The organism is Geopseudomonas sagittaria (assembly GCF_900115715.1).
GTDB classification, from domain to species: domain Bacteria; phylum Pseudomonadota; class Gammaproteobacteria; order Pseudomonadales; family Pseudomonadaceae; genus Geopseudomonas; species Geopseudomonas sagittaria.
In genome coordinates, this window is the sequence record NZ_FOXM01000005.1 from 170,313 (window position 1) to 227,983 (window position 57,671).

Consider the following 57,671-nt stretch of genomic DNA (forward strand, 5'->3'; position numbering starts at 1 on the left):
CGCGGCGGCCTCGATGCCGTAGGCGCGGTTGCCGAGATAGATCTTGTTGACGTAGAGCTCGAGGATCGCGTTCTTGTCGAGGGCGCGCTCGATCTGCAGGGCTAGCAGTATCTCGTTGATTTTCCTGGAAAAACTCCGCTCGTTGGAGAGGAAGAAATTCTTCGCCACCTGCATGGTGATGGTGCTGCCGCCGGTCTGGATCTGCCCGCTCTTCAATAATTGCGCGGCAGCACGCATCAGGCTCTTCACGTCGACCCCATAATGGCGCGCGAAGTTGTCGTCCTCGGCGGCCAGCAGGGCATCGACGAAGTCCGGGGGGATGTCGGCGAAGCGGATGGGGCTGCGGCGCATTTCACCGAACTCGGCGATCAGCTTGTCATCGGCACTGTAGACCCGCAGCGGGACCTGCATGCGCACGTTGCGCAGGGTTTCGACCGAGGGCAGGCTCGGGCTGAGATAGAGGTAGGTGCCACTGAAACCAAGCAGTACGGCACCGAGCAGGGCGACACAGGTCCACGACAAAAACTTCAGCAGGCGCATCGGGAATCTTGCTTGTCCAGGGAAAGGAATGAGTTAAGCGGGTGGCGCAGGGAAAAGGCAAAAACTGTTCACATTATAAGTGTTTTCTCCCTGAAGTAGCCATTTACCCTGCTGTCAAGTAGGGGTGTTTAATGCTGAAATACATGAACCGTCCGTAACCATCGGATGCTGATAGGAAATTGGCCGTGCTAGGGCTCTTCAACAAGACCGCGAATACGCTTTTGGGGATCGACATCAGTTCGACTTCAGTCAAGCTGCTGGAGCTGAGCCGCTCGGGTGGGCGCTACAGGGTTGAGGCCTATGCGGTCGAACCCTTGCCGCCGAATGCGGTCGTCGAGAAGAACATCGCCGAGATCGAGGGCGTGGGCCAGGCACTGACGCGGGTGCTGGCCAAGGCGCGCTCCGGGGGCAAGAACGTGGCCGTGGCGGTGGCCGGCTCGGCGGTGATCACCAAGACCATCGAGATGGATGCCGGGCTGTCCGAGGACGAGCTGGAGAACCAGCTGAAAATCGAGGCGGACCAGTACATACCCTATCCGCTGGAAGAGGTGGCCATCGACTTCGAGGTCCAGGGTCTCTCGCCGCGCAATCCCGAGCGCGCCGAGGTGCTGCTGGCCGCCTGTCGCAAGGAAAACGTCGAAGTGCGTGAAGCCGCGCTGGCGCTGGCCGGGCTGACCGCCAAGGTGGTCGACGTCGAGGCCTATGCGCTGGAGCGCGCCTTTGCCCTGATCGAGTCGCGCCTGGCCGGCGAGCATGGCGAGCTGACCGTGGCCGTCGTGGATGTCGGTGCGACCATGACCACTCTCAGCGTGCTGCACAACGGCAAGACCATCTATACCCGCGAGCAGCTGTTCGGTGGCAAGCAGCTGACCGAGGAAATCCAGCGCCGCTACGGGCTGTCCTTCGAGGATGCCGGCCTGGCGAAAAAACAGGGTGGTCTCCCGGATGACTACGACAGCGAAGTGCTGTTGCCGTTCAAGCAGGCGGTGGTGCAGCAGGTGTCGCGCTCGCTGCAGTTCTTCTTTGCAGCCGGTCAGTTCAGCGAAGTCGATTGCATCCTGCTGGCCGGCGGTACGGCCTCGCTGGCAGGGCTCGATCGGCTGATCGAGCAGAAGATCGGCACCCCCTGCGTGGTGGCCAATCCCTTCGCCGACATGGCGCTGGCCAGCAAGGTGAATGCCGCGGCGCTGGCCAGTGATGCGCCGGCGCTGATGATCGCCTGCGGGCTGGCGATGAGGAGTTTCGACTGATGGCCAGAATCAACCTACTTCCCTGGCGCGAACAGCGTCGCGAGGAGCGCAAGCAGCGCTTCCTGGTGGCGCTGGGTGCGGTGTTGGTCGGGGCCGCCGCCCTGGTATTCGCCGGCGACCAGTACCTGAATGCCGCCATCGAGCAGCAGAATGCGCGCAATGATTTCGTGCGCAAGGAAATTGCCGTGCTGGATGCGCGGATCAAGGAGATCAGCGAGCTGAAGCAGCGCCGCCAGCAACTGCTCGAGCGGATGAAGATCATCCAGGATCTGCAGGGCAATCGACCGATCATTGGTCGGATGTTCGACCAGCTGGTGCGCACCCTGCCCGATGGTGTGCATTTCACCGAGCTGAAGATGACCGGCAAGAACATCGCCATCAAGGGCGCGGCCGAATCCAACAACCGGGTGTCCACGCTGATGCGCAACCTCGATGCCTCCGAATGGCTGGCGGCGCCGAACCTGACCGAGGTCAAGGCGGTGACCGCCGGCACGGTGGATCAGGCCAACGTATTCCAGCTGAGTGTCCAGCAAACCCAGCCGGGTGAGGCGGAAGCATTGGCGGTCGCGGAGCCTGCTTCGACGGCGCAGGGCAAACAAACCAACACACAAGGAGCCAAGAAATGAGTCTGGCTCAATCGATGGAAAGTCTGCGCAAGGTCAATCTCAGCGAGTTGGACGCCAACAACCTCGGCTCCTGGCCTGGCCCGGTCAAGGTGATCGCCGCCGTCCTGCTGCTGTTCGCGGTGCTGGCGCTGGGTTACAACTTCCACCTCAAGGACTTGCAGGCGCAGCTGGAGCAGCAGCGCAGCCAGGAGGAGACGCTCAAGCAGCAGTTCGCCAGCAAGGCTGCCCAGGCGGCCAACCTGGAGGCCTATCGCCAGCAGATGATCGAGATGGAACAGTCCTTCGGTGCCCTGCTGCGCCAGCTGCCGAGCGACACCGAGGTGCCCGGCCTGCTCGAGGATATCACCCGTACCGGTCTGGGCAGCGGCCTGGAGTTCGAGGAGATCAAGCTGCTGCCGGAAGTCACCCAGCAGTTCTACATCGAGCTGCCGATCCAGATCCGCGTGGTCGGCACCTATCATGACCTGGCGACCTTCGTCAGCGGCGCCGCCAGTCTGCCGCGGATCGTCACCCTGCACGATTTCGAGATCAAGCCGAAGGGTGGCGACGCGGGCGACGCGAAGCTGAGCATGGGCATCCTGGCCAAGACTTACCGCTACAACGACAAGGGGCTGCAAAAATGAACGGCTCCCGCCTGATTATCGGCAGCCTACTGCTGCTCAGCCTGACTGCCTGCGACTCCTCGGGTGATTTCGCCGACCTGCAGGCCTACATGAATGAGGTGCGTGCCCGGCCCAAGACGCCGATCGAGCCGCTGCCCAAGTTCCAGCCCTACGAGGCGTTCACCTACAGCGCGGCGGCGATGCGCAGCCCGTTCCAGCCGCCGGTACGCATCGACCTGCAGAAGCGCCAGAAAGGCTCTGCGGAAATCAAGCCGGACGAGTCGCGGCCCCGGCAGTTTCTCGAGGGCTTCAATATCGAGGTATTCCAGATGGTCGGCCTGCTGGCCAACGGCAATGGGCGTTTCGCCCTGGTCAACGGTGCCGGCGGGGTGCATCGGATCAAGGTCGGCGATTACCTGGGCCGCAACCACGGGCGCATCGTGGGCATCAACGATGATCGGGTCGAGGTCATCGAAATTGTTCCAGACGGCGAGGGGGGCTGGCTCGAGCGGCCGCGCACCCTGACCCTCAAAGAACGTTCCTGAGGGCGGGGGTCCATGCATGAATAATCCAACTCGGTCTGCACAACGGATTCAGACAATGAACAGTTCCATTTCGCGCTTCAGCCTGTCGTTGCTGGCTGTACTGCTTTCGCCGGCGGCACTGGCTGCCAATCTGCAGGGGCTGGATGTGGCGGCCCTGCCTGGGGATCGTGTCGAGCTGAAGCTGGCCTTCGACGAGCCGGTAACCGCCCCGCGCGGCTACACCATCGACCAGCCGGCGCGCATTGCCCTGGATCTGCCGGGGGTGACCAACAAGCTGGGCTCGCGCAATCGCGACCTGGGAGTTGGCAACGCGCGCAGCCTCACGGTGGTTGAGGCCAAGGACCGCACCCGGCTGATCATCAACCTGAATAGCCTGCAGCCCTACACTACCCGTGCCGAGGGCAACAACCTGTTCGTCGTGGTCGGTGGTTCGCAGGCTGCCGCCAGCAGCGTTGCGGCTGTGGCCCAGCCGGTGAGTCAGGCGCCGAAGCCGTTTGTTCCGGCCGGCAAGGCGATCCGTAATATCGACTTCCAGCGCGGTAGTCAGGGCGAAGGCAATGTGGTCATCGACCTCTCCGAGGCCGGCATCAGTCCGGATATCCAGGAGAGCGGCGGCAAGATCCGCTTGGAGTTTCCGCGTACCCAGTTGCCCGAGCAGTTGCGCGCGCGTCTGGACGTGAAGGACTTCGCCACCCCCGTGCAGTTCGTCAATGCCTCGGTCAGCGGCGACAAGGCCAGCATCGTCATCGAGCCGAGCGGCAACTACGACTACCTCGCCTACCAGACCGACAATCGCCTGACCATCAGCGTCAAGCCGCTGACCCAGGAGGACGTCGAGAAGCGCAAGGTCGAGCGTTTCGCCTATACCGGCGAGAAGTTGTCGCTGAACTTCCAGGATATCGACGTGCGCTCGGTGCTGCAGCTGATCGCCGACTTCACCGATCTAAACCTGGTGGCCAGTGATACCGTGCAGGGCAACATCACCCTGCGCCTGCAGAACGTGCCTTGGGACCAGGCGCTGGATCTGGTGCTGAAGACCAAGGGGCTGGACAAGCGTAAGATCGGTAACGTCCTACTGGTCGCGCCGGCCGACGAGATCGCCGCGCGCGAGCGTCAGGAGCTCGAAGCGCAGAAGCAGATCGACGAGCTGGCGCCGCTGCGTCGCGAGGTGGTGCAGCTGAACTATGCCAAGGCGTCGGACATCGCCGGCCTGTTCAAGGAGTTTTCCGAAGGCGCCGAGCAGAAGGACATGCGCGGTTCGATCATCTATGACGATCGCACCAACAGCCTGATCGCCTACCTGACCGAGGATCGCCTGAACGAGCTGCGTCGCATCGTCACCCAACTGGACATTCCGGTGCGCCAGGTGATGATCGAGGCGCGCATCGTCGAGGCTACGGTCGGCTATGACAAGAGTCTCGGGGTGCGCTGGGGTGGGACTGGGGTTTCCAATAACGGCAAGTGGGCGGCCTATGGCAAGGACGGCAATATTGGTATCGAGGATGACGACGACTTCGCTTGCGGACCTTTCCAAGGGAAATGTACCTTCCCGGTAAACGAGAATGACTCGCCAGTTCCCTTTGTCGACCTGGGGGCGCTGGCCAGTACCTCGGGCTTCGGAGTCGGCTATGTCACCGATAACCTGATCCTCGACCTGCAGCTGTCGGCGATGGAGTCGACCGGCAACGGTGAGGTGGTTTCGCAGCCCAAGGTGGTCACTTCCGACAAGGAAACCGCGAAGATCCTCACCGGCGCGGAGGTGCCCTACCAGGAGGCCAGCTCCAGTGGTGCGACCAGTACCTCGTTCAAGGAAGCGGCGTTGTCGTTGGAGGTCACTCCGCAGATCACTCCGGATAACCGGGTGATCATGGAAGTCAAGATCAACAAGGACGCTCCAGATTACACCAACGCATCCAGAAGCAACGGGGTGCCGGCGATTGCCAAGAACGAGGTCAACGCCAAGGTGCTGGCTGCCGACGGCGAGACCATCGTCATCGGCGGGGTGTTCTCCAACACCCAGAGCAAAGGGGTAGAGAAGGTACCGTTTCTCGGCGACCTGCCATTCCTGGGTCGCCTTTTTCGCCGCGACACAGTCAGCGACCACAAATCCGAGCTGCTGATCTTCCTCACCCCGCGTATCATGGACACCCAGGCAATTTCCGTGAGTCGTTGATACGTGCGCAATCTGATCCTCGTGGGCCCGATGGGAGCTGGCAAGAGCACCATCGGGCGTCTTCTGGCCAAGGAGCTGCATCTGCCCTTCAAAGACTCCGACAAGGAAATCGAGGTGCGCACCGGTGCGGACATCCCGTGGATCTTCGATGTCGAAGGCGAGCAGGGATTCCGCGAGCGGGAGCAGGCGGTGATCGCCGACCTGTGCCAGGAGGACGGTCTGGTGCTGGCCACCGGTGGTGGAGCGATCCTGCGTCAGGCCAACCGCGAGGCGCTGCGCGCCGGGGGGCGGGTGGTCTACCTGCACACCTCGGTGGATCAGCAACTTGAGCGTACCGCACGCGATCGCAACCGGCCGCTGCTGCGTACCGCCAATCCCGGTCAGGTGCTGAGCGATCTGATGGCGATCCGCGATCCGCTGTACCGCGAAATCGCCGATGTGATCATCGAAACCGATCAGCGCCCGCCGCGCATGGTGGTACAGGAAGTGCTGAGCCGCCTGGAACAGTTGCCGCCCCGTTAAAAGGGGCGCGAACTGCGCTATCCTAGGGCCCTTTTCCACCAGCGGGGGGCCACATGCGGACTCTTCACGTCGATCTCGGCGAGCGCAGCTATCCCATCTTCATCGGCGCCGGTCTGCTAGACCGCCGCGACTGCTTCTCTCCCCATATTGCCGGTCGCCAGGTGGCGATCGTCACCAACCAGACTGTGGCACCGTTGTATCTGCAGCGGCTGCTGGCAACGCTGGAAGGCTATGCCGTCACGCCGATCATCCTGCCCGATGGCGAGGCGTTCAAGAATTGGGAAACCCTGCAGCTGATCTTCGACGCTCTGCTCGAGGCCCGGCATGACCGGCGCACCACCCTGATCGCCCTCGGTGGTGGGGTGATCGGTGACATGGCCGGTTTCGCCGCGGCCTGCTACCAGCGCGGGGTGGACTTCATCCAGGTGCCAACCACGCTGTTGTCGCAGGTGGACTCCTCGGTGGGCGGCAAGACCGGGATCAACCATCCGCTGGGCAAGAACATGATCGGCGCCTTCTACCAGCCGCAGGCGGTGGTGATCGATACCGCGACCCTGGCCACCCTGCCGGCGCGCGAACTGTCGGCCGGCCTGGCCGAAGTGATCAAGTACGGGCTGATCTGCGACGAGTCCTTCCTGAGTTGGCTGGAGCAGCACGTCGATGCCCTGCGCGCGCTGGATGGCGAGGCGATCAGCGAGGCGGTCGAGCGTTCCTGTGCGGCCAAGGCGCGGGTGGTGAATGCCGACGAGCGCGAATCCGGGGTGCGCGCCACCCTCAACCTCGGCCATACCTTCGGTCACGCCATCGAGACCGAAATGGGCTACGGCGTCTGGTTGCACGGCGAGGCGGTGGCGGTCGGCACCGTGATGGCGCTGGAAATGTCGCGGCGCCTCGGCTGGATCGACGCGCAGGCGCGCGATCGTGGCATCCGTCTGCTGCTGCGCGCCGGCCTGCCGGTGGTGCCGCCGCAGGAGATGGGTGTGGAGGAATTTCTCCGTCACATGGCGGTCGACAAGAAGGTGCTCGATGGCCAGTTGCGTCTGGTGCTGCTGCGCCAGCTGGGCGAGGCGGTGGTGACAGCGGACTATCCGCGCGAAGTTCTCGAAGCAACGCTGCGTACGGACTATGCGGCACTGGTCCGTCAAGCCTGAAGTGAGTTGATTGCCCCGGCGCCAGTGCCGGGGCTTCCTGTGCAAATGGAATGAGGCATTCATGACCAGCCTGCAGGCCGATGAGGCATTTGTTGAGCATTACCAGTTGACGCACGACCCGTTCACCCCGCGGGTGCCGGGCTTCAAGTTTTTCCCCGCGCAGCGCAAGCCGGTGCTGGCCCAGTTGCATCAGCTGGCGCGCTACAGTGCGCTGATGCAGGTGGTGAGCGGGCCGTTGGGCAGCGGCAAGACCCTGCTGCGTCAGGCGCTGGTGGCCAGCAGCAACAAGCAGAGCGTGGTCAGCGTGCCGCTGTCGGCGCGTCAGGCCGGCAACAGTGCGATGCTGTTGCGCGGTTTCAGCCAAGGGCTGGGCGGCAGCAGCCAGGATGTGGATGGTCTGCTCGGTCAGGTGGCCCGCCTGAATCAGGCCGGCCAGGAAGTCTATCTGCTGGTGGATGACGCCGAGAAACTGCAGGACGAAGCGCTGGAAACCCTGGCTGCGCTGGCGGCAGGGGATAGCGATGGTCGTGCCCATGTCTTCCTATTTGCCGAGCCAGAGCTGCTGGCGCGTCTGGATGCGTTGGGCAAGGCCGATCGCTGTCATGTGCAGGAGTTGCAGCCTTACACGCTCGACGAAACACGCGCCTACCTCGCCCAGCGCCTCGAAGGCGCCGGGCAGGATCTGACATTGTTCGATGCCCGCCAGCTGGAAGAAATTCAGGTCGAGTCGGGTGGCTGGCCGGGGGCGATCAATCGGGTGGCGCGCGAGGTGCTGAACGAGGCGATGCTCGCCGAAGACCAGCCGGAGCTCTCGACCGGAACCGGCATCAACCTGCCGAAGAAACACCTGCTGGCGCTGGGGGTGGTGGCTGTCGGGGTGGTGCTGGCGCTGGTGATGAACGGCAAGGAGTCCGGGGTGGCGCCGGCAGTCACCGACAGTCCGGCGCCCGGGCAGCAGGGCTCTGTGGTGCAGGGCGAGGCCGCTGCCGCCTCGCCGTCACCGACCGTCAATGGCCCGGCCATCGAGTTCGAAGGCGACAAGCCGCTGCCGCTGCCGTTGGTCGGCCAGGGGCAGCCGGTGCCGCGCGAACCGCTGGCGCGCGCCGCCGGCGGGGCCGGCGTCGAGGAGCTGGATGCCTCCAATGCCGCCATGCCGATAGCGGTGGATACCGCGGTGCCGCCGGTTGGTACGGAGCAGGCAGTGGCGCAGACGCCGCCGAGCGCGGCGCCGGTCACTGCGCCCACGCCGGCGCCTGCCCCTGCTGTGGAGGTCAAGCCGGCGCCTGCAGCACCGCTGGCGGTGGCGCCGAGCGCCAGGCCGGCACCCACTCCTGCGGCTGTGCCGGCTCCCAGCGCGCCGACGGCGGGCAGTGCCGGCAGCGGCAGCTGGTACCTGTCGCAACCCGTCGGTCAGTACACCCTGCAACTGTTCGGCACCAGTTCGGAGGGGGCAGCCCAGACGGCAGTGCGCGAGGGTGGTGGCGACTATCGCTACTTCCGCAAGCTGCACCAGGGCAAGCCGCTGTACGTGGTCACCTATGGCGCCTTCTCCACGCCGGCGGCGGCCAAGTCGGCGGTGACCGGCTTGCCGGCGCGCCTGCAGGCCGGCAAACCGTGGCCACGCACCTTTGCCAGCATCCAGCAGGAAATCCGCCAGGCCGGCCGCTAGCCTGTTCCTACGGCGGTGAAAAAACCGGTGACCCGCCTAGGCGGGTCACCGGTTTTCTTTTATAAATGCGACATGAAATTTTCGCTTTGGCGTCATTTGTTCTTTTTCGGACATGGGCTGCGCGCTACAATGGCGCATCCGTGATCGCACCCCGCGCCACAAACGTGGTAGCAAAGGGGAACAAATTGCGAAAAATCGCCCGAATCAAGTAAAAGTTAGCCGGTGAGAGTGCCTATGAAAGCAGGTCTGTACCATCCTGAGCAGTTCAAGGATAACTGCGGCTTCGGTCTGATTGCCCACATGCACGGGCAGCCCAGCCACCATCTGCTGCAGACTGCCATTGAAGCCCTGACATGCATGACCCACCGCGGCGGCATCAATGCCGACGGCAAGACCGGCGATGGCTGTGGTCTGCTGCTGCAGAAGCCCGATCGTTTCCTGCGTGTGCTGGCCGCCGAGCAGTTCGGCGTGCACCTGCCCGAGCAGTACGCGGTCGGCATGCTGTTCCTCAGTCAGGACGAAGCCCGCGCCACGCGCGCGCGCGAGGCGGTCAATGCGCAACTGGCCGCCCAGGGCCTGAAGCTGGTCGGCTGGCGCAGCGTGCCGGTGGATACCTCGGTACTCGGCCGTCTGGCGCTGGAGTGCCTGCCGCGCATCGAGCAGGTGTTCGTCAGCGGCGAAGGTCTCGATGACCAGCAGATCGCGATCAAGCTGTTCTACGCCCGCCGCCACGCCGAAGTCGCCCTCAAGGACGACGCGGACTTCTACGTCTGCAGCCTGTCGGCCAAGGACATCATCTACAAGGGTCTGATGATGCCGGCCGATCTGGCCAGCTTCTTCCCCGATCTGGGCGACGAGCGCCTGGAAACCGCGATCTGCGTGTTCCACCAGCGCTTCTCCACCAACACCCTGCCGCGCTGGCCGCTGGCCCAGCCGTTCCGCTTCCTGGCGCACAACGGCGAGATCAATACCATCACCGGCAACCGCAACTGGGCGGTGGCGCGGCGCAACAAGTTCGCCAACGAGCTGCTGCCCGATCTGGAAAGCATCGCCCCGCTGGTCAACCGCACCGGTTCCGACTCCTCGAGCATGGACAACATGCTTGAACTGCTGGTCACCGGCGGCATGGACCTGTTCCGCGGACTGCGCATGATCATTCCGCCGGCCTGGCAGAACGTCGAGACCATGGACGTCGAGCTGCGCAGCTTCTACGAATACAACTCCATGCACATGGAGCCGTGGGACGGCCCAGCCGGCGTGGTGCTGACCGACGGTCGCCACGCCGTCTGCCTGCTCGACCGCAACGGCCTGCGTCCGGCGCGCTGGGTCACCACCAAGAACGGCTACATCACCCTCGCTTCGGAAGTCGGCGTGTGGAACTACGCGCCGGAAGACGTGATCGCCAAGGGCCGCGTCGGCCCGGGGCAGATCCTCGCCGTGGACACTGAGACCGGCCAGGTGCTGCACACCGCGGACATCGACAACCGCCTGAAGTCGCGGCATCCCTACCGCCAGTGGCTGCGCCAGAATGCCCTGCGCATCCAGGCCAGCATGGAAGAGGACCAGGGCGCGGCTGCCTACGACAGCGGGCAGCTCAAGCAGTACATGAAGATGTTCCAGGTCACCTTCGAGGAGCGTGACCAGGTGCTGCGGCCGCTCGCCGAGCAGGGCCAGGAAGCGGTCGGCTCGATGGGCGACGACACCCCGATGGCGGTGCTGTCGCGGCGCGTGCGCTCGACCTACGACTACTTCCGCCAGCAGTTCGCCCAGGTGACCAACCCGCCGATCGATCCGCTGCGCGAGTCGATCGTCATGTCGCTGGAAACCTGCCTGGGCGCCGAGCGCAACGTGTTCGAGGAGTCCGCCGACCACGCCAACCGCGCGATCCTCAACACCCCGGTGATCTCCCCGGCCAAGTGGCAGGCGCTGATGACCCTGGACCGCCCGGGCTTCGAGCGGCAGGTCATCGACCTCAACTACGACGAGTCGCTCGGTCTCGAGGCGGCGGTGCGCGCCATCGCCGACCAGGCCGAGGCCGCCGTGCGTGCCGGCAAGGTGATGCTGGTCCTCAGCGACCGCCACATCGCCCCCGGCAAGCTGCCGGCGCACGCCTCGCTGGCGGTCGGTGCGGTGCACCACCGCCTGACCGAGAAGGGCCTGCGCTGCGACTGCAACATCCTGGTGGAAACCGCCACCGCGCGCGATCCGCATCACTTCGCCGTGCTGATCGGCTTCGGCGCCACCGCGGTCTATCCGTTCCTCGCCTACGAGGTGCTGGCCGACCTGATCCGCAGCGGCGAGGTGCTCGGCGACCTGCACGAGTCGTTCAAGCACTACCGCAAGGGCATCTCCAAGGGCCTGCTGAAGATCCTCTCGAAGATGGGCATCTCCACCGTCGCCTCCTACCGTGGCGCCCAGCTGTTCGAAGCCATCGGCCTGGCCGACGAGGTGGTCGAGCTGAGCTTCCGCGGCGTCGCCAGCCGCATCCAGGGCGCGCGCTTCGTCGACCTCGAGGCCGAGCAGAAGCTGCTGGCCGTCGAGGCGTGGAACCAGCGCAAGGCGATCCAGCAGGGCGGCCTGCTCAAGTTCGTCCACGGCGGCGAATACCATGCCTACAACCCGGACGTGGTGCGCCTGCTCCAGGAAGCCGTGCAGCAGGGCGACTATGCGCGCTTCCGCGACTACACCGCGTTGGTCGACAGCCGCCCCGTATCGATGATTCGCGACCTGCTCAAGGTCAAGACCGCCGCGCAGCCGCTGGCGCTCGACCAGGTCGAGCCGCTCAGCGCGATCTTCAAGCGCTTCGACGCCGCGGGCATCTCCCTCGGCGCGCTGTCGCCGGAAGCCCACGAGGCGCTGGCCGAGGCGATGAACCGTCTGGGCGGGCGCTCCAACTCCGGCGAGGGCGGCGAAGACCCGGCGCGCTACGGCACCATCAAGAGCTCGAAGATCAAGCAGGTGGCTACCGGCCGCTTCGGCGTCACCCCGGAATACCTGGTCAACGCCGAAGTGCTGCAGATCAAGGTCGCCCAGGGCGCCAAACCCGGCGAGGGCGGCCAGCTGCCGGGCGGCAAGGTCAATCCGCTGATCGCCCGCCTGCGCTACGCGGTGCCCGGCGTGACCCTGATCTCGCCGCCGCCGCACCACGACATCTACTCGATCGAGGACCTGGCCCAGCTGATCTTCGACCTCAAGCAGGTCAACCCGCAGGCGCTGGTGTCGGTCAAGCTGGTCGCCGAGCCGGGCGTCGGCACCATCGCCGCCGGCGTGGCCAAGGCCTATGCCGACCTGATCACCATCTCCGGCTATGACGGCGGCACCGGCGCCTCGCCGCTGACCTCGATCAAGTACGCCGGCAGCCCGTGGGAGCTGGGCCTCGCCGAGGCGCACCAGACCCTGCGCGGCAACGACCTGCGCGGCAAGGTGCGCGTGCAGACCGACGGCGGCCTGAAGACGGGCCTCGACGTGATCAAGGCCGCCATCCTCGGCGCCGAGAGCTTCGGCTTCGGCACCGCGCCGATGATCGCCCTGGGCTGCAAGTACCTGCGCATCTGCCACCTGAACAACTGCGCCACCGGCGTGGCCACCCAGAACGACCAGCTGCGCAAGGACCACTTCATCGGCACCGTCGAGATGGTGATGAACTTCTTCACCTTCATCGCCGAGGAAACCCGCGAGTGGCTGGCCAAGCTGGGCGTGCGCAGCCTGGCCGAGCTGATCGGACGCACCGACCTGCTCGAGGTGCTGCCGGGTGAAACCGCCAAGCAGGGCAACCTGGACCTGACCCCGCTGCTCGGCAGCGACCACATCCCGGCCGACAAGCCGCAGTTCTGCGAGGTGGAGAAGAACCCGCCGTTCGACCAGGGCCTGCTGGCCGAGAAGATGGTCGAGATGGCGTTGCCGGCGATCAAGGCCAAGAGCGGCGGCGAGTTCGCCCTCGACATCTGCAACTGCGACCGCTCCATCGGCGCGCGCATCTCCGGCGAGATCGCCCGGGTGCATGGCAACCAGGGCATGGTCGACGCGCCGCTGAGCTTCCGCTTCACCGGCACCGCGGGGCAGAGCTTCGGCGTGTGGAACGCCGGCGGCCTCAACCTGTACCTGCAGGGCGATGCCAACGACTACGTCGGCAAGGGCATGACCGGCGGCAAGATCGTCATCACCCCGTCCGTGGGCTGCGAGATGCAGAGCCAGGAGTCGGCGATCATCGGCAACACCTGCCTGTACGGCGCCACCGGCGGCAAGCTGTTCGCCGCCGGTACCGCGGGCGAGCGTTTCGCGGTGCGCAACTCCGGCGCCCACACCGTGGTGGAAGGCACCGGCGACCACTGCTGCGAGTACATGACCGGCGGCTTCGTCTGCGTGCTGGGCAAGACTGGCTACAACTTCGGTTCGGGCATGACCGGCGGCTTCGCCTACGTGCTCGACCTGGACAACAGCTTCGTCGACCGCGTCAACCACGAGCTGGTGGACATCCAGCGCATCAGCAGCGAAGCCATGGAGGCCTACCGCAGCCACCTCAAGCGCGTGCTGGTCGAGTACGTGGAAGAGACCGGCAGTGCCTGGGGTCAGCAGATTGTGGAGAATCTCGACGACTACGCGCGGCGCTTCTGGCTGGTCAAGCCGAAGGCCGCCAGTCTGAAGACGCTGCTGTCCAGCACCCGGGCCAACCCGCAGTAAGGCCGCTCCGAGCCGCCAGCCTCGCCCGCCAGGGGCAGCGAGGCTGGCCGGTTCCCCAGATGAGTTTCGCAGCTTGAAGCACGTGACTTGAGGCTGCTGCAAAGAGGTTTTGATATGACTGAACGTCTGAACAACGACTTCCAGTTCATCGAGGTCGGCCGCAAGGATCCGAAGAAGAAACTGCTGCGCCAGCGCAAGAAGGAATTCGTCGAGATCTACGACCTGTTCAAGCCGCAGCAGGCGACCGAACAGGCGCACCGCTGCCTGGAGTGCGGCAACCCGTACTGCGAATGGAAGTGCCCGGTGCACAACTTCATTCCCAACTGGCTGAAGCTGGTCTCCGAGGGCAACATCCTCGCCGCCGCCGAGCTGTCGCACCAGACCAACACCCTGCCGGAAGTCTGCGGCCGCGTGTGCCCACAGGACCGCCTGTGCGAGGGTGCCTGCACCCTGGCCGACGGCTTCGGCGCGGTGACCATCGGCTCGGTGGAGAAGTACATCACCGACACCGCCTTCGCCATGGGCTGGCGCCCGGACATGTCCAAGGTGGTGCCGACCGGCAAGCGCGTCGCGGTGGTCGGTGCCGGCCCCGCCGGTCTCGGCTGCGCCGACGTGCTGGTGCGCAACGGCGTGACCCCGGTGGTGTTCGACAAGAACCCGGAGATCGGCGGCCTGCTGACCTTCGGCATCCCCGAGTTCAAGCTGGAAAAGACCGTGCTGAGCCGGCGCCGCGAAGTGTTCACCGGCATGGGCATCGAGTTCCGCCTCAACACCGAGGTGGGCAAGGACGTGAGCATGGAGCAGCTGCTCGCCGAATATGACGCCGTGTTCATGGGCATGGGCACCTACAGCTACATGAAGGGCGGCTTCGCCGGCGAGGACCTGCCGGGCGTCTTCGATGCGCTGGACTTCCTGATCGCCAACGTCAACCGCAACCTCGGCTTCGAGAAGTCCCCCGAGGACTTCATCGACATGGCCGGCAAGAAGGTGGTGGTGCTCGGCGGTGGCGACACGGCGATGGACTGCAACCGCACCTCGATCCGTCAGGGCGCCAAGGCGGTCACCTGTGCCTACCGTCGCGACGAGGCGAACATGCCGGGCTCGCGCCGCGAGGTGAAGAACGCCAAGGAAGAAGGGGTCAAGTTCCTGTTCAACCGCCAGCCGATTGCCATCGTCGGCGAAGGCCGCGTCGAAGGCGTCAAGGTCATCGAGACCCGCCTCGGCGAGCCGGATGCCCGCGGTCGCCGCAGCCCCGAGCCGATTCCGGGCTCCGAGGAGATCCTCCCGGCCGACGCCGTGGTGATCGCCTTCGGCTTCCGGCCGAGCCCGGCGCCGTGGTTCGAGCAGTTCGGCATCGCCATCGATGACCAGGGTCGCGTGGTCGCTCCGGAAGCCGGTCAGTTCAAGCACCAGACCAGCAACCCGAAGATCTTCGCCGGCGGCGACATGGTGCGCGGCTCCGACCTGGTGGTCACCGCGATCTTCGAAGGCCGCCAGGCCGCCGAGGGCATCCTCGACTACCTGGGCGTCTGAACCGTGACCGGTCGCTGTGGCGGGACTCCTCCGCGCAGCTGACCCCGGTCAAGCCAACCACGAAAGGCACGGCACCCGCCGTGCCTTTTGCTGTGTGCTTTGCGACAATGCCCCCTGAATTTTCGCCGGAAGCCGTTATGACCGTCCTGAAGAACGACCGTTTCCTTCGCGCCCTGCTCAAGCAGCCTGTCGATGTCACCCCGGTGTGGATGATGCGCCAGGCCGGACGCTACCTCCCCGAGTACCGTGCCAGCCGCGCCAAGGCTGGCGATTTCATGAGCCTGTGCATGAATCCCGAGCTGGCCTGCGAGGTCACCCTGCAGCCGCTGGACCGCTACCCGCTGGATGCCGCCATCCTGTTCTCCGACATCCTGACCATTCCGGATGCCATGGGTCTGGGCCTGTACTTCGAGACCGGCGAAGGGCCGCGCTTCAAGAAGGTGGTCAGCACCCCGGCCGACATCGCCGCGCTGCCGATCCCCGATCCGGAAAAGGATCTCGGCTACGTGATGGACGCGGTGCGCACCATCCGCCGCGAGCTCAACGGCCGTGTGCCGCTGATCGGCTTCTCCGGCAGCCCGTGGACCCTGGCCACCTACATGGTCGAGGGTGGTTCGTCCAAGGACTTCCGCAAGTCCAAGGCGATGCTCTACGACAACCCGCAGGCCATGCACGCGCTGCTCGACAAGCTGGCCCAGTCGGTCACCAGCTACCTGAATGCGCAGATCCTCGCCGGCGCCCAGGCCGTGCAGATCTTCGACTCCTGGGGCGGCAGCCTGTCGGATGCGGCCTACCGCGAGTTCTCGCTGTTCTACATGGAGCGCATCGTCAGCGGCCTGATCCGCCAGCACGAGGGCCGCGAAGTGCCGGTGATCCTGTTCACCAAGGGCGGCGGTCTGTGGCTGGAGTCCATGGCCGAGGCCGGCGCCACCGCGCTGGGCCTGGACTGGACCTGCGACATCCGCAACGCCCGCGCCCGCGTCGGCGACAAGGTGGCCCTGCAGGGCAACATGGACCCGACCGTGCTGTACGCCAACCCGACGGCGATCCGCGCCGAAGTGGCGCGCATCCTCGAGCGTTACGGCAACGGCTCGGGCCACGTGTTCAACCTCGGCCACGGCATCACCCCGGAAGTCGATCCGCGCAATGCCGGAGTGTTCATCGAGGCGGTGCACGAGCTGTCGGCGCAGTATCACCAGTGATCAGTACGCGGTTCTGAAAAGACCGGCGCCCGTTTGCCAGTCCGGCGCGCTCAGGCCTGTGGCTGCTTGGGTGGCAGCCGCGACAGGTGCAGCGCCACCAGCAGCGCCACCGCAAGCAGGGCGGCGATGAACAGGCCGACACCGGTCCAGCCGCCGCGCTGCCAGAACAGGCCGCCGAGGGTGCCGGCCACGCTGGAGCCCAGGTAGTAGCTGAACAGGTACAGCGACGAGGCCTGGCCACGGGCCTGCAGGGCGCGGCGGCCGACCCAGCTGCTGGCCAGCGAGTGGGCGGCGAAGAAGCCGAAGGCGAACAGCAGCATGCCGACGAGGATCAGCGCCAGCGAGGCGAACAGGGTCAGCAGCAGGCCGCCCAGCATCAGCAGGATCGCCGGCCAGAACACCCGGTGGCGGCCGAGGCGGTCGGCCAGCAGGCCGGCCTGGGTCGAGCTGTAGGTGCCCGACAGGTAGACCACCGAGAGCAGGCCGACCAGGCTCAGGCTGAGGTTGTAGGGCGCCTCGAGCAGGCGGTAGCCGATGTAGTTGAACAGGGTGACGAAACCGCCCATCAGCAGGAAGGCTTCGAGAAACAGCCAGGGCAGGCCGCGGTCGGTCAGGTGCAGGCGCAGGCCGTTGGCCAGGTTGGCGAAGCTCAGCGGCGTCGGCCGGAAGTGCCGCGAGTCCGGCAGCAGGCGCCAGAACAGCAGCGCGGCGAGCAGCGCGAGGCCGCCGAGGGTGGCCACCGCCGCCTGCCAGGAGACGAAATCCACCAGCACGCCGCTGACCAGCCGGCCGCTCATGCCGCCCAGCGCGTTGCCGGAGATGTACAGGCCCATGGCCAGGCCGAGGTGCTGGGGATGGATTTCCTCGCTGAGGTAGGACATCGCCACCGCGACCAGGCCGCTCAGCGACAGGCCGACCAGCGCGCGCATCAGCAGCAGGGCATGCCAGTTGGGCATCAGCGGGGTGAGCAGGGTGCACAGCGCGGCGGCGCACAGCGCGGCGACCATCACCGGCTTGCGGCCGAGGGCGTCGGACAACGGACCGGTGAGCAGCAGGCCGATGGCCAGGGTGATGGTCGAGATCGACAGCGCCAGGCTGCTCTGCGCCGCGCTCAGGGCGAAGGCGGCGGACAGCACCGGCAGCATCGGCTGCACGCAGTAGAGCAGGGCGAAGGTGGCGAAGCCGCCGGCGAACAGCGCCCAGTTGGTGCGGCGGAACTGCGCGGTGCCCTTCTCGATGTGCCGCATCGTTTCGGCGGCACTCGGAGGCTGCACAGGGCTGGCGGCAAGGATCTTCATCGGTTCCTCGGCGGTGGCAGAGAGGCGCGAACGGGCCAGGGGCGACTCGGTGGGCGGGGCATGCCGGCAAGCATAGGTGAGGCGGTATTCTTAGTTCCAATATATTATTCGACCTGTCTGATATGTCTTGCGAATCGATAGAGTCGCCCATGGAACTCCGTCACCTGCGCTATTTCATCGCCGTCGCCGAGGAGCTGCACTTCGGTCGCGCCGCGCTGCAACTGGGTATCTCCCAGCCGCCGCTGAGCCAGCAGATCCAGGCGCTGGAGGACGAGCTCGGCGCGCGTCTGTTCGAGCGCACCAACCGGCGGGTGGTCCTCAGCGAGGTTGGCCGGCTGTTCCTGCCCGAGGCGCGGGCGGTGCTGGCGCAGCTGGACAAGGCGGTCGACGTGGCGCGCCGCGCGCAGCGCGGCGAGGTCGGCGAGCTGAAGGTCGGTTTCACCTCCTCGGCGCCGTTCACCTCGACCATTCCGCGGGCGATCCAGGCCTTCCGCCTGGCCTGTCCGGCGGTGCATCTGGACCTCTGCGAGCTGAGCAGCCGCGGCGTCGCCGAGGCGGTCGCCGAAGGGCGCCTGCAGGTCGGCATGCTGCGTCCGCTGGAGGCCATGCCCGCCGGGCTGCAGGCGCTGGAGCTGTTCGCCGAAGCGCTGGTGGCGGTGCTGCCGGCCGGCCATCCGCTGGCCGGCCGCGCGGCGGGGATCGACCTAAGCGAGCTGGCCGGGGAAGCCTTCGTGTTCTTCCCGCGCAGTTTCGGCACCGGCCTCTACGACCAGCTGCTCGACCTGGCGCGCGCCGCCGGCTTCACTCCGCGCATCGTCCAGGAGGCCAGCGAGGCGATGACCCTGATCGGTCTGGTCGCCACCGGCCTCGGCGTCACCGTGCTGCCGGCCTCGTTCAGCCGCATGCGCATCGACGGCGTGGTGTGCCGCACCCTGCGCGATGCCGGGGCCAGCACCGCGGTGTGGCTGGTGCGCCGCCGCGGCGAGGCCTCGCCGCTGGTGCAGCGTTTCGCCGAACTGCTCGAAGGCGAGGCGCGGCAGGCGCAGGCATTGCGGACAACGGCGGTCGATGCGCACAGGCGGACGTGAATGGGGTTAAATGCAGGCACAGCAACGCATCCGCGCACGGCGGAGCGCACCAGGGGAGACAGTGGCATGCGGCGTGTGGTGTTCAATCAGAAGGGCGGAGTCGGCAAGTCGAGCATCGCCTGCAACCTGGCGGCGGTGAGTGCGGCGCAGGGCTATCGCACCCTGCTGATCGATCTCGACAGCCAGGCCAACTCCACCCATTACCTCACCGGGCTGAGCGGCGACGCCATCCCGCTGGGCATCGCCGACTTCTTCAAGCAGGTGCTGGCCGGTAGCGCCGGCAAGAAGCCCAAGGTCAGGGTGCAGCCGACGCCCTTTGCCAATCTCGATCTGATCACCGCGAGTGCCGAGCTGGCCGACCTGCAACCCAAACTGGAGGCCAAGCACAAGATCAACAAGCTGCGCAAACTGCTCGACGAGCTGGACGAGGACTACGAGCGGATCTACCTGGATACCCCGCCGGCGCTGAATTTTTACACGGTTTCCGCGCTGATCGGCGCTGATCGGGTGCTGATTCCCTTCGACTGCGACAGCTTCTCGCGCCAGGCGCTGTACGGTCTGCTCGCCGAGCTCGACGAGCTGCGCGAGGACCACAACGAGGACCTCGAGGTCGAGGGCATCGTGGTCAACCAGTTCCAGCCGCGTGCGTCGCTGCCGCAGCAGCTGCTCGACGAGCTGATTGCCGAGCAGTTGCCGGTGCTGCCGGTGTACCTGGGCGCTTCGGTGAAGATGCGCGAGTCGCACCAGGCCTGCATGCCGCTGATCTTCCTCGACCCGCGGCACAAGCTGACCCAGCAGTTCGTCGAGCTGCACGCGCATCTGGAAAGCGCCGGCTGAGCGTCCCCCTGCTCCTGGCAGGGAAGGGGCTCAGCGGACCACCAGCACGTCGCAGGGCGGTTGCTGCAGCAGCTGCAGCACCAGGCTGCCGAGCAGGGCGTCGGCCAGCACGCCGCGGCTGTGCGCGCCGAGAGCCAGCAACTGCGGCTGCTCGGCGGCGATCACCGTCTGCAGGCAGTGCTCGCGTTCCCCCGACAGCAAGGCGTGGCTGAGCAGCAGCGGACGATCCGGCAGGCGGCGGCGTTCGTCGTCGACCAGGCGGTCGAACAGCTCGCGCTGGAACTGTCGTTCGGCGGGGTCGTCGAGGGCGTGGATCGCCGCCTGCTCGTCGATATGCAGGGCATGCACGCTGGCGCCGTCGGCCAGCAGCTGCCAGGTCTGCTGCAGGGCGCGGCTGGCGCAGGGCGAGAAGTCCAGCGCCACCAGCGCCCGCGTCCAGGGCTGCCAGGCGGGCTGCACCGCCAGCAGCAGCGGCACCGGGCAGCCCTGCAGCAGCTGCTCGAGGGTGGTGCCGGCAAAGCCTTGCGCCGACTGCGCGTGGTGCGCGCCGAGGACCACCAGATCGGCCGGCAGGCCGCGGACCTGAGCGAGAATTTCCTCCACCGGATGGCCGCTGCGCACCAGCAACTCGCTGCGCGCGCTCGCGCAGGCGGCCAGGGCGGGCGCCAGGCGGGCACGCGCGGCCTCGGCATCGCCCCCGGTCGCCAGCACATGCACCAGGCTCAGCCGCGCGCCCAGCTGCCGCGCCAGCAGGTCGGCGCGCTGCAGGGCCAGATCGGCCTCCGGGCTGAGGTCGTGGGCGACGAGGATGTGCTGAACCATGGGGATCTCACGCAGCGGAACGAAGGCCGCAGTATGCCGCGTGCGGCGCGCGCTGTCCCGTCGTGCTGCCGGTTCAGAGACCGTGCTGGCGCAGCCAGGCCAGCAGTTGCGGCAACGCCATGGCGCCGCTCTGTCGCGCCACTTCGACGCCGCCCTTGAACAGGATCAGGCTGGGGATCGAGCGGATGCCTAGCTGGCCGGCCAGGGGCTGGTTGGCCTCGCTGTCCAGCTTGGCCAGGCGCACGCGCCCGGACAGCTCGCGGGCGGCCTGGTCGAAGGTCGGCGCGAAGGCCTTGCACGGTCCGCACCAGTCGGCCCACACGTCGAGCAGCAGCGGCAGGTCGCCCTTGAGCTGGGCGGCGAAGCTGGCGCCGTCGACGGCGAACGGCTTGCCGGGCAGCACGGCACTCTTGCAGCGCCCGCAGCGCGGCGCCTCGCCGAGACGGGCGGCGGGGATGCGGTTGAGGCCGTTGCAGTGCGGGCAGGGGATGATCAGCGAGGCGGTCATGGCGGGCTCCACGGGGTGATCTTCCTAGTGTGGGGCCGCCGGACGGGATATCAAGGCGCCGTGTTCGCTCCCCGCTGTCAGTGCCAGTCTGTGGGAGGCGTGTGCAGGCTCGCCAAAAGCCCAAGCGCTTCGCCCCGAGGTCGGGCCTCCCACAGACAGGTCACCCGTTGCGCCCGGGGGCGCAACGGGCCAACGATCAGGCGAGGCGCGATCAGCCTTTGGCCGCCTCCAGCGCCTGGCCGAGGTCGGCGAGGATGTCGTCGATGTGCTCGATGCCGATCGACAGGCGCACCAGGTCGCGCGACACGCCGGCGCGGGCCAGCTCCTCGTCGTTGAGCTGGCGGTGGGTGGTGGAGGCCGGGTGGCAGGCCAGCGACTTGGCGTCGCCGATGTTGACCAGGCGTACCACCAGCTTGAGCGCGTCGATGAAGCGCGCCGCCGACTCGATGCCGCCGCCGATGCCGAACGACAGGATCGACGCCGGTCGGCCGCCCATGTAGCGCTGCGCCAGCGCGTGCTCGGGGTGATCGACCAGGCCGGCGTACTTCACCCAGCTGACCTGCGGGTGGTTCTGCAGGAACTCGGCGACCTGGCGCGCATTGGCGCAGTGGCGCTCCATGCGCAGGGCCAGGGTTTCCAGGCCCTGGAGGATCAGGAAGGCGTTGAACGGCGACAGCGCGGCACCCATGTTGCGCAGCGGCACCACGCGGCAGCGGCCGATGAACGCGGCCGGGCCGAAGGACTCGGTGTAGGTCACGCCGTGGTAGGAAGCGTCCGGGGTGTTGAGCAGCGGGAAGCGTTCCTTATTGTCCGCCCAGGGGAACTTGCCGGAGTCGACCACGATGCCGCCGATGCTGGTGCCGTGGCCGCCGATGTACTTGGTCAGCGAATGCACCACGATGTCGGCGCCGTGCTCGAACGGCCGGCAGAGGATCGGCGTGGCCACGGTGTTGTCGACGATCAGCGGCACGCCGTGGCGGTGGGCGGCGTCGGCCAGCGCCTGCAGGTCGACGATGTTGCCCGCCGGGTTGCCGATCGACTCGCAGAACACCGCCTTGGTGTTGGCGTCGATCAGCGCTTCCAGGGCGGCGATGTCGTCGTGCGCGGCGAAGCGCACCTCGATGCCTTGGCGCGGCAGGGTGTGGGCGAACAGGTTGTAGGTGCCGCCGTACAGCTTGGCCACCGAGACGATGTTGTCGCCGACGCCGGCGATGGTCTGGATCGCGTAGGTGATCGCCGCCATGCCCGAGGCCACCGCCAGCGCCGCCACGCCGCCCTCCAGCGCGGCCACGCGCTTCTCCAGCACGTCGGTGGTCGGGTTCATGATCCGCGTGTAGATGTTGCCGGCGACCTTGAGGTCGAACAGGTCGGCGCCGTGCTGGGTGTCGTCGAAGGCGTAGGAGGTGGTCTGGTAGATCGGCACCGCCACCGCCTTGGTGGTCGGGTCGGGGCTGTAGCCGGCGTGGATGGCCAGGGTTTCCGCTTTCATGCGCGCGCATTCCTTCGTGGGCAGGGAAAGCGCGCAGCATGCCGAGACCGCCGCAGGTCGGTCAATGCCACCATGCGCGATGGGGACATTGGTCGCCCCCGGGCGTCACAGCGGGGTCAGCGGCCAGAACAGCGGGATGATCAGGCTGGCCACCAGCCACAGCAGGGCGTTCAGCGGAATGCCGACCTTCATGAAGTCGCTGAAGCGGTAGCCGCCGGCGTTGTAGACGAAGGTGTTGGTCTGGTAGCCGATCGGCGTGGCGAAGCTGGCGCTGGCGGCGAACATCACTGCCACCACGAAGGCGCGCGGGTCGACGCCCAGCTGCTGGGCCATGCCGATGGCGATCGGGGTGACCAGCACCGCCACCGCATTGTTGGACAGCACCTCGGTGAGCACCGAGGTGAACAGGTAGATGAACGACAACAGCAGCAGCGGTCCGGCCCACGGCAGCAGGGCCATCACGTTCTCGACGATCAGCCTGACCAGGCCGACCTTGTCCATCGCCACGCTGATCGCCAGCATGCCGAAGATCAGGCTGAGGATCTTCCAGTCCACCGCCTTGTAGGCGTCTTCCACGTCCAGGCAGCGGGTGGCCAGCACGGTCACCGCGCCGATGATCGCCAGACCCTCGATCGGCATCACGCCGAGGGCCGCCAGCAGCATCACCGCGGCGGTGGCGAGCAGGGCGATCGGCGCCTTGTCGCGGCGGTAGGCGCGCTCCTGCACGGCGTTGAGGCTGATCAGCTCGCCGTTGTCGGCGAAGCGCTTGATCTGCGCCGGGGTGCCCTCGACCAGCATCACGTCGCCGAACTGCAGCTGGAAATCGTCGAGGTTGCCTCGCACGTTCTCGTCCTGGCGATGCACGGCCAGCACGTTGATGCCGTAGCGCGCGCTGAGGTCGAGGTCGCGCATCGGCCGGTGGCTGTAGCGCGAATTGCGCCCGACGATGGCCTCGGCGAGGATCAGGTCCTGACTGCTGACCGTCTCGAAGGCCTCGCCGCGGTTGAAGCTCAGATGGCCGCTCTCGCGCAGGTCGACCACCGCGCGGACCTGGCCGTGCAGCACCAGCAGGTCGCCGGCCTGGAGGACGAAGTCGTGCTGCGGGCGACTGATCTGCTCGGCATTGCGATTCACCTGCAACACCTGCAGGCCGCTGCCGCCGTTGAGGTTGGCCTCGGCGATGCTCTTGCCGATCACCGGCGAGTCCTGCGGCACGCGCAGTTCGCTCATGAACGCGCGATCGAGGTCGGGGCGCAGCTGCCGGGACAGGGTCTCGCGCTCGGGCAGCAGGCGCTTGCCGATGGTCAGCAGATAGAGCATGCCAGTCGCGGCGAGGATCAGCCCGGCGCCGGTGATCTCGAACATGCCGAACGGTTCGAGGCCGGCCTTGCGCGCCACGCCGTCGACCAGGATGTTGGTCGAGGTGCCGATCATGGTCAGCGAGCCGCCGAGGATGGTGGCGTAGGACAGCGGGATCAGCAGCTTGGAGGGCAGGGTGCCGGCGCGCTTGGCCAGGGCGATGGCCACCGGGGTGAGGATGGCCACCACCGGGGTGTTGTTGAGGAAGGCGGAGATCACCAAGGCGGTGACGGTCAGCCCCGCCAGCACCCGCGTCGGGCTGGTGCCGACCAGCTCGCCCAGCCAGTTGCCCAGCGCGTCGATGCAGCCGGTGCGCTCCAGGGCGGCGGACAGCACGAACATGCAGGCGATGGTCACCGGCGCCGAGTTGGACAGCACGCCGAGCACTTCGGCGGGCAGCAGCAGGCCGGTGACCAGCAGGGCGGCCACGGCGATGGCGGCGACGATGTCCGGGCTCCACTTCTCGCGGACGAAGGAAACCAGCACCCAGAGCAGCAGGGCGGCGACGAACCAGAGCGACAGCGAGTCCGGAAGCATGGACATCCTTGGAGCGAATCTCGTGTGAGGTATCGACACGGCACGCTGGGCGCACCGGCGCTGGCGCAACGATAAAAGCCTTCGCTTAGACAGTCCAAGAATGTTTGATAAGGTTTATATGCCTTTAAGAGTTAAAAACCGGGTCTGACCGGCAGCGCAAAGCGGTCGGTTCACGACGAGCAGCTGATCTCCAGGTGCTTGCCCCACTCCGGCGGGCGCTCGGCGTAGCGCTCCATCCCCGGCTGCTCGGCGAAGGGCCGCGAGAGCACCGCGTGCAGTTCGCGCACCGGGCCGTAATCGCCCTGCTGCGCGGCTTCGATGGCCTGCTGGGCCAGGTAGTTGCGCAGGATGTAGCGCGGATTGACCGCGTGCATCCGCGTGCGGCGCTGCTCCTGGGTGTCCTCGCCGTCGCGGCCGAGGCGGGCCAGGTAGCCGGCCGCCCAGGCGTCGAAACCGGCGAGGTCGACGAACTCCTCGCGCAGGCGCTGCACGGCCGCGGCGGCGGGGGCATCGCCGAGGCTGCGGAAGAAGCGGCTGTAGTCCACGCCGCCCTGCTGCATCAGGGCGAGCAGGCGCTGCACCAGCGTCTCGTCGCCGTCCTCGGCCGTGCGCAGGCCAAGGCGCCGGCGCATGCGGTCCAGATATTGAGCCTGATACAGCGGCAGGAACAGGCCGAGGGACTCGCGCAGGAGCTCCACGGCTACCAGCGGAGTCAGCGCCTGGCCCAGCGCCGAGAGGTTCCAGTGGGCGATCGGCACCTGGTTCTCGAAGCGGTAGCGGCCGCTGTCGTCGGAGTGGTTGCAGACGTGGCGGGCGTCGAAGTCGTCGAGGAAGGCGTAGGGGCCGTAGTCGAAGGTCAGGCCGAGCAGCGACATGTTGTCGGTGTTCATCACCCCGTGACAGAAGCCGTAGGCCTGCCACAGGGCGATGGTCTCGGCGGTGCGTTCGACCACGGTGCGGAACATCGCGGCGAACGGCTGTTCCTGCTCGCGGCACCCGGGGAAGTGGCAGTCCAGGGCGTGCTCGGCGAGCTGGCGCAGGGCCTCGTGCTGGCGGGTGTAGTAGAAGAACTCGAAATGGCCGAAGCGCAGGTGGCTGGGCGCCAGACGCAGCAGCATGGCGGCGGTTTCCGCGCGCTCGCGGTAGACGGGGGTGGTCGAGGCGACCACGCACAGCGCGCGGGTGGTGGGGATGCCCAGCGCGGCGAGATGCTCGCTGGCGAGGAACTCGCGGATCGAGCTGCGCAGCACCGCGCGGCCGTCGCCCATGCGCGAATACGGCGTGTAGCCGGCGCCCTTGAGGTGCAGGTCCCAGTATTCGCCGCGGGCGTTGACCACCTCGCCGAGCAGCAGGCCACGGCCGTCGCCGAGCTGCGGGTTGTACATGCCGAACTGGTGGCCGGAGTAGACCATCGCCCGCGGCTCGGCGTCCTGCCACAGCTGGTGGCCGGCGAACAGGGCGGCGAATTCGGGGCGCTGCGCTTCGGCCGGGTCGAGGTCGAGCAGCGCCATGGCCGCCGGGCTGGCTACCACCAGTTGCGGCTGCTCGATCGGCTGCGGCAGCACGCGGGTGGAGAAGGTGTCGCCGAGGCGGGCGAAGCGGTTGTCGAATGCGAGCTGGTCGAGGGTTTTCACGAAGGCCTCCGGCAATTCCCGAGCATTTCTCTAGGAAAAGATTGTGCTGGGGATTGCCGCAGGCCGTCCAGTCACGCGTCGCTCGACTTCAGCGGCTGGTCGCTGAGCAGCTGCAGCTGCTGGCCCTGCAGGTTCTTGAGGAACACGTCGAGCTGGCGGAAGGCGATCTCGATGCCGTGCTCGCGGAACAGACGGTCGATCTCGCGGTTGATCTCGTCGATCGCCGCGTTGCGGTCGCCCAGCTCGCGTACGTGGATGCGCAGCTCGTGGTCGAGGGTGCTTTCGCTGAAGGTGAGGAACAGCACCTGCGGATCCGGCTCCTTGAGTACCCGGGGGTTGTCGCGGGCGATCTGCAGCAGCAGCTTGCGCACCAGTTCGAGGTCGGAGCCGTAGGCCACGCCGATCTTGATGGTGACGCGGGTGACGGTGTCGGTCAGCGACCAGTTGATCAGCTGGCTGGTGATGAAGGTCTTGTTGGGGACGATGATTTCCTTGCGGTCGAAGTCGGTGATGGTGGTGGCGCGGATGCGGATCTTGCTCACCGACCCGGACAGGTTGCCGATGGTCACCACGTCGCCGATGCGCACCGGGCGCTCGAACAGGATGATCAGGCCGGAGATGAAGTTGGCGAAGATTTCCTGCATGCCGAAACCGATGCCCACCGACAGTGCGGCGACCAGCCACTGCAGCTTGTCCCAGCTGAGGCCCAGGGTCGACAGGGTGCTGACCAGGCCGAAGGCCATGATCGCGTAGGACAGCAGGGCGGTGGTGGCGTAGGCGCTGCCCTGGGCCAGCTGCATGCGCGACAGCACCAGCATCTCCAGCAGACCGGGCAGGTTGCGCGCCAGGGCCAGGGTGATCACCAGGATCACCAGGGCGCCGAGCAGGTCGCTGAGGCTGATCGGCACGCTGACGGCGGTCTCGCCGCTGCCGCTGGTGTATTCGTAGAGGGTCACGCTGTCCAGGTAGGTGAACACCGCCAGCAGGTCGGCCCAGACGAAGTAGAAGATGCCGCCGAAGGCCAGCAGCAGGCCCAGGCGGATCAGGCGCAGGGATTGCTGGTTGACCTGCTCCAGGGCCAGGGTCGGCTCCTCGATCAGCTCGCCCCCCTCGGCGCCCTCGCGCGGCGGGGTCTGCTGACGCGCCTGGGCGCGCTGCAGGGCCAGGCGGCGGGCGGCGACGCCGAGGCCGTGCATCACGGTCGACTGCACCACCGTCCAGATGGCGATGATGTACAGGCTGTCGAGCAGGCGGCCGGTGAGCTTGAGCGCGGTGTAGTAGTAGCCGAAGCCGACCAGCAGCACGTGGGCCAGCGGCAGGCCGACCAGCAGCAAGGCGGCGATGAAGTGCAGCACCCGCGAGCCGAAGAACGGCGGTTGGCTGCGCATGATGCGCAGGAGGATCCAGCTCATCAGCAGGAAGCCGGTGAGGACGATGAAGATGCCCAGCACGTCCTCGGCCAGCCCGGTGAGCTGGCGTTCGGCGATGCTCACCACCAGCACCATCGGCATCACCACCAGGCCGAGCAGGCGCACCTGGCGATAGAGGCTCTGCACCCGCTGCGGTTCCCAGCCGAAGTGGCGCTCGGCCACGCTGCCACGGGCCAGCAGGCGGTAGCTGACGCCGAACACCAGCATGGCCTGGGCCAGCTTGAGCAGCGACTCGCCGAAGATGGTGGTGGCCTGCTGCGGATCCTGGATCAGCATCACGCCGCAGGCGGCGACGATCAGCGGCAGCGGCAGCACCAGCAGGAAGTGGCAGAGCACCGCCAGCGGCGTGAGCAGCTGGCGGTAGCGGCGCAGCTGGTGGAGGTCGTCGTCGATGCGTGTCAGGCGGCGGCGCAGCCAGGGGCGTCCGGCGAACAGGGCGGCGAGCAGCACCACCAGCGGCAGGAAGCGCAGCGGCTGATCGATCAGGCCGCGGCCGATGGCCCTGGCGCTGTCGCCCAGCGGCAGGGCGTCGAGCTGGCGCTGCAGGCGCTCGGGGGCACCCTTGAACCAGTCGAGGTCGAGCGGCTTGTTGCTGGCGATCCAGAACATCTGCTCGTCGAGGGTGCGGCTCAGGCTGGCACTGGTGGCCAGCAGCTGCTTCTGGTTGAGCTGCAGGGTGATGGCCTGGGTCAGCAGGTTACCCAGCTCGGTGTTGAGGCGATCGAGCAGCGCCAGGCGCGCGCGCGCCAGTTGCTCCAGCTCGCTGCGCAGCTCGGGCGTCACGCTGTCGGCCGACTGGCTGGTCAGCAGGCTGTCGACGTACTGGATCGGGTTGGCGATTTCGGCGCGACGCTGGTTCAGCTCGAACTGGTAGAGACGCAGGTCGGCGATTTCGTCGGCGAGGTTCTTGTCCGCACTGACCTTGGGCAGGGCGTTCTTCTGCTGGTAGAGGATGCGGGTCAGCAGCAGGCTGCCCTTGAGCACGGCGATCTGTTCGTCGAGCGCCTGTTCGGCCTGTTTCAGCGAGTCGAGCTGCTGCTTGGTACCGATGTTCTTGCGGATCAGCTCGTTGGCGCGATCGGTGGCCTTGAGCAGGTAGTCGCTCAGGGCCAGGTTGAGATCGGCCTGGGTGGCCAGCAGGCTGCCGCTCTGGTTGCCTTGGCTCTCGCGCGACAGCTGGGCCACGGTTTCCGCCGACTCCTCGCGACGTTTGGCGTTGAGGGTGTTCTGCAGGGCGAGGATCTGCGCCTCGAGCAGGGCGATGCGCTGGGTCAGCAGGGCGCGCTGGCTGGCGCTGAGGTCCTGCAGCGTGGTGTTGCCGGCCAGTTCCTGGCGGCGCAGCTGCGAGACCGCCTCCAGCGCCGCCAGCTCGCTCTGCAGCATGGCCCGCTGTTCGGGGCCGAGCGGTACGTTCTTGTCCTTGCCACTCTTGAGCTGCTCGCGGATTGTCTGGGTGCGGGCCTGGTTGGCGCTGATCTCGACCTGCGCGCGCTCGGGACGGGTCTGCGCGTCGATCAGCGCATTGGTGGCCTGGGCCAGCTGCGCCTGCCAGTCGTTGAGCTGGCTCAGGCGCTCGGCCAGCATGCTCTCCAGCTGCGCAGCGGGCAGGTTGGCGTAGCGTGCGGTCAGCTCCTCGGCCGCCACCGGCTTGAGCTGGGCCTGTTCGCGCTGGGCCTCGCCGGTCAGTTTGGGCGCGTCGGCCAGGCGCTGCTTGAGACTGGCCAGCTCGTCGCTGCTGCTCTGGATCTTCTGCAGGTTGTCGAGGGTCTTCTGCAGGGTTTCCTGCAGGGCCTTGTGCTCGGCCTCGGGCAGCTTGCGTGCCTCGAGACTGGACAGGCTTTTCTGCACGGCGGCGGCATTGGGCAGCGCGTCGGTGGCGCTGGCGAAGGGCGCGAGGATCAGCAGACTCAGCAGCAGCGAAGCCAGGATCGGGCGTAGCTTGAACATCATGGCGAGCACGGTTTTGTTGAGGAACCGGCAAGCCTACTGGGGCCGCGCCGCCTCGACAAGGCTGTCGGTCCGGAAGTGCCGATGTCGACGGGCGCTGCGCTCGCCGCCCGCGCCGCGCTTCAGAGCATCAGCAGCGGCCCGGCGCCGCCGGCGGGGAGCTTGAGACCGACCTTGCGGATGCGCTTGCCTTCCATCTGCGCCACCGTCCAGGTGCGTCCGGCCCACTCGACCTGGTCGCCGACCACCGGCTCGCCGCCGATCAGCTGGGCGACGAACGGGCCGAGCGCCTGGTGCGGGTCGGCGCCGCCCAGCGGCAGGCCGTAGAGCGCCGCCACCGGGCCCAGCTCGGCGTCGCCCTCGAGGACGAAGTCGCCGAAGAAGCGCAGGTCCTGGCCGCTCTTCGGCGCCTGGCTGAACAGCTTGCCCAGCGCCGGCAGGTCCTTTTCGTGGCCGATCACGCAGAGGATGTCGCCGGCCTCCAGATGGGTGCTGCCGCTGGGGTGGAGCAGTTCGCGGCCGCGAAACAGCGCGGCGATGCGCGTGCCCTCGGGCATCTTCAGCATCCGCAGCGGCGCGCCGACGCACCAGCGGTCGGCGCGCAGCTTGTAGACGAACATCTCCCACTGGCTGGTCGGGTGGATCTCCAGGCCGGCACGGGAGATCGGCGCGGGCTGCGGCGGCACCTCGACGCGGGTCTTGCGCGCCGCCCAGCCGAGGGTGCTGCCCTGCAGCAGCAGCGACACCAGCACGATGAAGAACGCCACGTTGAAGAACAGCTGGGCGTTGGCCAGCCCGGCGACCAGCGGGAACACCGCGAGGATCACCGGCACCGCGCCGCGCAGGCCGATCCAGGAGATGAACAGCCGCTCGCGGAAGTGGAAGGCGCGAAACGGCAGCAGGCCGATGAACACCGACAGCGGGCGGGCGAACAGGATCATCCACAGCGACAGCAGCAGCGCCGGCACGGCGATCGGCAGCAGCTCGCTGGGGGTGAGCAGCAGGCCGAGGACCAGGAACATGCCGATCTGGCTGAGCCAGGCCAGGCCGTCGAACATGTGCAGGATGCCGTGGCGGTTGCGGATCGGCCGGTTGCCGAGCATCAGGCCGCAGACGTACACGGCGAGGATGCCGCTGCCGCCGATCTCGCCGGCGAAGGCGTAGATCATGATGCCGCCGCTGACCGCCAGCAGCGGGTAGAGGCCGTCGGCCACCGCCAGGCGGTTGACCAGCTGCAGCAGCAGCCAGCCGCCGGCCAGGCCGAGGACGATGCCGATGCCGAACTGCAGGAGCAGCGACAGCAGCACGTCCCAGCCGAAGCTGGTCTGCCCGGAGGCGAGCATGCCGATCAGGGTCACGGTGAGGAACATCGCCATCGGGTCGTTGCTGCCCGACTCGATCTCCAGGGTCGAGCCGACCCGCTCGTTGAGGCCCTTGCCGTTGAGCAGGTTGAACACCACGGCGGCGTCGGTGGAGGCGACGATGGCGCCGATCAGCAGGCCCTCGAGCAGCTTGAGGTCGAACAGCCAGGCGGCGGCCAGACCGGTCAGCCCGGCGGTGATCACCACGCCGACGGTGGCCAGCGACATCGCCGGCCACAGGGCGACGCGGAAGGTGGCCACCCGGGTGCGCATGCCGCCGTCGAGGAGGATCACCGCCAGCGCCAGGTTGCTGACCAGGTAGGCCAGCGAGTAGTCGTTGAACACGATGCCGCCGATGCCGTCGACGCCGGCGAGCATGCCCACGGCGAGGAAGATCACCAGGACCGGGATGCCGATGCGTGCGGAGAACGAGCTGACCAGAATGCTGACGCCGACCAGCAATGCGCCGACGAAGAACAGGCTGTTGACGGCGGCGGTATCCACGGCGGGCTCCAGAGGCGGCTTGACGGGCGGATGAAATCATGCACTTGGCGTGCCAATCGATTCTAACCTGTTGATTTGTCGGGTGGATGAAAAATATCCAGGTTTTTTTCGCCGCATGTTGCAGCGCATGATGGGCGTGCCTGGCCGTTGCCGGGCGCCTGGCGGGACTGCCGGCAGGCGGGGTGCTGCTGGTAGACTGGCGGCCATTCGTCTCGATCCACCCATTTGCGCCGGCCGCCGCCTGCGGCCGGCCCGTCAGCTCCGGACCCACCGATGAACTACCGTCACGCCTTCCACGCCGGCAACCATGCCGACGTGCTCAAGCATGCCGTCCTCTGCCGCCTGCTGAGTCTGATGGCCCGCAAGGACAAGCCCTTCGCCTACCTCGACAGCCATGCCGGCGTCGGCCTCTACGACCTGACGGGTGTGCAGGCCGGCAAGACCGGCGAGTGGCTGCAGGGCATCGCCCGGCTGTGGGTGCGCAACGACCTGCCGGCGCTGCTGGCCGACTACCGCGCGCTGGTCGGCGAGCTCAATCCCGACGGCGCGCTGCGCTACTACCCGGGCTCGCCGGAAATCGCCCGGCGCCTGACCCGCGCGCAGGATCGCGTGCTGCTCAACGAGAAGCATCCGGAGGACGGTCAGCTGCTCAAGGCCAACATGGCCGGCGATCGCCGGGTCACCGTGCATCTGGGCGAGGGCTGGCATGTGGCCAAGGCGCTGCTCCCCGTAGCGGAGAAGCGTGCGCTGCTGCTGATCGATCCGCCGTTCGAGCAGGCCGACGAGCTGGCGCGCTGCGTGGAGTCGCTGAGCACCGCCATGGCGCGCATGCGTCAGGCGGTGGTGGCGATCTGGTACCCGATCAAGGACACCCGCCAGCTCAAGCGCTTCTACCAGGATCTGGCCAAGAGCGGCGCGCCCAAGCTGCTGCGGGTCGAGCTGTGGGTCCATCCGACCGACAACCCGGCCGGCCTCAACGGCTCCGGGCTGGTCATCGCCAATCCGCCATGGCCGCTGGAGGACGAGCTGCGCGAGCTGCTGCCGTGGCTGGCGGCGCAGCTCGCGCAGAGCACGGGCGGCTGGCGGCTGGACTGGCTGATCGAGGAGAAGGCGGCCGGCTGATCAGGCCGGCAGGCACACCCCGGTGCCGCGCAGGCCGCAGTAGCCGCCGGGGTTCTTCGCCAGGTACTGCTGGTGGTAGGCCTCGGCGTAGTAGAACGGCACGTCCTGGCGGATCTCGCTGGTGACCGGGCCGTAGCCGGCGCGGGCCAGTTCGGCGGCGTAGGCCGCGGCGCTGGCGCGCGCCTCGGCCAGTTGCGCGGCGCTGCTGCAGTAGATCGCCGAACGGTACTGGGTGCCGACATCGTTGCCCTGGCGCATGCCCTGGGTCGGGTCGTGGGCCTCCCAGAACACCTTGAGCAGGGCCTTGAGGCTGGTCTGCTGCGGATCGTAGACCACCCGCACCACCTCGGTGTGTCCGGTCATGCCGGAGCACACCTCCTCGTAGGTCGGGTTGGGCGTGAAGCCGCCGGCGTAGCCCGCGGCCGTCACCCACACCCCCGGCTGCTGCCACAGGCGCCGCTCGGCGCCCCAGAAACAGCCCATGGCGAACTGCACTTCCACGAGTCCCGCGGGGAACGGCGGCTGCAGCGGATGGCCGTTCACGTAGTGCTGCTCCGGTACCGGCATCGGGCTGTCGCGCCCCGGCAGCGCCTGCTCGGCGTTGGGCAGCTCGAGCTTGTGGGCGAGGATCTGTGAGCGCAGGACCATGGCGGCCTCTCCTGAAATCGATGTGGACTGGATCGTCTAACTTGCCTGCGTACGTCGCAGGCTGCAACCGCAGGGCCGTGTCGCTGCCATCGGCAGGCTTTACCTGGACGGTCATATCCTGTTAACAGTAGGCGGCTCGTCAGGCGCCCCCCTGGAAGGGGGCTGGACTATGCTGACGACACTCTTCATGTGAACAAGGGTAATCATCATGCAATCAGGATTCATGCAGCGGCTGCGACGCGGCCTGTTGCTGGCGCTGCTCGGTGCCGCCTTGCCGGCGACGGCAGCCTCGGAGGCGTCGGTCTCCGGCGAAAGCAAGCGCGACAACCAGGGCGAGAGCGCCGACAGCATCAGTCTCGACAGCGCCGAGCAGGGTCGCTATCTGGCCGAACTGAAGCGCCTGTATCCGGGCAAGGCGCCGCGCAAGGCGCTGCTCGAGCACTGCAACCGCCTGCTGGAAAGCTACGCACTGCGCGGCGGCTACCGGGTCGGCGAGGTCAGCCCCGACGACCTGCTCTACCAGTTGAGCGTGATTGCCGACGGCACGCTGAACGTGCGCGAGGAAACCCGCAGCGCCGACGGCAGCCGCATGGCGGTGCGCAACCAGCCGGTCGAGCTGTTCGGTGTCGATCCGTTCGTGCGCTACGAGTGCCCCAGCCGCGGGCCGGCCTGCCAGGTGCTCAACCCCAAGGACGGCACGCCGCTGCTGACCCTGGTGCGCGACCACACCGGGGTGGCCGAACTGGCCAAGGCGCTGAGCTTCCTGATCCGCGACCTGCAGAAGGGCTGAGTTTTTCCCGGGCAGCAAAACAACAACCCCGCCAGCTGGCGGGGTTGTCGTTTATGCGGCGGACGTGCGCGGCGCTTACAGCAGCAGCGAACGGATCTCCGCCAGCAGGTCGGCCAGGCGGCGGGTGAAGCGTGCCGCGGCGGCGCCGTTGATCACCCGGTGATCGTAGGACAGCGACAGCGGTAGCATCAGCTTGGGCTGGAACGCCTTGCCGTCCCACACCGGCTGCATGCTCGCCTTGGACACGCCGAGGATCGCCACCTCCGGCGCGTTGACGATCGGCGTGAAGCCGGTGCCGCCAATGTGGCCGAGGCTGGAGATGGTGAAGCAGGCGCCCTGCATGTCGTCGGCGGAGAGCTTCTTGGTGCGCGCCTTCTCCGCCAGTTCGGCGGCCTCGGCGGACAGCTGCAGCAGGCTCTTCTGATCGACGTTCTTGATCACCGGCACCAGCAGGCCGTCCGGGGTGTCCACGGCGAAGCCGATGTGCACGTACTTCTTGCGGATCAGCGCCTTGCCGCTCGGCGCCAGCGAACTGTTGAAGTCCGGCAGCTCGCGCAGCACGTGGGCGCAGGCCTTGAGCAGGAACGGCAGCACGGTCAGCTTGACCCCGGCCTTCTCGGCCGCGGCCTTCTGCGCCACGCGGAAGGCTTCCAGCTCGCTGATGTCGGCCGACTCGAACTGGGTCACGTGCGGCACGTTGAGCCAGCTGCGGTGCAGGTTGGCGGCGCCGACCTGCATCAGGCGGGTCATCGCCACTTCCTCGATTTCGCCGAAGCGGCTGAAGTCGATTTCCGGAATCGGCGGGATGCCGGCACCGCCGATCGCGCCGGCTGCCGGGGCGGCCTTGGCTTTCTGCATCATCGCCTTGACGTAGACCTGCACGTCTTCCTTGAGCACCCGGCCTTTCGGGCCGCTGGCCGGGACGTCGCTCAGCTCGACGCCGAACTCGCGGGCCAGCATGCGCACGGCCGGACCGGCGTGCACCTTGCCGCCCTTGCTGCTCGGCGCGCTGGCCGGAGCAGCCGCTTTGGCCGGTTCGGCGGCTGCCGGGGACGCTGCCGCAGGAGCAGCGGCCGGAGCCGGAGCAGCGGCGGGCGCGGCGGCCACGGCGGCGGCTGCCGGCACGGCGCCGGCCACGCGCAGGGTGAGGATCAGTTCGCCGGTGCCGACCTCGTCGTTGAGCTTGACCGCCACGCTGTCGACGGTGCCGGCCTGCGGGCAGGGGATTTCCATGCTCGCCTTGTCCGACTCCAGTACCAGCAGCGATTGGTCGGCTTCGACCACGTCACCGGCCTTGACCAGCAGCTCGATGATGCGGGCCTTGCCGGCCGAGCCGATGTCCGGCACGTGCACCGGCTGCAGGCTCTCGGCTGCTGCAGCGGCTGGAGCCGCGGCGGCAGGGGCGGGCTCGGCGGCCACGGGCGCGGCAGCCGGAGCAGCGGTCGGCGTTTCGGCGGCCGAGGGAGCCGCAGCGGCGGCGCCCTCGGCTTCCAGCTCGAGCAGGTCGTCGCCGGTCTTCAGCTTGTCGCCCAGCTTGACCTTCAGGCTCTTGATCACCCCGGCCCGGGGGGCGGGGATTTCCATGCTGGCCTTGTCGGATTCCAGGGTCAGCAGGCTCTGGTCGGCGTCGATACGGTCGCCGACCTTGACCAGCAGTTCGATCACTTCACCTTCGCCGCTGCCGATATCGGGTACGCGAATCAATTCACTCATCGCCTAGCTCCTCAGCAATCCAGCGGGTTGGCTTTGTTGGTATCGATGCCGAACTTGGCAATCGCCTCGGCGACCAGGGTGCGCTCGATCTCGCCACGGTCGGCCAGGGCCTCCAGCGCGGTCAGCACCACCCAGTAGCGGTCCACCTCGAAGAAGTGGCGCAGTTTCTTGCGGCTGTCGCTGCGGCCGAAGCCGTCGGTGCCGAGCACCTTGTACTCCTTGACCGGCACCCACTGGCGGATCTGGTCGGCGAACAGCTTCATGTAGTCGGTGGAGGCGACCACCGGGCCCTTGCGCTCGGACAGGCACTGCTCGACGTAGGTCAGCTGCGGCTTCTGCTCCGGGTGCAGGCGGTTGCGGCGCTCCACGGCCAGGCCTTCGCGACGCAGTTCGTTGAAGCTGGTCACGCTCCATACGTCGGCGCCGATGTTGTAGTCCTCGCGGAGGATCTTCGCCGCCTCGCGGACTTCGCGCAGGATGGTGCCGGAGCCGAGCAGCTGGACGTGGCAGGCCGCGTCGCGCTGGTCTTCCTCGAGCAGGTACATGCCCTTGATGATGCCGTCCTCGCTGCCGGCCGGCATGGCCGGTTGGGCATAGGCTTCGTTCATCGCGGTGATGTAGTAGAAGACGCTCTGCTGCTCTTCGGTCATCTGGCGGATGCCTTCGCGGATGATCACCGCCATCTCGTAGGCATAGGCCGGATCGTAGCTGCGGCAGTTGGGGATGGTCGAGGCGAGGATGTGGCTGTGACCGTCCTCGTGCTGCAGGCCTTCGCCGTTGAGGGTGGTGCGCCCGGCGGTGCCGCCGATCAGGAAGCCGCGCGCACGGCTGTCGCCGGCCGCCCAGGCCAGGTCGCCGATGCGCTGGAAGCCGAACATCGAGTAGAACACGTAGAACGGCAGCATGGGCTGGTTGTGGTTGCTGTAGGCAGTCGCCGCGGCAATCCAGCTGGACATGGCGCCAGCCTCGTTGATGCCTTCCTCGAGGATCTGGCCCTTCTTGTCCTCGCGATAGAACATCACCTGGTCCTTGTCCACCGGCTGGTACAGCTGGCCGACCGAGGAGTAGATGCCGAGCTGGCGGAACATGCCTTCCATGCCGAAGGTGCGCGCCTCGTCGGGGATGATCGGCACGATGCGGCTACCGAGATCCTTGTCCTTGACCAGCTGCGAGAGGATGCGCACGAAGGCCATGGTGGTGGAGATTTCGCGCTCGCCGGTGCCGTCGAGGATCGCCTTGAGGGTTTCCAGCGGCGGAGTCGGGATGCTGAAACTCTTGCTGCGACGCTGCGGCACGAAACCGCCGAGCTTCTCGCGGCTCTTCAGCATGTACTTCATTTCCGGGCTGTCGGCAGCCGGCCGGTAGAACGGCAGGCTTTCCAGCTGGTCGTCCGGAATCGGGATGCCGAAGCTGTCGCGGAAGGCCTTGAGGCTCTCCAGGTCGACCTTCTTGACGTTGTGGGTGATGTTCTGCGCCTGGCCGGCGCCGGTGCCGTAGCCCTTGATGGTCTTGGCCAGCACCACGGTCGGCTGGCCGGTGTGGTTGACCGCCTGATGGTAGGCCGCATAGACCTTGAACGGGTCGTGGCCGCCGCGGTTGAGCTTCCAGATCTCCTCGTCGGAGAGGTCCTTGACCATCTCCAGCAGTTCCGGGCGCGCGCCGAAGAAGTGCTCGCGGACGAAGGCGCCGTTGTTGGCCTTGTAGTTCTGGTACTCGCCGTCGACCACCTCGTCCATGCGCTTTTGCAGCAGGCCCTTGGTGTCCTTGGCGAACAGCGGGTCCCACATGCGGCCCCAGATCACCTTGACCACGTTCCAGTCGGCACCGCGGAACACGCCTTCGAGTTCCTGGATGATCTTGCCGTTGCCGCGCACCGGGCCGTCGAGGCGCTGCAGGTTGCAGTTGACCACGAAGATCAGGTTGTCGAGCTTCTCGCGGCCGGCCAGGGCGATGGCGCCGAGGGATTCCGGCTCGTCGGTCTCGCCGTCGCCGAGGAAGCACCAGACCTTCTGCTTGCCGGCGGGAATGAAGCCGCGGTGCTCCAGGTACTTCATGAAGCGCGCCTGGTAGATCGCCTGGATCGGACCCAGACCCATCGACACGGTGGGGAACTGCCAGAAGTCCGGCATCAGCCACGGGTGCGGGTAGGAGGACAGGCCGCCGCCGTCCACCTCCTGGCGGAAGTTGTTCATCTGCTCTTCGCTGATGCGCCCTTCGAGGAAGGCGCGGGCGTAGACGCCGGGGGAGGCGTGGCCCTGGAAGTAGATCAGGTCGCCGCCGTGCTCTTCGGTCGGCGCCTTGAAGAAGTAGTTGAAGCCGATGTCGTACAGGGTCGCGCTGGAGGCGAAGGTGGAGATGTGGCCACCCAGGTCCGGGTCCTTCTTGTTCGCGCGCATCACCGTGGCCAGGGCGTTCCAGCGGATCAGCGAGCGGATGCGCCGTTCCATGAACAGGTCGCCCGGCATGCGTGCCTCGTGGGTCACCGGGATGGTGTTGCGGTACGGCGTGGTGATGGCGTAGGGCAGCTGGGTGCCGGTGCGCGAGGCCTGTTCGCCCATGCGGGTCAGCAGGTACTGGGCGCGGCTTTCACCTTCACGATCGAGGACGGACTCCAGGGCGTCCAGCCATTCCTGGGTTTCGACGGGATCGAGATCTTGCATGGCTTGCTCCAGGGCGGAAAGGCTTCCAGAATCGGTTGCCAGATATAAAGTGCAGCCGGACTTGTGGGCGGCTGCAGCGAATTTTGTGTTTGTCGGGCTCGTGCTGTTGCAGCGTCCCCCGTACCGGGGGTGTCCCGGTCGCGCTTGTAGTTTTACTACATATCTGCGGCAAATGCAGCACCCTACGACAAACGTTCAGTAGCAAAACTACAGCGCTGACGACGGCCGCCAAGGCGCATTAAGGATAGACCATGAGCCTTCCCTCCCTGACTGATCTGCCGATGGAACTGCATGCGCTGGTCGACCACGCCCGGCAGACCTTCCAGTCGCGCCTCGACGAGGCCGGGCGGCATGCGCTGGCCGCCTGGCCGCCCGCGCGCCACGCGGCGCTGGCGCGGGTGCTGGCCGCCAGCGACTTCGTCGCCGAGCAGGCCGCGCGCGATGCGCAGATGCTCCTCGAGCTGGCCGCCAGTGGCGAGCTGGAGCGCAGCCTGGCCGCCGGCGAGCTGCGCGGGCAGCTGCAGCAGACGCTGGCCGATTGCGCCAGCGAGGACGATCTGGCGCGCCGCCTGCGCCGCTACCGCAACCGCCAGCAGGCGCGGATCATCTGGCGCGACGTCAACCGCCTGGCCGACCTGGCCGAGACCTGCCGCGACCTGTCCGAGCTGGCCGACGCCAGCATTGACCTGGCCTACCACTGGCTGTACGCGCGGCTGTGCGAGCAGTCCGGCACGCCGATCGGCGGACGCAGCGGCGAGCCGCAGCACCTGGTGGTGCTCGGCATGGGCAAGCTCGGCGCCTTCGAGCTCAACCTGTCCTCGGACATCGACCTGATCTTCGCCTATCCCGAGGGCGGCGAGACCGTCGGCGCGCGCCGGCCGCTGGACAACCAGGAGTTCTTCACCCGCCTGGGCCAGAAGCTGATCAAGGCGCTGGACGCGGTCACCGTCGACGGCTTCGCGTTCCGCGTCGACATGCGCCTGCGCCCCTACGGCTCCAGCGGCCCGCTGGTGTACAGCTTCAACGCCATGGAGCAGTACTACCAGGACCAGGGCCGCGACTGGGAGCGCTACGCGATGATCAAGGCGCGCGTGGTGGCCGGCGACCAGGCCGCCGGCGCGCAGCTGCAGCAGATGCTGCGGCCGTTCGTCTACCGCCGCTATCTGGACTTCTCGGCCATCGAGGCGCTGCGCACCATGAAGCAGCTGATCCAGCAGGAGGTGCGCCGCAAGGGCATGACCGAGAACATCAAGCTCGGCGCCGGCGGCATCCGCGAGGTGGAGTTCATCGCCCAGGCCTTCCAGCTGATCCACGGCGGCCGCGACCTCAGCCTGCAGCAGCGGCCGCTGCTCAAGGTGCTCGCCACCCTGGCCGGCCAGGGCTACCTGCCGCCGGCGGTGGTCGACGAGCTGACCGCGGGCTACCGCTTCCTGCGCTACCTGGAGCACGCCCTGCAAGCCATCGCCGACCGCCAGACGCAGATGCTCCCCGACGGCGAGCTGGAGCGCGCGCGGGTGGCCTTCATCATGGGCTTCGATGGCTGGAATGCGCTGCTCGACCGCCTGGCCTACTGGCGCGGGCGCGTCGACTTCCACTTCCGCCAGGTGATTGCCGATCCCGAGGACGAGGCCGGCGCCAATCTGGCCGGCGCCGGCGACGAGTGGCTGCCGTTGTGGCAGAACGCCCTGGAGGCGGACGCCGCCCAGCACCAGCTGATCGAGGCCGGCTTCATTGATGGCGCGACGGCCTGGCAGCGCATCGAGGGCCTGCAGCACAGCTCCTCGGTGCGCGCCATGCAGCGCCTGAGCCGCGAGCGCCTGGACGCCTTCATGCCCCGCCTGCTGGCGGCCATGGTCGCCCACGGCCATCCGGACCTGCTGCTCGAGCGCCTGCTGCCGCTGGTCGAGGCGGTGGCGCGGCGCTCGGCCTATCTGGTGCTGCTCAGCGAGAACCCCGGCGCGCTGGAGCGCCTGCTGACCCTGTGCGCGGCCAGCCCGTGGGTCGCCGAGCAGATCGCGCGCTTTCCGCTGCTGCTCGACGAGCTGCTCAACGAGGGGCGGCTGTACAGCCCGCCGGGCAAGGCCGAGCTGACCGCCGAGCTGCGCGAGCGGCTGACCCGCATCCCCGAGGACGACCTCGAGCAGCAGATGGAGGCGCTGCGCCACTTCAAGCTGGCCCACGGCCTGCGCGTGGCGGCCTCGGAGATCGCCGGCAGCCTGCCGCTGATGAAGGTGTCCGACTACCTGACCTGGCTGGCCGAGGCGATTCTCGAGCAGGTCCTGCAGCTGGCCTGGCGCCAGGTCGGCCAGAAGCACGGCTACCCGCGCCGCGCCGACGGCAGCGTGGCCAGCGAGGCGGACTTCATCATCGTCGGCTACGGCAAGGTCGGCGGCATCGAACTGGGCCACAGCTCCGACCTCGACCTGGTGTTCGTCCACAGCGGCGACCAGCAGACCGAGACCGACGGCGCCAAGCCGATCGACAGCGCGCAGTTCTACACCCGCCTGGGCCAGCGCATCATCCACCTGCTCACCGCGCAGACCGCCTCGGGTGCGCTGTACGAGGTCGACATGCGCCTGCGCCCCTCCGGCGTGTCCGGCCTCTTGGCCAGCTCGCTGGCGGCCTTCGAGCGCTACCAGGAAAGCGAGGCGTGGACCTGGGAGCACCAGGCGCTGGTGCGCGCCCGCAAGCTGACCGGCTCCGATCGGGTGGCCGAGCAGTTCGAGCAGATCCGCGCCCGGGTGCTCGGCCGCGAGCGCGATGGCGCCGCGTTGCGCGGCGAAGTCAGCGAGATGCGCGCCAAGATGCGCGACAATCTCGGCACCAAGAGCACCGCCGGCGGCACCGCGCCAGAGGCGTTCGCGGCGGCGGCGACCTTCAATCTCAAGCACGATGCCGGTGGTATCGTCGATATCGAATTTATGGTGCAATATGCCGTTCTCGCCTGGTCGCGGCAGTACCCCGAACTGCTGCGTTTCACCGACAACATCCGCATTCTGGAAGGGTTGGAGCAGGCTGGCCTGATCGCGAGCTCCGACGTCCGACTCCTGCAGGAGGCCTACAAGGCCTATCGAGCAGCCGCCCACCGCCTGGCCTTGCAGAAACAGGCCGGCGTCGTTGGCGGAGACCACTTCCATGAGGAACGCCGCGGCGTGATGCGGATCTGGCGCGAGTTGGGGCTGGCCTGAGTCGCCCCGAAGCAAACACGAATTCTTGAAGGAGCTGGCAAATTATGTCGATGGCCGATCGTGATGGCGTTATCTGGTATGACGGTGAACTGGTGCAGTGGCGCGAGGCCAACACCCATGTGCTGACCCACAGCCTGCACTACGGCATGGGTGTGTTCGAGGGCGTGCGCGCCTACAACACCCCGGATGGCACCGCGATCTTCCGTCTGCAGGCGCACACCGATCGCCTGTTCGACTCCGCCCACATCATGGGCATGAAGATCCCCTACACCAAGGACGAGATCAACGAGGCCACCCGCGCCGCGGTGCGCGAGAACGGTCTGGAGAGCGCCTACATCCGCCCGCTGGCCTTCTACGGCTCGGAAGGCATGGGCATCCGCGCCGACAACCTGAAGGTGCACGTGGTCATCGCCGCCTGGCACTGGGGCGCCTACATGGGCGACGAGGCGCTGGAAACCGGCATCAAGATCCGCACCAGCTCGTTCACCCGCCACCACGTGAACATCTCGATGACCCGCGCCAAGGCCAGCGGTCACTACATCAACTCGATGCTGGCCCTGCAGGAAGCCGTGTCCGCCGGCGCCGACGAGGCCCTGCTGCTGGATCCGGAAGGCTACGTGGCCGAGGGTTCGGGCGAGAACGTGTTCATCGTCAAGGACGGCGTGATCTACACCCCCGAGGTGACCGCCTGCCTGAACGGCATCACCCGCAACACCGTGCTGACCCTGGCGCGCGAGCAGGGCGTCGAGATCGTCGAGAAGCGCATCACCCGCGACGAGGTGTACATCGCCGACGAGGCCTTCTTCACCGGCACCGCCGCCGAAGTGACCCCGATCCGCGAACTGGACGGCCGCCAGATCGGTGCCGGCCGCCGTGGCCCGGTCACCGAGAAGCTGCAGAAGGCCTACTTCGACCTGGTCACCGGCAAGACCGCGGCCCACGCCGAGTGGCGCACCCTGGTCAAGTAAGCACGCTCCGGATCCGCGTAGGGTGGGTTAGGCCGCAGGCCGTAACCCACCATCCGGTCCGCAGGGCCGGCCACCATCTGGTGGGTTACGCCGCTGGCGCGGCTAACCCACCCTACGGCCCGTCCCAACTACGACCAGACGAATTCCTATGAATATCCTGATCATTGGCCCCAGCTGGGTCGGCGACATGGTGATGGCGCAGACGCTGTTCCAGTGTCTCAAACAGCGCCATCCCGACTGCCAAATCGACGTGCTGGCCCCCGAGTGGAGCCGGCCGATCCTCGAGCGCATGCCCGAAGTGCGTCAGGCGCTGAGCTTCCCGTTCGGCCATGGCGTGCTCGACCTCGCCGGTCGCCGCCGTATCGGCAAGTCGCTGGCCGGCCAGTACGACCAGGCCATCCTGCTGCCCAACTCGCTGAAGTCCGCGCTGGTGCCGTTCTTCGCCGGCATCCCGACGCGCACCGGCTGGCGCGGCGAGATGCGCTACGGCCTGCTCAATGACATCCGCAGGCTGGACGAACAGCGCTACCCGCTGATGATCGAGCGTTTCATGGCCCTGGCCTATGCGCCGGGCGCCGCATTGCCCAGGCCCTATCCGCGTCCGCAGTTGCAGATCGACCCGCAGAGCCGCGAGGCGGCGCTGGCCAAGTTCGGCCTGAGCCTCGACCGTCCGGTGCTGGCGCTGTGCCCCGGCGCCGAATTCGGTGAGGCCAAGCGCTGGCCGGCCGCGCACTACGCCGCGGTGGCCGACGCCAAGATCCGCGCCGGCTGGCAGGTCTGGCTGTTCGGCTCGAAGAACGACCATCCGGTCGGCGAGGCGATCCGCGACGAACTGATCCCCGGCCTGGAGGAGGAGGCGGTCAACCTCGCCGGCGAAACCAGCCTGGCCGAGGCCATCGACCTGCTGTCCTGCGCCAGCGCCGTGGTGTCCAACGACTCCGGGCTGATGCACGTGGCCGCCGCGCTGGACCGCCCGCTGGTGGCGGTATACGGCTCCACCTCGCCGCAGTTCACCCCGCCGCTGGCCGAGCAGGTGGAGATCGTCCGCCTCGGCCTGGACTGCAGTCCGTGTTTCGAGCGCACCTGCCGCTTCGGCCACTACAACTGCCTGCGCGACCTGCCGCCGCAGCCGGTGCTCGATGCGCTGCACAAGCTGGCCGGCGATCCGCTGGTCGACCCGCTGCCGCTGGAGCACTGAGTGCGCGTCCTGCTGATCAAGACCTCGTCGCTGGGCGACGTCATCCATACCCTGCCGGCGCTCACCGACGCCATGCGCGCGATCCCCGGCATCCGTTTCGACTGGGTGGTGGAGGAAGGCTTCGCCGAGATTCCGCGCTGGCACCCGGCGGTGGAGCGGGTGATCCCGGTGGCCCTGCGCCGCTGGCGCAAGAACCTGTGGAGCACCCTCTGCGGCGGCGAATGGCGGCAGTTCAAGGCGCGCCTCAACGAGCAGCGCTACGACCTGGTGATCGACGCCCAGGGCTTGCTGAAGAGCGCCTTCCTGACCCGCTACGTCCCGGCCCCGGTCGCCGGGCTGGACCGTGCCAGCGCCCGCGAGCCGCTGGCCAGCCGCTTCTACGCGCGCGGCTACAGCGTGCCCTGGGGCATGCACGCGGTGGAGCGGGTGCGCCAGCTGTTCGCCCAGGCGCTCGGCTATGCGCTGCCCACCGGCCCCGGCGACTACGCGCTGGACCGCCAGCGCCTGCTGGCCGGACGTGTTGATGAGCCCTACCTGCTGTTCCTGCATGGCACCACCTGGACCACCAAGCACTGGCCGGAGCGCTACTGGCGCGAGCTGGCCGAACGGCTCGGTGCCCAGGGCTGGGCGATCCGCCTGCCGTGGGGCAACGCCGAGGAGCTGGCGCGTGCCGAGCGCATCGCCGCCGGCCTGGCGCACGTCAGCGTGCTGCCCAAGCTGAATCTGGCCGGCGTCGCCGCCGAGCTGGCCGGTGCGCGCGCCTGCGTGGCGGTGGACACCGGCCTCGGCCATCTGGCCGCGGCGCTGGATGTGCCGACCATTTCCCTCTACGGCCCGACCAATCCGGGCTACACCGGGGCCTACGGGCGCGGCCAGGTGCACCTGGCCAGCGACTTCCCCTGCGCGCCCTGCCTGAAGAAGACCTGCGCCTACCAGCCCACGGCCGAGGACCGCCAGCGCTTCGATCTGACTACCGAGCAGCCGCTGTGCTTCACCCGCCTCAGCCCCATGCGCGTGGCGGGCGAGCTGCAGGCCCTGCTGGCGGAGAGAATCGCCTGATGCAACTGGCCTTCGTGCTCTACAAGTACTTCCCCTACGGCGGCCTGCAGCGCGACTTCCTGCGCATCGCCCTCGAATGCCAGCGCCGCGGCCACGCCATCCGCGTCTACACGCCGATCTGGGAGGGCGAGGTGCCGGCGGGCTTCGACGTGCGCGTGGCGCCGATCAAGGCCTGGTTCAATCACCATCGCAACGAGAAGTTCAGCGCCTGGCTGGCGGCCGATCTGGACCGCGACCCGGTCGACCGGGTGGTCGGCTTCAACAAGATGCCGGGGCTCGACGTCTACTACGCCGCCGACGGCTGCTTTGAAGACAAGGCGCAGACCCTGCGCAACCCGCTGTACCGCTTCAGCAAGCGCTACAAGCACTTCGCCGCCTACGAGCGCGCGGTGTTCGCCGCCGAGTCGAACACCGAGATCCTGATGATCTCCGAGGTGCAGCAGCCGCTGTTCGTCAAGCACTACGCCACCCCGGCCGCGCGCTTCCACCTGCTGCCGCCGGGCATCGCCGCGGACCGCCGCGCGCCGGCCAATGCCGCGGCGATCCGCGCCGAGTTCCGCCGCGAATTCCAGCTGGCCGACGACGATCTCTTGCTGGTGCAGATCGGCTCGGGCTTCAAGACCAAGGGTCTGGATCGCAGCCTCAAGGCGCTGGCCAGCCTGCCGCGCGAACTGAAGCGGCGCACCCGGTTGATCGCCATCGGCCAGGACGACCCCAAGCCGTTCCTCCTGCAGGTCAGGGCGCTCGGCCTGTCCGAGCAGGTACAGATCCTCAAGGGGCGCAGCGACATCCCGCGCTTTTTGCTCGGCGCCGACCTGCTGATCCATCCGGCCTACAACGAGAACACCGGCACCGTGCTGCTCGAGGCGCTGGTCTCCGGCCTGCCGGTGCTGGTCAGCGACGTCTGCGGCTACGCCCACTACATCAGCGACGCCGACTGCGGCCGGGTCGTGCCGAGTCCGTTTGCCCAGGAGCAACTCAACCGCATGCTGGCCGAGATGCTTGCCGATGACGCGGCGCGGGCCCGCTGGGCCGCCAACGGCCTGGCCTATGCCGACCGCGCCGACCTGTACTCGATGCCGCAGCGTGCGGCCGACGTGATCCTCGGGGAGGGCGCATGCGCCTGATGCTCGCAGAGCCGTTCAAGAGCCTGTGGGCCGGTCGTGACGCCTTCGCCGAGGTCGAGCGCCTCGACGGCCAGGTCTACCGCGAGCTGGAAGGTCGCCGCACCCTGCGCACCGAGATCAAAGGGCGCGGCTACTTCGTCAAGATCCACCGCGGCATCGGCTGGGGCGAGATCGTCAAGAACCTGCTCAGCGCCAAGCTGCCGGTGCTTGGCGCCGCCCAGGAGTGGACCGCCATCCAGCGCCTCACCGCGGCCGGCGTGCCGACCATGACCGCGGTGGCCTTCGGCGAGCGTGGCCGCAATCCCGCTGCGCAGCACTCGTTCATCGTCACCGAGGAGCTGGCGCCCACCGTCAGCCTGGAAGACTTCAGCCGCGACTGGCGCGCGACGCCGCCCGATCCGCGCCTCAAGCGCGCACTGATCCAGCGGGTCGCCGCGATGCTCGGCGCCATGCACCGCGCCGGGGTCAACCACCGCGACTGCTACATCTGCCACTTCCTGCTGCATACCGACCAGCCGGTGACGGCGGACGATTTTCGCCTGTCGGTGATCGACCTGCACCGCGCGCAGACCCGCGCCGCCGTGCCGACCCGCTGGCGCAACAAGGATCTCGCCGCGCTGTACTTCTCCGCGCTGGAGATCGGTCTGACCCGCCGCGACCTGCTGCGCTTTCTCAAGGCCTATTTCCAGCGCCCGCTGCGCGACATCCTGCGCGACGAGGCCGTCCTGCTGGGCTGGCTGGAGCGCAAGGCGGCCAGACTGCATGCCCGTTACCTGCGCAAGTACGCGCCAGGGGCCTCGGCGTGAGCGGCTGGCAACTGGCGGCCGATCTGCCCGCGGCGGCGCAGGAGGTGTTTGCCGATCTGGATCGGGTATTCGCCCTCGAGGGCGAGTGGATCGCCGGCGACCAGATGTCCAAGGTGCTGCGCGTCGCGGTCAATGGGCGGCGCTACTACGTCAAGCAGTACTGGGGCGCCGGCAAGGGCCTGCGTCGCTGGCTGGGCCGGCCGCGGGTCAAGGCCGAGTGGCAGAACCTGCGCCTGTTCGCCAAGTGGGGCATTCCCACCGCCCCGGTGGTGGCCTGGGGACTGGAGCGCCGTTTCGGCTGCTTCGCCCGCGGCGCCTTGATCACCGCCGAGCTGGCGGACACCGAGGATCTCGCTGCGCTGGCGCGCAACCACGACCCGCGCCTGCAGCAGCGCGACTGGCTGGACAAGGTCAGCCGCCAGCTGGCCGAAGTCACCCGGCTGATGCACCAGCACGGCTTTGCCCACAACGACCTGAAGTGGCGCAACCTGCTGGTCGATGAGGGCGGCGACCTCTACCTGATCGACTGCCCGACCGGCAGCTTCTGGTGGGGGCCGCTGCTCGACTACCGGATCATCAAGGACCTCGCCTGCCTGGACAAGGTGGCCAAGTACCACCTGCCGCGCACCCGGCGCCTGCGCTTCTATCTGCAGTACCGCGGACGCCAGCGGCTGTCGGCCAACGACAAGCGGCGCGTGCGCAAGATTCTGGCCTTCTTCGAGGGCCGCGAGTGAAGGGGGGGGAGCGCATGCGCTTGAGCGAACTAGCCCAGGCCGGGCGCAGCCCGGCGCTGCCGCTGACCGTCGAGTTGCCGTCCGGCCAGTTGCGCCTGCTCAGCCTGCTGCGCGTGCTGCCCGGCCAGCGCTACGTCGGCGAAGCCGAGTGGCAGGGCCGTCGCGTGCTGGCCAAGCTGCTGGTCGGCCCCAGGGCCGAGCGCCATCACACCCGCGAGCGCGATGGCGCGCGTCTGCTGCGCGAACAGGGCCTGAACACCCCGCAGTTGCTGACCGAGGGTTTGGCGGCGGGCGAGGGCGGCTGGCTGCTGTTCGAGTTTCTCGACGCGGCGGTCAGCTTGGGCGGCGTCTGGCAGGCCGTGGCCGAGCAGCCGCTGCTGTCCGCCGCGCAGGAGGCGGTGCTGGCCGAGGCGCTCGGCGCCATCGGCCGTCTGCACGCGCGCGGCCTGTGGCAGGACGACCTGCACCTGGACAACCTGCTGCGCTGTGCCGGCCAGCTGTACCTGATCGATGGCGGCGGCATCCGTGCGCAACTGGCCGGCCAGCCGCTGGCCCGCGCGCAGGCGCTGCAGAATCTCGGCGTGTTCTTCGCCCAGCTGCCGGCCGAACTGGAGCCGTTCATCGACCAGCTGCTGGTCCACTACCGTCAGGCCAATCCCGCGCACGCGCTGAGCGCCCAGGATCTGCGCGCACCGTTGGCCCAGGTGCGCCGCTGGCGGCTGCGCGACTACCTGAGCAAGCTCGGTCGCGACTGCAGCCTGTTCAGCGTGCAGCGCAGTCGCGACGAGCTGCGCATCGTCCGCCGCGACCAGGCAGCGCTGCTGGCGCCGCTGCTGGGCGACTTGGATGCGGCCATCGCGGCCGGCGTATTGCTCAAGCAGGGCGGCAGCGCCACTGTGGCGCGCATCGAGCTGGCCGGCCGGCCGCTGGTGATCAAGCGCTACAACATCAAGGGGGTCGCGCACTGGCTCAAGCGCTGCTGGCGCCCCAGTCGCGCCTGGCACAGCTGGGTCGAGGGCAATCGCCTGGATTTCCTCGGCATCGCCACCCCGCAGCCGCTGGCCATGCTGGAAAGCCGCCGCTTCGGCCTGCGCGGGCGCGCCTGGCTGATTACCGAGCATGCCGCCGGAGAGGATATACTCCGCCGATTCGCGCGCGATGGCAGTCGTCTGCCGCCCGAAAACGAGCTGCAGGCGCTGGATCGACTGTTCGCCGCGCTGCTGCGCGAGCGCATCGGGCATGGCGACCTCAAGGGCACCAACCTGCTCTGGCAGGACGGCCGCTGGGCGCTGATCGACCTCGACGCCATGCGCCAGCACCGTTGCCCGCGGCGTTTTGCCCGCGCCTACGCGAAAGACCGCGCACGCTTTCTGCGCAACTGGCCGGCCGACTCGGCCCTGTACCGGTTGCTCGACGAACGTTTACCGCGGGTGCCCGGCACCCGCCCTGAATAGATAGAGGGAAACATCTGTGGCTCTGACCGTTCTCGGCCTTTCCGGCGCCCTCAGCCATGACCCGTCCGCGGCGCTGTACATCGACGGCAAGCTGATCGCCGCCGTCGAAGAAGAGCGCTTCGTGCGCGACAAGCACGCAAAGAACCGCATGCCCTACGAGTCGGCCAAGTTCTGCCTGGAGCAGGCCGGGATCACGCCGGCCGACGTCGACGTGGTGGCGATTCCCTTCGCGCCGATCAGCATCTTCGAGAAGGCCCGCTGGCAGTATGCCAAGCGCTACGCCTACGCGCCGGACCGCGCCCTCGACGCCATCCTGTTCGGCAACCGCCGCTACTACCGCTACAAGAAGCGCATCCAGTGGTGCCTGCAGCAGCTCGGCTTCGACCTCAAGAAGGTCAAGCTCGAGCCGGTCGAGCACCACCTGGCGCACGCCTCCAGCGCCTACCACTGCTCCGGCTTCACCGAGAAGACCGCGATCATGGGCATCGACGGCAAGGGCGAGTACGCCACCACCTTCTTCGGCTGGGGCGAGAACGGCAAGATCCACAAGATCAAGGAGTTCTACGACCCGGATTCGCTGGGCGGCCTGTACGGCGCGATCACCGAGTACCTCGGCTTCGAGATGCTCGACGGCGAGTTCAAGGTGATGGGCATGGCGCCCTACGGCGACGCGGCCAAGTACGACTTCTCGCGGCTGGCCAAGTTCGAGAACGGCGAGCTGGTGATCAACACCGAGTACGCCAACGTCATCGGCTTCCGCCGCTACAAGGAAAACGGCAAGGGCTACTACTTCTCGCCCAAGCTGATCGAGTGGCTGGGGCCCAAGCGCGAAGGCGACATCGCCGACGATCCGTACATCCACTACGCCGCCAGCATGCAGGCGCTGTTCGAGAAGCTGGCGCTTGAGATGATGGACTACTACCTGGGCGACATCATCAAGCAGACCGGCAAGATCGCCTTCGCCGGCGGCTGTGCGCTGAACGTCAAGCTCAACCAGAAGATCATCGCCCGCGACGAGGTCAAGGAGCTGTTCGTCCAGCCGGCCTCCGGCGACGCCGGCACCGCGGTCGGCGCCGCCGCCTACGTGTCGGTGGCCCGCGGCGTGCCGGTGGAGAAGATGGAACACGTCTACCTCGGCCCGGCCTACTCCAACGAGGACGTGATCGCCGCCTGCGCCCGCCATCCGAAGCAGCCGGTGTTCAAGCGCATCAACAACACCGCCGAGCGCATCGCCAAAATCATGGTCGACGGCAACCCGGTGGCCTGGTTCCAGGGCCGCATGGAGTTCGGCCCGCGCGCCCTCGGCGGCCGCTCGATCATCGGCTGCCCGAGCGCGGCTGGCGTGGCCGATCGCATCAACGAGCAGATCAAGTTCCGCGAGCGCTGGAGGCCGTTCTGCCCGTCGATGCTCGACACCGTGGCACCGAAGATGCTCAAGGTCGACCATCCGTCGCCGTTCATGACCTTTACCTTCGAGGTCAACGAGGAGTGGAAGAGCCGTGTACCGGAAGTGGTCCACGAAGACGGCACCTCGCGCGCCCAGGTCCTCGAGCGCCGCCACAACCCGCGCTGGTACGACCTGATGGTCGAGCTGGAGAAGCTCACCGGCAACGGCGTGTCGCTGAACACCTCGCTCAACCGCCGCGGCGAGCCGATGGTCTGCTCGCCCACCGACGCGCTGAACATGTTCTTCGGCTCCGACCTGCAGTACCTGATCATGGAGGACATTCTGGTGGTCAAGGACGGGGTGGATGGGTATGACACGGTCTGAGACGCTGATCAGCGTCGTCATTCCGGCGTACAACTACGCCCGACTGTTGCCGCGTGCTGTCGAGTCGGTATTGCCACAGCTGACCGACAGCTGCGAGCTGCTGGTCGTCGACGACGGTTCGACCGATGACACGCCGCAGGTGCTGAACGCCTTGCAGGCCCAGTACCCGGGGCGCTTCCGCGCGATTCGCAAGACGAACGGCGGCGCCTCGTCGGCGCGCAACCTGGGGATCCGCGAAAGCCGCGGTCAGTATCTGGTGTTTCTCGACGCCGACGACGAACTGGCCGCCGACGCCCTGGCGGCCCTGAGCGTCCATCTGCGCGAGCAGCCGCAGACCCGTGTGGTTCTCGCCGGACACTGGGCGGTTTCGGCGGACGGCAAGCGTCGCCTGCACACCCCCGCCGCCCTGCCGGACGATCCCCTGCAACGCCTGCGCGCCTACCTGCTGGACAAGCGCATCGCCGTTTCTCACGGCGCCTGCGCCATGCATCGCGAGGTTTTCGCGCGCGGCGACTATCCGGAGGCATTTCGCAGCGCCGAGGACATTCCGGTGTTTGCTCAGGCGCTGGCCAACTACCCCTGCACGGCGCTGGAGCAGCCCCTGGCGTTGATCCACAAGCACGACGACAGCCTGCGCCACCAGTTCAGCCACGCCAAGGCGGGTGGGCTGGCGCTGGTCGACGAGGTGTTTTCGCCGCAGCGGCTGGGGCGCGAGTTTCAGGGGCTGAGGGACGCGTTCTATGTGCAACGCTGTCTGTCGCTGTTTCGCAGTGCCTGGCTGGCTGGTGACGTCGATGCGGCCAAGGGGTACTTCCGTGCGGCGCTGAAGCAGGACTGGCGCGTGCTGCTGAAAGGTTCCTATGTGCGCAAGGCGTTACGGCTGTGGCTGGGGCGTCGGCCATGACGCGCAAGGTCAAGGTGCTGCAGTTGCAGAACCGCTACAACGTCAACGCCTCCGATCTGGCCGAGCAGGTGATCCAGGGATTGCCGGCTGAGCGTTACGAGGTGACCACGGCCTTCCTGCGCGGGCGGCCGGGGCCTGGAGAACCGGTCAGTCGGGCCGCCCGTTCGGTCTACTTCGGCTTCAGCCAGGGCGCCACCAAGGGGCTGCGCCTGGGGGTGCTCTGGGCGCTCTACAAACACTGTCGGGCCGAGCGCTACGACGCAGTGATCGTGCACCGCTTCAAGCCGATCAATGCTCTGATGCTGCTGAATCGCTGGCTGCGGATTCCTGCCTGCATCGGCGTGCTGCACGGCCTTGGTGAATACGACCGCGCCTACCGGCGCTGGGAACTGCGCCGGCTGCTCAGTCCGGTCTGGCGTCTGGTTGGCGTGTCGCGCGCGGTGCGTGACGACCTGCTGAACTGCGGCGCTGGACTCACAGCCGACACCGTTCGACAGATCAACAATGCCATCGATATCGCCCGTGCCGAGCAACTGCAGCACCCACGCCAGCATGCCCGCGAGTTGCTCGGCCTGTCCGCGGACGACTTCGTCTTCGGCACCATCGGCCGGCTGGTGCCGGTGAAAGGGCACATCCACCTGATCGAGGCCTTTGCCCGAATCAAGGACGAATACCCGAGCGCGACACTGGCGATCATTGGCGAGGGGCGCTCGCGTGGCGAGCTGGAGGCGGCGATCGAGCGGCACGGCCTGCAGGAACGTGTTCGCCTGCTGGGCGCGAAGGAGGATGCCCTGCAGTACGTGCGGGCGTTCGATGTCTTCGTCATGCCGTCCCTCAGCGAGGGTTTGCCCCTGGCGCTGCTCGAAGGCATGAGCGGGCATCTGCCGGTGATCGGTTCGGACATCGATAGCCTGCGGCCGATTCTCGAGGACTGCGGCGGGCGCATCTTCCCGGTCGGCCAGCCGCAGGCGCTGGCCGAGCGCCTACGCGAGGTGCTGGCGCTGTCCCCCGCCCAGCGTATGGAAGAGGGTGAACGGGCCTATGCCTATCTGTGTCGAGCGCATGCCATCGAAGATTTCCGCCGGCAGTACCGCGAATTGCTGGACGAGCTGCAGGCCGGGAGAGGCTGAAATGAGCGAACAACCGCTGGTCAGCGTGATCATCGCTTCCTACAACCACGGGCCCTACATCGAAGCGAGCATTCTCAGCGTGCTGGAGCAGAGCTATCCGCACATCGAGCTGCTGGTGGTGGACGATGGCTCCAGGGACGACAGTGTCGAGCGAATCCGCAAGCTGCAGGAGCGCTACGATTTCGACTTTCGCGTGCAGGCCAACCAGGGGTTGGCCAGAACCCTGAACGACTGTATCGCTCGCGCCCAGGGCAGCCTGATTGCACCGTTCGGCTCCGACGACATCATGCTGCCGGAGCGTATCGCCCTACAGGTGGCCTACCTGCAGGGCAAGCCGGAGGTGGGCATCTGTGCCGGCAACATCGAGCAGATCGATGGCAGCGGCAACCCCTTGGTCAAGCGCAATCGCGATCGGCCGTTCCGGCGCCTGGATTTTGAGGGCATGTTCAACTCCGACCAGGCTGGACCGCCCGCACCGACCTTGCTGTTCCGGCGCGAGGCTCTGGAGAAAGTCGGCGGCTTCGATCCCGAGATCAAACTCGAGGATCTGCTGATCGAGTTGAAGATCGCCCGCGCCGGCTATTTCATCGATGTGCTGGGCGAGGTATTGGCCAAGTACCGGGTACATGACACCAACACCTACAAGAACCGCCGCTTCATGATCGACAACGTGCTGAAGACCTATGCGCAATTCAGCGATCATCCGGCCTATCCGCAGGTCTGCGCCCGCTTCGTCAACTCGATGTTGCTCAAGTGCGCCAGTCAGGACAAGCCACTGGCCCGCGAACTGCTCGGGCAGCTGCCGCTGCGTTACTGGAACGGCAAGACCCTGCGGGCCCTAGGGCGTCTATTGCTGACTCGCTGAGCGGGTGCACACATAGTCGAGGAATGCGGCGATGTCCGGCGAACAGAGCAGGTGGGCCACGGCACGGACCTCGCTCTCCGGCCAGTCCCACCAGGCGCTGGCCAGCAGCGCCTGACACTGTTCCTCAGGGAAGCGCCAACGCACGTGCTGGGCAGGGTTGCCAGCCACCACGGAGTAGGGGGCTACGTCGCGGCTGACCACGCTGCCGTTGGCAACGACTGCGCCGTGTCCGATGCTGACGCCCGACAGGATGATGCTGTTGGAGCAGATCCAGACGTCGCTGCCGATCATCACATCGCCGCGAGTGCCGCCGTAGTCCGGTATCTGCGCCGCTTCCTCGACGAAGGCCGGGAAGGGGAAGCTGCTCACCCAGTCGATGCGGTGTTGCCCGCCCAGGTAGATCTGCACGTTGCCGGCGATCGAGCTGTAGGAGCCGATGCGCAGCGTCGAGCCTTCGTTCCAGTCATGCACTTCGGGCATGCCATAGGTGCCGACGCCAATGCGGTACTGCGGATAGCGTTCGCGGAATTTTTCCTGGGCCCGGTGCAGTTTTGGCGGCTTGGGCGGCTTGCGCAGCAGATGCGATAGCCGATTCAGCAATGAATTCATCAGTGTTCTCCCGGCCCCTGCAGCCGACACAATGCCCGCGCCAGTCGGTCTGCGGGTCCTTGCCCACAATACTGGGCGTAACCGCTCAACAGGCTCTGGCGATGCAGAACGGTCAGCCAGTGGCTGTCCTCGGCATAGCGCAGCATGTGCTGCAGATTGCGTTGGCGTTTCCAGCGAGGCAGAGGCCGTCCGCTGATCTGCATGTCCGACAAGTCGATCAGGCCGAACCTGTCGTCGGGCAAGGTCAGCACGTTGCCCAGATGCAGGGAGCGGAAGTACACACCGAACTCGTGCAACTGGCCGAGAAAGGCACCGAAGCGTTGCACCTCGCCAGCCCGCTGTTCGTCATCCAAGCTGCGCCAGTGGTTGCGCAGGGTGTCACCAGGTAACGGCTGGTAGCGCACGCCGTTCAGCTGGCGGCTCGGCACTTGCAGTGTCTCGACGATGAACGGCGCCGGAATATCGAGCTGGCGCAGACGCTCGGCGTTGGCGGCGAAACGGCGCGCCGGGGGGGCCCACAGGGCGGAGCTGAGCAGGCGTTTGCGCCGATACAGCTTTAGGTAGTCGCCATTGGCAAGGCAGGCAACCTTTATGCCGTAACCGTCCTCCTCAATGACTCGCGCACCCTGCAAGAGTGCGTTGAGGTTGTCTTCGTTCAGGTTTTTCATCAACCAGTCTGTTCCAGGCTTTTTCGTATGCACAGGCTTGCGATCAGTGCTAGTGGGATCCAGGTCAGAAACCAGCTCTCATGTGGGCGGGTTAGCACAATGGGCATCGTGTGGTGCTCTATGGCTCTGTATCATGTCGCCGCTTTCGTTGAGGGGTAGGACGATTTCCTGTTGTGCCAAGGATGCAGCTTTCGTGGGGAAAAATGTGGCGAATATATCAGCGGCGGGCATAAGGGGCGATGGCTTTCGCTCCGATATCAATGGCCTGCGTGCCTGGGCCGTGGTGGCGGTGGTGCTCTACCATTTCAATGTGCCGGGATTCAGTGGCGGCTTTGCCGGGGTCGACGTCTTTTTCGTGATTTCCGGTTTCCTTATGGCGGGCATTGTCTGCAAGGGGCTGGATACCGGGCGTTTTGGTCTCGCCAGCTTCTATCTGGCTCGGGCGCGGCGGATCCTGCCGGCCTTGGTCGTACTGGTCGCCGTTCTACTGGTGATCGGTTGGTTCCTCCTGATGCCGCGGGAATATCAGACCCTTGGCAAGCATGCCCGCGAGAGCCTGCTGTTCAGCTCCAACCTGCGCTACCTCGCCGAAGCCGGCTATTTCGACAGCGCTTCGCATGAGAAGTGGCTGCTGCATACCTGGTCGCTGTCGGTCGAATGGCAGTTCTACCTGCTGTACCCGCTGGGGCTGCTCGGGTTGAGCAAGCTGCTGCCCGGACGGCGGGCGCTGCTTGTCGCGCACCTGCTGGGGATTTTGGCGTCCTTCGCAGTTTGCCAGTTTCTGAGTGTCCGCGAGCCGAGTGCCGCCTTCTTCAAGCTGCAGTCGCGGGCTTGGGAAATGCTGCTCGGCGGGATGGTGTACCTGCTAGGCGAGCAATTCTGCCTGTCGGCACGTGTGCGCCAGTCGCTCGAGGTGCTGGGGGGCGCGCTTGTCGTCGCGGCGGTGTTGCTAGTGGATACCTCGATGCGCTGGCCGGGGACGGCAGTGCTGCTACCGACGCTGGGTGCGGGCCTGATCATCCTGGCAGGACGATCAGGCTCTTTCCTGACCTGTAGCAAGGCAGCCCAGTGGCTTGGGACGCGCTCCTATTCCATCTATTTGTGGCACTGGCCACTGGTTGTATTGCTGGTGTATTTCGATCAGCAGCATTCTCCCGTGCTGATTGGTGCTGGCTTGCTGGTTGCATTGCTGCTCGGTCACCTTTCCTATCGCTGGGTGGAGGTGCCGGCGCGCGACTGGCTGGCGCAAAAGAGCAAGGTGCGGGGGGCCATCTGGCTGGCGTCGTGCGTGGTCGTGTTTGCGGTTTCTGCACAGATGGTCCGTCGCAGTGGTTTTCCCGATCGCCTGCCGCAGGCGGTGGCGCAGGTCGAGGCTGAACGTCATAACCGCAACTCTCGCATCGAAGAGTGTCTGGGCGAGGCCGCACCCTGTGTCTTCGGTGGGGACCAGATAAGCGCTCTGGTGATCGGTGACAGCCATGCTGATGCGGTGGTCACCGCCGTGGCCGCCAGCCTGCCTAGCCAGCAGCAAGGAGTCTATTTCAGGGGGATGAGCGCATGCCTGATGGTCCTGGCCGCACACCGAGTCGGCTATGATGGCGCTGAACCGTGTCGGGGGCTGAAAGACGAGTTGTTCACGCAGCTGGAAACCCTCTATCCGGGCAAGCCCCTTATCGTGGTGAACCGAACCACTTTCTATGTCATGGGTGAACTGCCCATTCCAGGGATCAACCATCCGGGCCAGCCAGCGGTGTATTTTTCCCGTCCGGTCGAGACGGTCACCCCCGAGTTCTTGGAGGAGTTCCGCGAGCAGTACGTGGAATCCGCCTGTCAGTTGGCCAAGCATCATCCTCTATACCTGATGCGCCCGGTTCCCGAGATGATGGACAGCGTGCCCCATTTGCTGGGGCGTGCGATGTTGCTTGGCAAGCGGGTAGAGCCGTCGATCACGCGTACAGGCTACAGCCAGCGGCATGCCTTGGTATGGGCAGCTCAGGACGAGGCCGTCGCCCGTTGCGGGGCGCATATTCTCGATCCCGTACCCTACCTGTGTGATGAGCGAAGCTGTCATGGCAGTCGTGATGGCTGGCCGCTGTACGTTGACGACGATCACCTGAGTGAGTTCGGTAACCGCCTGCTGATTCCCATGTTTGCCCAGATATTCGCGGCGCCCACAGCCGAGTCATTAGCGCATGGCCAGGCGCGCTGAGAGCGCATTCAGAACAAGTGAGGATTTCGATGTTGCAGCAACTGACCCTGCGTCTGCACCACCTGCTCTACAAGAACCGCCGGATGATCCGTCAGGGCAATCGCCTGGAGCTGCCCGCCAGCAGCGAGCGCAACCTGAAGAAGGTCACCATCAAGCTGCGTGGTCGCAACAATCGCCTGGTGATTGGCGAGAATGTCACGCTGACGCACTGCGAGATCCGCTTGGGCGGGGAGAACAACCTGATCGAGATCGGCTCGAACGTGCGCTTCAGCTCCGGCAAGATCTATCTGGTCGATACTCAGGGGCAGCACATTCGGATCGGCGCGGATACGACCGTCGAGGGGGCCTACCTGCTAGTGGATGAGGCGGCGAGCATCGATATCGGCCGGGACTGCATGCTGTCGACCGACATCATCATGCGCACCGGCGACAAGCATTCGATCCTCGATCTCGAAACGGGGGAGCGGCTCAACCCCTCGTCCGGCATCAGGATTGCCGATCGCGTATGGGTCGGTCGCGATGTGCAGATTCTCAAGGGGGTGACGTTGCAGTCGGAAACCGTGGTGGCAACCCGCTCGCTGGTCAGCCGTGCCTTCGACGAAGGCAACTGCGTGGTAGCCGGGGTTCCGGCCAAGGTGGTCAAGCGGGGAATTCGCTGGGATCGCAGCAAGCTCTGAGGTGGTTGGCCCTTGATGTGATGCCGGGAGGCGTGTGCGACAAAGTGGATGGGCAGCAATCCCA

43 protein-coding genes (1 of these 43 only partly in view) are annotated in these 57,671 nt (G+C 67.0%); 29 read left to right on the forward strand and 14 right to left on the reverse strand.

The features are described 5' to 3' along the window. Positions 1-540 carry the beginning of a penicillin-binding protein 1A gene (locus BM297_RS08340; RefSeq protein WP_092430157.1) on the reverse strand. Its footprint begins 1,887 nt before the window's first position, so only the first 540 of its 2,427 coding nucleotides appear in the window; the start codon lies at positions 538-540; the stop codon falls past the left edge of the window. A 185-nt stretch (positions 541-725) separates the two neighbouring features. Here BM297_RS08340 and BM297_RS08345 point away from each other — a divergent pair, with 185 nt between their 5' ends. The 11 genes from BM297_RS08345 (at position 726) to hemE (ending at position 16,493) form a co-directional block, all read left to right on the forward strand. Beyond that, entirely contained in the window at positions 726-1,790 is a 1,065-nt protein-coding gene (locus BM297_RS08345; protein ID WP_092430159.1) for a pilus assembly protein PilM, read from the forward strand. Beyond that, positions 1,790-2,416 carry a PilN domain-containing protein gene (locus BM297_RS08350; protein WP_092430161.1) on the forward strand — a complete coding sequence of 209 codons (627 nt, stop codon included), beginning with the start codon at positions 1,790-1,792 and terminating at the stop codon, positions 2,414-2,416. The genes BM297_RS08345 and BM297_RS08350 overlap by 1 nt, the downstream gene beginning before the upstream one ends. Beyond that, the gene (gene pilO, locus BM297_RS08355; RefSeq protein ID WP_092430163.1) at positions 2,413-3,039 is read left to right on the forward strand and encodes a type 4a pilus biogenesis protein PilO; all 627 of its coding nucleotides are present in this window, start codon (positions 2,413-2,415) and stop codon (positions 3,037-3,039) included. The genes BM297_RS08350 and pilO overlap by 4 nt, the downstream gene beginning before the upstream one ends. Then, complete coding sequence (pilP, locus tag BM297_RS08360) at positions 3,036-3,563, forward strand: type 4a pilus biogenesis lipoprotein PilP (protein ID WP_092430165.1); 528 nt, start codon at positions 3,036-3,038, stop codon at positions 3,561-3,563. The genes pilO and pilP overlap by 4 nt, the downstream gene beginning before the upstream one ends. Positions 3,564-3,618: 55 nt before the next feature. After that, entirely contained in the window at positions 3,619-5,736 is a 2,118-nt protein-coding gene (gene pilQ, locus BM297_RS08365) for a type IV pilus secretin PilQ (RefSeq protein WP_092430167.1), read from the forward strand. A gap of 3 nt (positions 5,737-5,739) precedes the next feature. Continuing rightward, positions 5,740-6,258, forward strand: a complete 519-nt coding sequence (aroK, locus tag BM297_RS08370) for a shikimate kinase AroK (protein ID WP_092430168.1) — start codon at positions 5,740-5,742, stop codon at positions 6,256-6,258. A gap of 53 nt (positions 6,259-6,311) precedes the next feature. Next, positions 6,312-7,409 (forward strand): 3-dehydroquinate synthase, encoded by a 1,098-nt coding sequence (aroB, locus tag BM297_RS08375; RefSeq protein ID WP_092430170.1) that lies wholly within the window; start codon positions 6,312-6,314, stop codon positions 7,407-7,409. A 61-nt stretch (positions 7,410-7,470) separates the two neighbouring features. Further along, positions 7,471-9,078, forward strand: a complete 1,608-nt coding sequence (locus BM297_RS08380) for an AAA family ATPase (RefSeq protein ID WP_092430172.1) — start codon at positions 7,471-7,473, stop codon at positions 9,076-9,078. 234 nt (positions 9,079-9,312) lie between these two features. Then, complete coding sequence (gene gltB, locus BM297_RS08385) at positions 9,313-13,758, forward strand: glutamate synthase large subunit (RefSeq protein ID WP_092430174.1); 4,446 nt, start codon at positions 9,313-9,315, stop codon at positions 13,756-13,758. 114 nt (positions 13,759-13,872) lie between these two features. After that, complete coding sequence (locus BM297_RS08390) at positions 13,873-15,291, forward strand: FAD-dependent oxidoreductase (RefSeq protein ID WP_092430175.1); 1,419 nt, start codon at positions 13,873-13,875, stop codon at positions 15,289-15,291. A gap of 137 nt (positions 15,292-15,428) precedes the next feature. Further along, positions 15,429-16,493: a uroporphyrinogen decarboxylase gene (gene hemE, locus BM297_RS08395; protein ID WP_092430177.1), complete on the forward strand. Its 1,065-nt coding sequence runs from the start codon at positions 15,429-15,431 to the stop codon at positions 16,491-16,493. Between the two features lie 50 nt (positions 16,494-16,543). Here hemE and BM297_RS08400 read toward each other — a convergent pair whose 3' ends face one another. After that, a complete protein-coding gene (locus tag BM297_RS08400) occupies positions 16,544-17,791 on the reverse strand; it encodes an MFS transporter (protein WP_092430179.1) in 1,248 nt (415 codons plus the stop codon). Between the two features lie 149 nt (positions 17,792-17,940). On the opposite strand from BM297_RS08400, the gene BM297_RS08405 reads away from it, so the two are divergent. Next, positions 17,941-18,879: a LysR substrate-binding domain-containing protein gene (locus BM297_RS08405; RefSeq protein ID WP_092430181.1), complete on the forward strand. Its 939-nt coding sequence runs from the start codon at positions 17,941-17,943 to the stop codon at positions 18,877-18,879. A gap of 66 nt (positions 18,880-18,945) precedes the next feature. After that, positions 18,946-19,716 (forward strand): ParA family protein, encoded by a 771-nt coding sequence (locus BM297_RS08410; RefSeq protein WP_092430183.1) that lies wholly within the window; start codon positions 18,946-18,948, stop codon positions 19,714-19,716. Between the two features lie 30 nt (positions 19,717-19,746). On the opposite strand, the gene BM297_RS08415 is transcribed toward BM297_RS08410, so the two are convergent. The 7 genes from BM297_RS08415 to BM297_RS08445 form a co-directional block, all read right to left on the reverse strand. After that, entirely contained in the window at positions 19,747-20,538 is a 792-nt protein-coding gene (locus tag BM297_RS08415; protein ID WP_092430185.1) for a universal stress protein, read from the reverse strand. A 73-nt stretch (positions 20,539-20,611) separates the two neighbouring features. Continuing rightward, on the reverse strand, positions 20,612-21,046 hold the full coding sequence (trxC, locus tag BM297_RS08420; protein WP_092430187.1) for a thioredoxin TrxC: 435 nt from the start codon (positions 21,044-21,046) through the stop codon (positions 20,612-20,614). A gap of 211 nt (positions 21,047-21,257) precedes the next feature. Continuing rightward, entirely contained in the window at positions 21,258-22,535 is a 1,278-nt protein-coding gene (locus BM297_RS08425) for a bifunctional O-acetylhomoserine aminocarboxypropyltransferase/cysteine synthase (protein ID WP_092430189.1), read from the reverse strand. 105 nt (positions 22,536-22,640) lie between these two features. Next, positions 22,641-24,431, reverse strand: a complete 1,791-nt coding sequence (locus tag BM297_RS08430) for an SLC13 family permease (RefSeq protein ID WP_092430191.1) — start codon at positions 24,429-24,431, stop codon at positions 22,641-22,643. 170 nt (positions 24,432-24,601) lie between these two features. Further along, positions 24,602-26,065 (reverse strand): protein adenylyltransferase SelO, encoded by a 1,464-nt coding sequence (gene selO / locus BM297_RS08435; RefSeq protein ID WP_092430365.1) that lies wholly within the window; start codon positions 26,063-26,065, stop codon positions 24,602-24,604. A 71-nt stretch (positions 26,066-26,136) separates the two neighbouring features. Beyond that, entirely contained in the window at positions 26,137-29,445 is a 3,309-nt protein-coding gene (gene mscK / locus BM297_RS08440) for a mechanosensitive channel MscK (protein WP_092430193.1), read from the reverse strand. Positions 29,446-29,564: 119 nt separating this feature from the next. After that, the gene (locus tag BM297_RS08445) at positions 29,565-31,307 is read right to left on the reverse strand and encodes a potassium/proton antiporter (protein WP_092430195.1); all 1,743 of its coding nucleotides are present in this window, start codon (positions 31,305-31,307) and stop codon (positions 29,565-29,567) included. 273 nt (positions 31,308-31,580) lie between these two features. Between BM297_RS08445 and BM297_RS08450 the strand changes: the two genes are divergently transcribed. Beyond that, positions 31,581-32,429, forward strand: coding sequence for a 23S rRNA (adenine(2030)-N(6))-methyltransferase RlmJ (locus tag BM297_RS08450; RefSeq protein WP_092430197.1), 849 nt, complete (start codon positions 31,581-31,583; stop codon positions 32,427-32,429). On the opposite strand, the gene msrA is transcribed toward BM297_RS08450, so the two are convergent. After that, positions 32,430-33,077: a peptide-methionine (S)-S-oxide reductase MsrA gene (gene msrA, locus BM297_RS08455; protein WP_092430199.1), complete on the reverse strand. Its 648-nt coding sequence runs from the start codon at positions 33,075-33,077 to the stop codon at positions 32,430-32,432. It lies immediately after the preceding gene. A 208-nt stretch (positions 33,078-33,285) separates the two neighbouring features. Between msrA and BM297_RS08460 the strand changes: the two genes are divergently transcribed. Beyond that, the gene (locus BM297_RS08460; protein ID WP_245768231.1) at positions 33,286-33,867 is read left to right on the forward strand and encodes a hypothetical protein; all 582 of its coding nucleotides are present in this window, start codon (positions 33,286-33,288) and stop codon (positions 33,865-33,867) included. A 75-nt stretch (positions 33,868-33,942) separates the two neighbouring features. On the opposite strand, the gene aceF is transcribed toward BM297_RS08460, so the two are convergent. Both aceF and aceE read right to left on the reverse strand, forming a co-directional pair. Further along, the gene (gene aceF / locus BM297_RS08465; protein WP_092430201.1) at positions 33,943-35,580 is read right to left on the reverse strand and encodes a dihydrolipoyllysine-residue acetyltransferase; all 1,638 of its coding nucleotides are present in this window, start codon (positions 35,578-35,580) and stop codon (positions 33,943-33,945) included. Between the two features lie 11 nt (positions 35,581-35,591). Continuing rightward, on the reverse strand, positions 35,592-38,240 hold the full coding sequence (gene aceE, locus BM297_RS08470; RefSeq protein ID WP_092430203.1) for a pyruvate dehydrogenase (acetyl-transferring), homodimeric type: 2,649 nt from the start codon (positions 38,238-38,240) through the stop codon (positions 35,592-35,594). Positions 38,241-38,491: 251 nt separating this feature from the next. On the opposite strand from aceE, the gene glnE reads away from it, so the two are divergent. From glnE to BM297_RS08530, 12 genes are all read left to right on the forward strand, one after another. Further along, the gene (gene glnE / locus BM297_RS08475; RefSeq protein ID WP_092430205.1) at positions 38,492-41,428 is read left to right on the forward strand and encodes a bifunctional [glutamate--ammonia ligase]-adenylyl-L-tyrosine phosphorylase/[glutamate--ammonia-ligase] adenylyltransferase; all 2,937 of its coding nucleotides are present in this window, start codon (positions 38,492-38,494) and stop codon (positions 41,426-41,428) included. A 44-nt stretch (positions 41,429-41,472) separates the two neighbouring features. Further along, positions 41,473-42,396 (forward strand): branched-chain amino acid transaminase, encoded by a 924-nt coding sequence (locus BM297_RS08480; protein WP_092430207.1) that lies wholly within the window; start codon positions 41,473-41,475, stop codon positions 42,394-42,396. 148 nt (positions 42,397-42,544) lie between these two features. Continuing rightward, positions 42,545-43,594: a lipopolysaccharide heptosyltransferase II gene (gene waaF, locus BM297_RS08485; protein WP_092430209.1), complete on the forward strand. Its 1,050-nt coding sequence runs from the start codon at positions 42,545-42,547 to the stop codon at positions 43,592-43,594. Further along, positions 43,595-44,653: a lipopolysaccharide heptosyltransferase I gene (gene waaC, locus BM297_RS08490; RefSeq protein ID WP_092430211.1), complete on the forward strand. Its 1,059-nt coding sequence runs from the start codon at positions 43,595-43,597 to the stop codon at positions 44,651-44,653. Further along, positions 44,653-45,780 carry a glycosyltransferase family 4 protein gene (locus tag BM297_RS08495; protein WP_092430213.1) on the forward strand — a complete coding sequence of 376 codons (1,128 nt, stop codon included), beginning with the start codon at positions 44,653-44,655 and terminating at the stop codon, positions 45,778-45,780. Before waaC ends, BM297_RS08495 begins: the two co-directional genes overlap by 1 nt. Beyond that, positions 45,771-46,586: a lipopolysaccharide core heptose(I) kinase RfaP gene (rfaP, locus tag BM297_RS08500; RefSeq protein ID WP_092430215.1), complete on the forward strand. Its 816-nt coding sequence runs from the start codon at positions 45,771-45,773 to the stop codon at positions 46,584-46,586. The genes BM297_RS08495 and rfaP overlap by 10 nt, the downstream gene beginning before the upstream one ends. Continuing rightward, entirely contained in the window at positions 46,583-47,320 is a 738-nt protein-coding gene (locus BM297_RS08505) for a lipopolysaccharide kinase InaA family protein (RefSeq protein WP_092430217.1), read from the forward strand. Before rfaP ends, BM297_RS08505 begins: the two co-directional genes overlap by 4 nt. A 14-nt stretch (positions 47,321-47,334) precedes the next feature. Then, complete coding sequence (locus BM297_RS08510; RefSeq protein WP_092430219.1) at positions 47,335-48,774, forward strand: lipopolysaccharide kinase InaA family protein; 1,440 nt, start codon at positions 47,335-47,337, stop codon at positions 48,772-48,774. Positions 48,775-48,790: 16 nt separating this feature from the next. Next, complete coding sequence (locus BM297_RS08515; protein ID WP_092430221.1) at positions 48,791-50,545, forward strand: carbamoyltransferase family protein; 1,755 nt, start codon at positions 48,791-48,793, stop codon at positions 50,543-50,545. After that, positions 50,532-51,449 carry a glycosyltransferase family 2 protein gene (locus BM297_RS08520; protein WP_092430223.1) on the forward strand — a complete coding sequence of 306 codons (918 nt, stop codon included), beginning with the start codon at positions 50,532-50,534 and terminating at the stop codon, positions 51,447-51,449. Before BM297_RS08515 ends, BM297_RS08520 begins: the two co-directional genes overlap by 14 nt. Further along, positions 51,446-52,579, forward strand: a complete 1,134-nt coding sequence (locus BM297_RS08525; RefSeq protein WP_092430225.1) for a glycosyltransferase — start codon at positions 51,446-51,448, stop codon at positions 52,577-52,579. The genes BM297_RS08520 and BM297_RS08525 overlap by 4 nt, the downstream gene beginning before the upstream one ends. Position 52,580: 1 nt before the next feature. Next, a complete protein-coding gene (locus tag BM297_RS08530) occupies positions 52,581-53,444 on the forward strand; it encodes a glycosyltransferase (RefSeq protein ID WP_092430227.1) in 864 nt (287 codons plus the stop codon). Here BM297_RS08530 and BM297_RS08535 read toward each other — a convergent pair. Both BM297_RS08535 and BM297_RS08540 read right to left on the reverse strand, forming a co-directional pair. Continuing rightward, positions 53,427-54,053: a CatB-related O-acetyltransferase gene (locus BM297_RS08535; protein WP_092430229.1), complete on the reverse strand. Its 627-nt coding sequence runs from the start codon at positions 54,051-54,053 to the stop codon at positions 53,427-53,429. The two genes, BM297_RS08530 and BM297_RS08535, sit on opposite strands and share 18 nt — an antisense overlap. After that, positions 54,053-54,721 carry a lipopolysaccharide kinase InaA family protein gene (locus BM297_RS08540; protein ID WP_092430231.1) on the reverse strand — a complete coding sequence of 223 codons (669 nt, stop codon included), beginning with the start codon at positions 54,719-54,721 and terminating at the stop codon, positions 54,053-54,055. The genes BM297_RS08535 and BM297_RS08540 overlap by 1 nt, the downstream gene beginning before the upstream one ends. Positions 54,722-54,914: 193 nt before the next feature. Between BM297_RS08540 and BM297_RS08545 the strand changes: the two genes are divergently transcribed. Next, entirely contained in the window at positions 54,915-56,930 is a 2,016-nt protein-coding gene (locus BM297_RS08545) for an acyltransferase family protein (protein ID WP_245768232.1), read from the forward strand. A gap of 32 nt (positions 56,931-56,962) precedes the next feature. Beyond that, positions 56,963-57,607, forward strand: coding sequence for an acyltransferase (locus BM297_RS08550; RefSeq protein WP_139231039.1), 645 nt, complete (start codon positions 56,963-56,965; stop codon positions 57,605-57,607). Positions 57,608-57,671 lie beyond the last annotated feature (64 nt).

Coding starts and splice junctions, on each gene's coding strand:
- BM297_RS08350 (WP_092430161.1), top strand. CDS start 1,790: ATGGCCAGAATCAACCTACTTCCCTGGCGCGAACAGCGTCGCGAGGAG.
- pilO (WP_092430163.1), top strand. CDS start 2,413: ATGAGTCTGGCTCAATCGATGGAAAGTCTGCGCAAGGTCAATCTCAGC.
- pilP (WP_092430165.1), top strand. CDS start 3,036: ATGAACGGCTCCCGCCTGATTATCGGCAGCCTACTGCTGCTCAGCCTG.
- pilQ (WP_092430167.1), top strand. CDS start 3,619: ATGAACAGTTCCATTTCGCGCTTCAGCCTGTCGTTGCTGGCTGTACTG.
- aroB (WP_092430170.1), top strand. CDS start 6,312: ATGCGGACTCTTCACGTCGATCTCGGCGAGCGCAGCTATCCCATCTTC.
- BM297_RS08380 (WP_092430172.1), top strand. CDS start 7,471: ATGACCAGCCTGCAGGCCGATGAGGCATTTGTTGAGCATTACCAGTTG.
- gltB (WP_092430174.1), top strand. CDS start 9,313: ATGAAAGCAGGTCTGTACCATCCTGAGCAGTTCAAGGATAACTGCGGC.
- BM297_RS08390 (WP_092430175.1), top strand. CDS start 13,873: ATGACTGAACGTCTGAACAACGACTTCCAGTTCATCGAGGTCGGCCGC.
- hemE (WP_092430177.1), top strand. CDS start 15,429: ATGACCGTCCTGAAGAACGACCGTTTCCTTCGCGCCCTGCTCAAGCAG.
- BM297_RS08400 (WP_092430179.1), bottom strand. CDS start 17,791: ATGAAGATCCTTGCCGCCAGCCCTGTGCAGCCTCCGAGTGCCGCCGAA.
- BM297_RS08405 (WP_092430181.1), top strand. CDS start 17,941: ATGGAACTCCGTCACCTGCGCTATTTCATCGCCGTCGCCGAGGAGCTG.
- BM297_RS08410 (WP_092430183.1), top strand. CDS start 18,946: ATGCGGCGTGTGGTGTTCAATCAGAAGGGCGGAGTCGGCAAGTCGAGC.
- BM297_RS08415 (WP_092430185.1), bottom strand. CDS start 20,538: ATGGTTCAGCACATCCTCGTCGCCCACGACCTCAGCCCGGAGGCCGAT.
- trxC (WP_092430187.1), bottom strand. CDS start 21,046: ATGACCGCCTCGCTGATCATCCCCTGCCCGCACTGCAACGGCCTCAAC.
- BM297_RS08425 (WP_092430189.1), bottom strand. CDS start 22,535: ATGAAAGCGGAAACCCTGGCCATCCACGCCGGCTACAGCCCCGACCCG.
- BM297_RS08430 (WP_092430191.1), bottom strand. CDS start 24,431: ATGCTTCCGGACTCGCTGTCGCTCTGGTTCGTCGCCGCCCTGCTGCTC.
- mscK (WP_092430193.1), bottom strand. CDS start 29,445: ATGATGTTCAAGCTACGCCCGATCCTGGCTTCGCTGCTGCTGAGTCTG.
- BM297_RS08450 (WP_092430197.1), top strand. CDS start 31,581: ATGAACTACCGTCACGCCTTCCACGCCGGCAACCATGCCGACGTGCTC.
- msrA (WP_092430199.1), bottom strand. CDS start 33,077: ATGGTCCTGCGCTCACAGATCCTCGCCCACAAGCTCGAGCTGCCCAAC.
- BM297_RS08460 (WP_245768231.1), top strand. CDS start 33,286: ATGCAATCAGGATTCATGCAGCGGCTGCGACGCGGCCTGTTGCTGGCG.
- aceF (WP_092430201.1), bottom strand. CDS start 35,580: ATGAGTGAATTGATTCGCGTACCCGATATCGGCAGCGGCGAAGGTGAA.
- aceE (WP_092430203.1), bottom strand. CDS start 38,240: ATGCAAGATCTCGATCCCGTCGAAACCCAGGAATGGCTGGACGCCCTG.
- glnE (WP_092430205.1), top strand. CDS start 38,492: ATGAGCCTTCCCTCCCTGACTGATCTGCCGATGGAACTGCATGCGCTG.
- BM297_RS08480 (WP_092430207.1), top strand. CDS start 41,473: ATGTCGATGGCCGATCGTGATGGCGTTATCTGGTATGACGGTGAACTG.
- waaF (WP_092430209.1), top strand. CDS start 42,545: ATGAATATCCTGATCATTGGCCCCAGCTGGGTCGGCGACATGGTGATG.
- BM297_RS08495 (WP_092430213.1), top strand. CDS start 44,653: ATGCAACTGGCCTTCGTGCTCTACAAGTACTTCCCCTACGGCGGCCTG.
- rfaP (WP_092430215.1), top strand. CDS start 45,771: ATGCGCCTGATGCTCGCAGAGCCGTTCAAGAGCCTGTGGGCCGGTCGT.
- BM297_RS08510 (WP_092430219.1), top strand. CDS start 47,335: ATGCGCTTGAGCGAACTAGCCCAGGCCGGGCGCAGCCCGGCGCTGCCG.
- BM297_RS08520 (WP_092430223.1), top strand. CDS start 50,532: ATGACACGGTCTGAGACGCTGATCAGCGTCGTCATTCCGGCGTACAAC.
- BM297_RS08525 (WP_092430225.1), top strand. CDS start 51,446: ATGACGCGCAAGGTCAAGGTGCTGCAGTTGCAGAACCGCTACAACGTC.
- BM297_RS08530 (WP_092430227.1), top strand. CDS start 52,581: ATGAGCGAACAACCGCTGGTCAGCGTGATCATCGCTTCCTACAACCAC.
- BM297_RS08535 (WP_092430229.1), bottom strand. CDS start 54,053: ATGAATTCATTGCTGAATCGGCTATCGCATCTGCTGCGCAAGCCGCCC.
- BM297_RS08540 (WP_092430231.1), bottom strand. CDS start 54,721: ATGAAAAACCTGAACGAAGACAACCTCAACGCACTCTTGCAGGGTGCG.